General features: G+C 65.8%; 53 protein-coding genes and 1 pseudogene (1 of these 54 cut by a window edge). 27 read left to right on the top strand and 27 right to left on the bottom strand.

The features are described from left to right. Together N0B15_RS17610 and N0B15_RS17605 are read left to right on the top strand one after the other, a co-directional pair. Positions 1-431, top strand: the end of a protein-coding gene (locus N0B15_RS17610) for an ABC transporter ATP-binding protein (protein WP_263021021.1). 520 nt of this gene lie to the left of the window's left edge; the window shows 431 of its 951 coding nt (coding positions 521-951); its start codon lies beyond the left edge, outside the window; the stop codon is at positions 429-431. Beyond that, a complete protein-coding gene (locus N0B15_RS17605; RefSeq protein WP_263021020.1) occupies positions 428-1,300 on the top strand; it encodes an ABC transporter permease in 873 nt (290 codons plus the stop codon). Before N0B15_RS17610 ends, N0B15_RS17605 begins: the two co-directional genes overlap by 4 nt. A 75-nt stretch (positions 1,301-1,375) precedes the next feature. Here the strand turns inward: N0B15_RS17605 and ligA are convergent, their stop codons facing one another. After that, on the bottom strand, positions 1,376-3,490 hold the full coding sequence (gene ligA / locus N0B15_RS17600) for an NAD-dependent DNA ligase LigA (RefSeq protein WP_263021019.1): 2,115 nt from the start codon (positions 3,488-3,490) through the stop codon (positions 1,376-1,378). A gap of 104 nt (positions 3,491-3,594) precedes the next feature. Here ligA and rio1 point away from each other — a divergent pair, with 104 nt between their 5' ends. The 5 genes from rio1 (at position 3,595) to N0B15_RS17575 (ending at position 9,361) form a co-directional block, all read left to right on the top strand. After that, positions 3,595-4,467, top strand: a complete 873-nt coding sequence (gene rio1 / locus N0B15_RS17595; protein WP_263021018.1) for a serine/threonine-protein kinase Rio1 — start codon at positions 3,595-3,597, stop codon at positions 4,465-4,467. A 72-nt stretch (positions 4,468-4,539) separates the two neighbouring features. Then, positions 4,540-4,704, top strand: coding sequence for a hypothetical protein (locus N0B15_RS17590; protein WP_263021017.1), 165 nt, complete (start codon positions 4,540-4,542; stop codon positions 4,702-4,704). 63 nt (positions 4,705-4,767) lie between these two features. Continuing rightward, positions 4,768-5,205, top strand: coding sequence for a hypothetical protein (locus tag N0B15_RS17585; protein WP_263021016.1), 438 nt, complete (start codon positions 4,768-4,770; stop codon positions 5,203-5,205). A gap of 66 nt (positions 5,206-5,271) precedes the next feature. Then, complete coding sequence (locus N0B15_RS17580; RefSeq protein WP_263021015.1) at positions 5,272-7,689, top strand: ATP-binding protein; 2,418 nt, start codon at positions 5,272-5,274, stop codon at positions 7,687-7,689. A 1-nt stretch (position 7,690) separates the two neighbouring features. Beyond that, positions 7,691-9,361: a DEAD/DEAH box helicase family protein gene (locus N0B15_RS17575; RefSeq protein WP_263021014.1), complete on the top strand. Its 1,671-nt coding sequence runs from the start codon at positions 7,691-7,693 to the stop codon at positions 9,359-9,361. Here the strand turns inward: N0B15_RS17575 and N0B15_RS17570 are convergent. The 4 genes from N0B15_RS17570 to N0B15_RS17555 form a co-directional block, all read right to left on the bottom strand. Next, positions 9,345-10,484 (bottom strand): DNA cytosine methyltransferase, encoded by a 1,140-nt coding sequence (locus N0B15_RS17570; protein WP_263021013.1) that lies wholly within the window; start codon positions 10,482-10,484, stop codon positions 9,345-9,347. The genes N0B15_RS17575 and N0B15_RS17570 overlap by 17 nt on opposite strands. A gap of 219 nt (positions 10,485-10,703) precedes the next feature. After that, a complete protein-coding gene (locus N0B15_RS17565) occupies positions 10,704-11,867 on the bottom strand; it encodes a tyrosine-type recombinase/integrase (RefSeq protein ID WP_263021012.1) in 1,164 nt (387 codons plus the stop codon). Continuing rightward, on the bottom strand, positions 11,864-12,298 hold the full coding sequence (locus tag N0B15_RS17560; protein WP_263021011.1) for a hypothetical protein: 435 nt from the start codon (positions 12,296-12,298) through the stop codon (positions 11,864-11,866). Before N0B15_RS17560 ends, N0B15_RS17565 begins: the two co-directional genes overlap by 4 nt. A 22-nt stretch (positions 12,299-12,320) precedes the next feature. Further along, entirely contained in the window at positions 12,321-12,767 is a 447-nt protein-coding gene (locus N0B15_RS17555; protein WP_263021010.1) for a hypothetical protein, read from the bottom strand. 65 nt (positions 12,768-12,832) lie between these two features. On the opposite strand from N0B15_RS17555, the pseudogene N0B15_RS17550 reads away from it, so the two are divergent. The 4 genes and pseudogenes from N0B15_RS17550 to N0B15_RS17535 all read left to right on the top strand — a co-directional run. Then, positions 12,833-13,174: pseudogene (locus N0B15_RS17550) on the top strand (metallophosphoesterase family protein); the annotation flags it as partial. A gap of 70 nt (positions 13,175-13,244) precedes the next feature. Next, a complete protein-coding gene (locus N0B15_RS17545) occupies positions 13,245-13,802 on the top strand; it encodes a KH domain-containing protein (RefSeq protein WP_263021009.1) in 558 nt (185 codons plus the stop codon). A 256-nt stretch (positions 13,803-14,058) separates the two neighbouring features. Next, the gene (thsA, locus tag N0B15_RS17540) at positions 14,059-15,744 is read left to right on the top strand and encodes a thermosome subunit alpha (protein ID WP_263021137.1); all 1,686 of its coding nucleotides are present in this window, start codon (positions 14,059-14,061) and stop codon (positions 15,742-15,744) included. Positions 15,745-15,905: 161 nt separating this feature from the next. Further along, a complete protein-coding gene (locus N0B15_RS17535) occupies positions 15,906-16,895 on the top strand; it encodes an ornithine cyclodeaminase family protein (protein WP_263021008.1) in 990 nt (329 codons plus the stop codon). 10 nt (positions 16,896-16,905) lie between these two features. On the opposite strand, the gene N0B15_RS17530 is transcribed toward N0B15_RS17535, so the two are convergent. From N0B15_RS17530 to N0B15_RS17505, 6 genes are all read right to left on the bottom strand, one after another. Then, complete coding sequence (locus tag N0B15_RS17530; RefSeq protein WP_263021007.1) at positions 16,906-17,703, bottom strand: YqjF family protein; 798 nt, start codon at positions 17,701-17,703, stop codon at positions 16,906-16,908. A 124-nt stretch (positions 17,704-17,827) separates the two neighbouring features. Then, positions 17,828-20,677 (bottom strand): leucine--tRNA ligase, encoded by a 2,850-nt coding sequence (leuS, locus tag N0B15_RS17525; protein ID WP_263021006.1) that lies wholly within the window; start codon positions 20,675-20,677, stop codon positions 17,828-17,830. A gap of 93 nt (positions 20,678-20,770) precedes the next feature. Continuing rightward, positions 20,771-21,208, bottom strand: coding sequence for an Hsp20/alpha crystallin family protein (locus N0B15_RS17520; protein WP_263021005.1), 438 nt, complete (start codon positions 21,206-21,208; stop codon positions 20,771-20,773). Between the two features lie 85 nt (positions 21,209-21,293). Then, complete coding sequence (gene pheA, locus N0B15_RS17515) at positions 21,294-22,106, bottom strand: prephenate dehydratase (RefSeq protein WP_263021004.1); 813 nt, start codon at positions 22,104-22,106, stop codon at positions 21,294-21,296. A gap of 104 nt (positions 22,107-22,210) precedes the next feature. Continuing rightward, positions 22,211-23,533 (bottom strand): MFS transporter, encoded by a 1,323-nt coding sequence (locus N0B15_RS17510; RefSeq protein WP_263021003.1) that lies wholly within the window; start codon positions 23,531-23,533, stop codon positions 22,211-22,213. A gap of 444 nt (positions 23,534-23,977) precedes the next feature. After that, entirely contained in the window at positions 23,978-24,286 is a 309-nt protein-coding gene (locus N0B15_RS17505) for a non-histone chromosomal MC1 family protein (RefSeq protein ID WP_263021002.1), read from the bottom strand. Positions 24,287-24,517: 231 nt separating this feature from the next. Here N0B15_RS17505 and N0B15_RS17500 point away from each other — a divergent pair, with 231 nt between their 5' ends. Continuing rightward, positions 24,518-24,715, top strand: coding sequence for an AbrB/MazE/SpoVT family DNA-binding domain-containing protein (locus tag N0B15_RS17500; RefSeq protein WP_263021001.1), 198 nt, complete (start codon positions 24,518-24,520; stop codon positions 24,713-24,715). 159 nt (positions 24,716-24,874) lie between these two features. On the opposite strand, the gene pheT is transcribed toward N0B15_RS17500, so the two are convergent. The 5 genes from pheT to N0B15_RS17475 all read right to left on the bottom strand — a co-directional run bounded on the left by pheT (position 24,875) and on the right by N0B15_RS17475 (position 31,881). Next, positions 24,875-26,599 (bottom strand): phenylalanine--tRNA ligase subunit beta, encoded by a 1,725-nt coding sequence (gene pheT / locus N0B15_RS17495; protein WP_263021000.1) that lies wholly within the window; start codon positions 26,597-26,599, stop codon positions 24,875-24,877. Continuing rightward, positions 26,599-28,131, bottom strand: a complete 1,533-nt coding sequence (gene pheS, locus N0B15_RS17490) for a phenylalanine--tRNA ligase subunit alpha (RefSeq protein WP_263020999.1) — start codon at positions 28,129-28,131, stop codon at positions 26,599-26,601. The genes pheT and pheS overlap by 1 nt, the downstream gene beginning before the upstream one ends. 270 nt (positions 28,132-28,401) lie before the next feature. Beyond that, positions 28,402-28,650: a hypothetical protein gene (locus N0B15_RS17485; RefSeq protein ID WP_263020998.1), complete on the bottom strand. Its 249-nt coding sequence runs from the start codon at positions 28,648-28,650 to the stop codon at positions 28,402-28,404. A gap of 55 nt (positions 28,651-28,705) precedes the next feature. Beyond that, positions 28,706-30,247, bottom strand: coding sequence for a hypothetical protein (locus N0B15_RS17480; RefSeq protein WP_263020997.1), 1,542 nt, complete (start codon positions 30,245-30,247; stop codon positions 28,706-28,708). A 74-nt stretch (positions 30,248-30,321) separates the two neighbouring features. Further along, on the bottom strand, positions 30,322-31,881 hold the full coding sequence (locus N0B15_RS17475) for a tryptophan--tRNA ligase (RefSeq protein ID WP_263020996.1): 1,560 nt from the start codon (positions 31,879-31,881) through the stop codon (positions 30,322-30,324). Positions 31,882-32,027: 146 nt separating this feature from the next. On the opposite strand from N0B15_RS17475, the gene N0B15_RS17470 reads away from it, so the two are divergent. From N0B15_RS17470 to N0B15_RS17460, 3 genes are all read left to right on the top strand, one after another. Then, positions 32,028-32,201: a hypothetical protein gene (locus N0B15_RS17470; protein ID WP_263020995.1), complete on the top strand. Its 174-nt coding sequence runs from the start codon at positions 32,028-32,030 to the stop codon at positions 32,199-32,201. 591 nt (positions 32,202-32,792) lie between these two features. Further along, entirely contained in the window at positions 32,793-33,314 is a 522-nt protein-coding gene (locus tag N0B15_RS17465; protein ID WP_263020994.1) for a DUF7342 family protein, read from the top strand. Between the two features lie 3 nt (positions 33,315-33,317). Continuing rightward, the gene (locus N0B15_RS17460; RefSeq protein WP_263020993.1) at positions 33,318-33,746 is read left to right on the top strand and encodes a toxin-antitoxin system TumE family protein; all 429 of its coding nucleotides are present in this window, start codon (positions 33,318-33,320) and stop codon (positions 33,744-33,746) included. Between the two features lie 78 nt (positions 33,747-33,824). Here the strand turns inward: N0B15_RS17460 and endA are convergent, their stop codons facing one another. Next, on the bottom strand, positions 33,825-34,892 hold the full coding sequence (gene endA, locus N0B15_RS17455; protein WP_263020992.1) for a tRNA-intron lyase: 1,068 nt from the start codon (positions 34,890-34,892) through the stop codon (positions 33,825-33,827). A gap of 53 nt (positions 34,893-34,945) precedes the next feature. After that, the gene (locus N0B15_RS17450) at positions 34,946-35,701 is read right to left on the bottom strand and encodes a topoisomerase DNA-binding C4 zinc finger domain-containing protein (protein WP_263020991.1); all 756 of its coding nucleotides are present in this window, start codon (positions 35,699-35,701) and stop codon (positions 34,946-34,948) included. A gap of 152 nt (positions 35,702-35,853) precedes the next feature. On the opposite strand from N0B15_RS17450, the gene N0B15_RS17445 reads away from it, so the two are divergent. Genes N0B15_RS17445 through N0B15_RS17435 form a run of 3 tightly spaced genes read left to right on the top strand, consistent with a single transcriptional unit; the run spans position 35,854 to position 36,555 of the window. Further along, on the top strand, positions 35,854-36,135 hold the full coding sequence (locus tag N0B15_RS17445) for an ArsR/SmtB family transcription factor (protein WP_263020990.1): 282 nt from the start codon (positions 35,854-35,856) through the stop codon (positions 36,133-36,135). Then, on the top strand, positions 36,122-36,253 hold the full coding sequence (locus N0B15_RS17440; protein ID WP_263020989.1) for a hypothetical protein: 132 nt from the start codon (positions 36,122-36,124) through the stop codon (positions 36,251-36,253). Before N0B15_RS17445 ends, N0B15_RS17440 begins: the two co-directional genes overlap by 14 nt. Positions 36,254-36,258: 5 nt before the next feature. Then, positions 36,259-36,555, top strand: a complete 297-nt coding sequence (locus N0B15_RS17435) for a DUF8036 family membrane protein (protein WP_263020988.1) — start codon at positions 36,259-36,261, stop codon at positions 36,553-36,555. Positions 36,556-36,602: 47 nt separating this feature from the next. On the opposite strand, the gene N0B15_RS17430 is transcribed toward N0B15_RS17435, so the two are convergent. From N0B15_RS17430 to N0B15_RS17415, 4 genes are read right to left on the bottom strand one after another with little or no spacing between them, the layout of a single operon-like run. Then, entirely contained in the window at positions 36,603-36,899 is a 297-nt protein-coding gene (locus tag N0B15_RS17430) for a DUF8036 family membrane protein (protein ID WP_263020987.1), read from the bottom strand. Positions 36,900-36,902: 3 nt separating this feature from the next. Beyond that, positions 36,903-37,241 carry a winged helix-turn-helix domain-containing protein gene (locus N0B15_RS17425; RefSeq protein WP_263020986.1) on the bottom strand — a complete coding sequence of 113 codons (339 nt, stop codon included), beginning with the start codon at positions 37,239-37,241 and terminating at the stop codon, positions 36,903-36,905. Continuing rightward, complete coding sequence (locus N0B15_RS17420) at positions 37,238-38,746, bottom strand: molybdopterin-dependent oxidoreductase (RefSeq protein ID WP_263020985.1); 1,509 nt, start codon at positions 38,744-38,746, stop codon at positions 37,238-37,240. The genes N0B15_RS17425 and N0B15_RS17420 overlap by 4 nt, the downstream gene beginning before the upstream one ends. A 9-nt stretch (positions 38,747-38,755) precedes the next feature. Further along, on the bottom strand, positions 38,756-39,127 hold the full coding sequence (locus N0B15_RS17415) for a hypothetical protein (protein WP_263020984.1): 372 nt from the start codon (positions 39,125-39,127) through the stop codon (positions 38,756-38,758). Positions 39,128-39,366: 239 nt separating this feature from the next. Here N0B15_RS17415 and N0B15_RS17410 point away from each other — a divergent pair, with 239 nt between their 5' ends. Beyond that, the gene (locus tag N0B15_RS17410; RefSeq protein ID WP_263020983.1) at positions 39,367-40,047 is read left to right on the top strand and encodes an HAD family hydrolase; all 681 of its coding nucleotides are present in this window, start codon (positions 39,367-39,369) and stop codon (positions 40,045-40,047) included. Here N0B15_RS17410 and N0B15_RS17405 read toward each other — a convergent pair. After that, a complete protein-coding gene (locus N0B15_RS17405; protein ID WP_263020982.1) occupies positions 39,975-40,343 on the bottom strand; it encodes a bacteriophage holin in 369 nt (122 codons plus the stop codon). The two genes, N0B15_RS17410 and N0B15_RS17405, sit on opposite strands and share 73 nt — an antisense overlap. Positions 40,344-40,456: 113 nt before the next feature. Further along, positions 40,457-42,817 (bottom strand): DEAD/DEAH box helicase, encoded by a 2,361-nt coding sequence (locus N0B15_RS17400; protein WP_263020981.1) that lies wholly within the window; start codon positions 42,815-42,817, stop codon positions 40,457-40,459. Positions 42,818-43,149: 332 nt separating this feature from the next. Between N0B15_RS17400 and N0B15_RS17395 the strand changes: the two genes are divergently transcribed. Beyond that, the gene (locus tag N0B15_RS17395) at positions 43,150-44,958 is read left to right on the top strand and encodes a vanadium-dependent haloperoxidase (RefSeq protein WP_263020980.1); all 1,809 of its coding nucleotides are present in this window, start codon (positions 43,150-43,152) and stop codon (positions 44,956-44,958) included. Positions 44,959-44,973: 15 nt separating this feature from the next. Here the strand turns inward: N0B15_RS17395 and N0B15_RS17390 are convergent, their stop codons facing one another. Then, positions 44,974-45,516 (bottom strand): PH domain-containing protein, encoded by a 543-nt coding sequence (locus N0B15_RS17390; RefSeq protein ID WP_263020979.1) that lies wholly within the window; start codon positions 45,514-45,516, stop codon positions 44,974-44,976. A gap of 51 nt (positions 45,517-45,567) precedes the next feature. Between N0B15_RS17390 and lipA the strand changes: the two genes are divergently transcribed. The 7 genes from lipA to N0B15_RS17355 all read left to right on the top strand — a co-directional run bounded on the left by lipA (position 45,568) and on the right by N0B15_RS17355 (position 54,105). Continuing rightward, positions 45,568-46,590, top strand: a complete 1,023-nt coding sequence (lipA, locus tag N0B15_RS17385; protein WP_263020978.1) for a lipoyl synthase — start codon at positions 45,568-45,570, stop codon at positions 46,588-46,590. 171 nt (positions 46,591-46,761) lie between these two features. Next, complete coding sequence (gene pdhA, locus N0B15_RS17380; RefSeq protein ID WP_263020977.1) at positions 46,762-47,871, top strand: pyruvate dehydrogenase (acetyl-transferring) E1 component subunit alpha; 1,110 nt, start codon at positions 46,762-46,764, stop codon at positions 47,869-47,871. A gap of 1 nt (position 47,872) precedes the next feature. After that, the gene (locus N0B15_RS17375) at positions 47,873-48,925 is read left to right on the top strand and encodes an alpha-ketoacid dehydrogenase subunit beta (protein WP_317618617.1); all 1,053 of its coding nucleotides are present in this window, start codon (positions 47,873-47,875) and stop codon (positions 48,923-48,925) included. A gap of 1 nt (position 48,926) precedes the next feature. Continuing rightward, positions 48,927-50,495, top strand: a complete 1,569-nt coding sequence (locus tag N0B15_RS17370; protein ID WP_263020976.1) for a 2-oxo acid dehydrogenase subunit E2 — start codon at positions 48,927-48,929, stop codon at positions 50,493-50,495. A 307-nt stretch (positions 50,496-50,802) separates the two neighbouring features. Beyond that, positions 50,803-51,264, top strand: coding sequence for a hypothetical protein (locus tag N0B15_RS17365; RefSeq protein WP_263020975.1), 462 nt, complete (start codon positions 50,803-50,805; stop codon positions 51,262-51,264). A 72-nt stretch (positions 51,265-51,336) separates the two neighbouring features. Then, entirely contained in the window at positions 51,337-52,827 is a 1,491-nt protein-coding gene (lpdA, locus tag N0B15_RS17360) for a dihydrolipoyl dehydrogenase (protein ID WP_263020974.1), read from the top strand. A 111-nt stretch (positions 52,828-52,938) separates the two neighbouring features. Next, entirely contained in the window at positions 52,939-54,105 is a 1,167-nt protein-coding gene (locus N0B15_RS17355; protein ID WP_263020973.1) for a multicopper oxidase domain-containing protein, read from the top strand. A gap of 16 nt (positions 54,106-54,121) precedes the next feature. On the opposite strand, the gene N0B15_RS17350 is transcribed toward N0B15_RS17355, so the two are convergent. Both N0B15_RS17350 and N0B15_RS17345 read right to left on the bottom strand, forming a co-directional pair. Beyond that, positions 54,122-54,418 carry a DUF7521 family protein gene (locus N0B15_RS17350; protein ID WP_263020972.1) on the bottom strand — a complete coding sequence of 99 codons (297 nt, stop codon included), beginning with the start codon at positions 54,416-54,418 and terminating at the stop codon, positions 54,122-54,124. Continuing rightward, entirely contained in the window at positions 54,415-54,792 is a 378-nt protein-coding gene (locus N0B15_RS17345; protein ID WP_263020971.1) for a winged helix-turn-helix domain-containing protein, read from the bottom strand. The genes N0B15_RS17350 and N0B15_RS17345 overlap by 4 nt, the downstream gene beginning before the upstream one ends. Positions 54,793-55,657 lie beyond the last annotated feature (865 nt).

Below are 55,657 nucleotides of genomic sequence, written 5' to 3'. Positions count from 1 at the left end.
AGGAGGCCGCCCGCGGCGCGACCGTCTTCTTCTCGAGTCACATCATGGAACAGGTCGAGGCGGTCTGTGACCGCGTCGGCATCCTCCGCGCCGGCGAGATGGTCGCCATCGATACCGTCGAGGGCCTGCGCGACTCCGTCGGCGGTGGCTCGACGCTCCGGGTCGTCGTCGACCGCGCCAGCCAGGACGCCCTCGAGCGCGTCCGCTCGCTGCCCGACGTGACGAGCGCCACCGGCGAGGACACCGAGCCACCGGCGCTGCTCGTCAAGACGAGTGGCTCGAAGACTGCCGTCTTGAGCGAGGTCGAAGCCGCCGGAGTCGAGGTCGTCGACTTCTCGACCGAGCAGTCCTCGCTCGAGGACGTCTTCCACGCCTACACCTCGGGATCACGCTCGAGGGGAGAGACGGTCGAACAGGAGGTGCGCACATGAGCGGCGTCGAGTTCTCGAGCGTCCGGGCGATCGCGATCAAGGACTTCCGGGACGCGGTCCGTTCCTGGACCTTCTGGGGGCTGAGCGCGCTGTTTTTCCTCGTGATCGCCTTGGTCGTGGGAGTGCTCGCGTACTTCGGACAGGACATCGCCGCAGAGGGGGCGACGACCGAAGTGCTCGTCATGTACCTCAGCGGCATCACACGGCCTGCTATCCCGCTCATCGCCTTGCTCCTCGGCTGGAAAGCCATCGCCGGTGAACGCGAGTCGGGTAGCATCAAGATCATGCTCTCGCTGCCACACTCGCGCACCGACGCCATCCTCGGAAAGGTAATCGGGCGCTCGGCGGTGCTCTCACTCTCGCTGATCATCGGCTTCGCCCTCGCTGCTGTGATCGTCGCGGTCGTACTCGGTGGCTTCGATGTCGCCGAATACGGCGGCCTGCTGTTGGTCTCGATCATCTACGCCGTCGCCTACACGAGCATCGCCGTGGCCGTCTCCTCGACCGTCCGTTCGACGACGGCCGCCGCGGCGATTCTCTTCTCGATCTTCCTGCTCTTCTATCTCCTCTGGGACCTCGCCCTCATCGCGGGATTCACGCTGATCAGTCTGGGATACCTTCCCGACAGTGAATACACCTATCAGCTCCTGCTCTTTCTCTACTACCTCGACCCTGGCATGTCCTATACGAACATCCTCTCGCTCGTCACGTCGGCCGTCGACATCGATATAGCCGTCCTCGCGTTCGAGGGCCAACTCGAGCGTACGCCCTTCTTCTTACGCGACTGGTTCTCGCTCGTCATCCTGCTGTGCTGGGTCGTCGTGCCGACGGCGATCGGCATCGCCCGGTTCAACCGGACTGACCTCTGAAAATTCGGGCGACTTCTCCGTGCCACACCGGATCGGTTTTTCACGCACTCGAGCCCGGCCGCTACGGTAGTCCGCTCACTCGAGCCCGGCCGCCTCGAGGTCGATCCCACGCGCAGACAGTTCCTCGAGAAATTCTGCCTCCGAGCGCACCGTGACGCCGTTCGCCTCGGCGTCCTCACGCTTTCTGGTCCCCGCGTTCTCGCCTTCGACCAGGTAGTCCGTGTTGCCGGAGACGCTGCTCGTCGCGTTCGCGCCGTGGGCTTCGACGAGCGCTTGCGCCTCGCTGCGGGTCAGCTCCGAGAGCGACCCGGTGAAGACGACTGTCACCCCCTCGAGTGCGTCGCCACCGGCGTTCCCCTCGCTCGCCTGCGGGCTGACGTGCTCGAGGAGCGCGTCGACAACCGCGGCGTTCCCCTCGCTCGCGAAGAACTCGGAGATCGCCTCGGCGACGGTCTCGCCGATCTCGTCGACCGACTCGAGGTCGGCGGGTGACTCGAGGGCGGTCTCGCGAACCGCCTCGACGGAGGCGAACTCGCGGGCGAGTTCGCGCGCCGTGGCGGGACCGACGTGCGGGATGCCGAGCGCGGCGAGAAACTGCTCGAGGTCGGGTTCGCGACTCGCTGCGATCTCACCGAGGACGTTCTCGGCGCTGGTCTCGCCCCAGCCCTCGAGCGCTTCGAGGTCTGCCACTTCGAGTTCGTAGAGGTCGGCGACGCTCTCGAGGAGACCCGCCTCGACGAGCTGGCGGACGCTTCGCTCGCCGAGACCCTCCAGGTCGAGGCCGGCGTCGCTCGCGTAGTACTCGATCGAGCGCCGCCGCTGGGCGTCACAGGCCAGCCCACCGGTGCAGTAGGCGAGCGGGCCGTCGCGCTCGAGCGGACTCCCACAGACCGGACAGCGCTCGGGGAGCTGGTAGTAGCTCTCGGAACTGTTCTCGCGTCCCTTCTCGACGACCTCCTCGACGTAGGGGATGACGTCGCCCGCCCGCGAGACGCGCACGGTGTCGCCGACGGCGACACGCTTGGCTTCGATCTCCTCGGGGTTGTGGAGACTCGCCCGCGAGACGGTGACGCCGCCGACGTCGACCGGCTCGAGCAGTGCGACGGGTGTCACCCGTCCGGTCCGGCCGACCTGGAGGGCGACGTCGACGATGGGCGTCACCTCCGCGCGGGCGGGGAACTTGTAGGCGAACGCCCAGCGGTCGTGTCTGGCCGTCCGGCCGAGTTCCTCGCGCGCGTCCCGCGAGTCGACTTTGATGACGACGCCGTCGATCTCGAACGGGAGGTCGTCTCGTTCCTCGAGCAGGCGATTCCGGTAGGCGATGGCGTCCTCGATCTCCGTGACGCGCTCGACGCGGTCGGTCACCCGCAGGCCGTAGCTGGGGAAGGTCTCGAGTTCCTCCCAGTGGGTCTCGGCGAGCTCGCTGGCGTCGAGGACGTCGAAGTAGAACACCTCGAGCGGGCGCTCGGCGACGACGGCGGGGTCGAGCTGGCGAATCGTGCCCGCGGTGGCGTTTCGCGGGTTGGCGAAGGGCTCCTCGCCGCGTTCGATCCGCTCGCGGTTGTGCGCCTGGAAGGCGGCTTTGGGCATGTAGACCTCGCCTCTGACCGCGAAGCGGGCGGGCGGATCGTCGTGGAGCCGTCCGGGAACCGAGCCGATCGTCCGGGCGTTCTGGGTCACGTCGTCGCCCTCGCGGCCGTCGCCGCGGGTGACCGCACGCTCGAGTCGCCCCTCCTCGTAGACGAACGCCATGGAGACGCCGTCGAACTTCGGCTCACAGACGTAGGAGACCTCCTCGATCCCGGCCGCCTCGAGTTCTCGTCTGACTCGGCGGTCGAACTCGCGGACGTCCTCGGCTTCGCCGCTCTGGTCGATCGAGAGCATCGGCGCCACGTGCTCGACGGTGTCGAACGCCTCGAGCGGTTCGCCGCCGACCGCCCGGGTCGGACTGTCCGGCGTCTCGAGACCGAACGCCTCCTCGAGGTCCCGCAGGCGGGCGAACAGTGCGTCGTAGGTCCGGTCGGCGATCGTGGGCGCGCCCTCGACGTAGTAGCGGCGGTCGTGTTCGCGGACCGCCTCCCGGAGCCGGTCGGCCTGCCGTTCGGCCGCTTCGTCGCTGATATCCTCGAGCGGTTCGAACTCGGTCGGTGGCTCCTCGAGATAGGGGTTCTCCTCGTCGGCGACGGGCATTAGCGGGGGTTCGCACGCCTGCGCTTAAACGCGACCGGTTTGGCTTCCGACCGGTTCGCCCCGACACCCACACCTTTAGCCGCTCGCCCCGTTAGAGGTGGTAGATGGACACCGGAAACGAGTTCGAGTTGCTCGACCCCGAAGGTGGGGATATCCCGGGCGACGAGTGGGAAGCGATCGACGTCTCCGATACGGAGGCCGACCGCCTCGCCCGCGAGCGCGACCGCGAGTTCCACCAGTTCCAAAAGCGCATCAAAGACGCCGATCAGTTCAAAGTCGAGCAGTCGGTGTTCGACGACGCGACCTTCGCTGCGCTCTACAAACTGGTCCACGACGGCCACGTCGTCGCCTTCGGCGGCCCCCTCTCGACCGGCAAGGAGGCGAACGTCTACCACGCGCTCGGTCCCGACGACACCGACGTCGCCGTCAAGGTCTACCGGATCAACGCCTCGAACTTCCGACAGATGCGCGACTATCTCGAGGGCGACCCCCGCTTCGAGGGTCTCGGCGGGAAGAAGAAGGACGTCGTCCTCGCGTGGGTGAAAAAGGAGTCGGCGAACTTAGAGCGCGCCCGCAAGGCTGGCGTGCGCGTACCGACGCCGATCGCCACCGAGCGAAACGTCCTCGTCATGGAGTACCTCGGCGACGAGGACGGCCGGGCGAAACGCCTCGGCGAACTCCACATCGAGAACCCCGAGACCGCCTACGAGGTGCTCGCCGAGTACATGCGTCGTCTCTACGCCGCCGGACTCATCCACGGCGACCTCAGCGAGTACAACGTCGTCTTCCAGGACGGCCAACTCGTCGTCATCGACCTCGGCCAGGGGGTCACCGTCCACCACCCCAACAGCCGCGAGTTCCTGATCCGTGACTGTGAGAACGTCGCGAACTTCTTCGCCCGCCAGGGCGTCGACGTCACCGGCGACGAACTCCTCGAGTTCGTCACCCAGCCGGAGCCCGATCCCTCGAGAAGCTGAGTGCCGAGGGCGAAAACGCGTGCGTGCTCGCCTGCAGACGGTTTATCTCGTCGACGGGAGTAGGTCGTGACGATGGCAGACGCGAGCTACCGGTGTGTCTGTGGCGCCCCGCTCCGGTTCAAACAGGACCTCGAGGTCGAGTCGACGACCACCGGGCGGCGCTTTCGCTGTCGCGACTGTGCGACGCCGGTGCCCGGAATCGTCGGCGAGCGCCTCGTCCACCAGCACCCCTCGTGACCGTCGGGACCCGCTGTTCTGTTCTCCTGAAAGCATTTACCGGCGGCTCTCATTTGCGACTGTATGAACCGCCGACAGGTGCTGGCGGCCGTTGGCGTCGGGACGGCCGCCCTCGCTGGCTGTCTCTCCGACGGCCCCCGCTCGAGCGATCCGCCCTCGAACGAGACCGACGCCGCTCCCTCGCTCGACGCGCTCTCGAACGAGTGTCCGTATACGGAGGCCTCGCCGCCGTCGACGCTCACCGAGAACGCGGTCAGGGCGTTCGTCGAGGCATCGGAAGCGGACTACGCGATGGAACACCAGTCGGTCTCGGGGCTCCAGCACACCGGCGTCGCCGTCGAGACGGTCCACATCGCCGACGGCGTCGCTCGCGTCGACGCCGAACTGTTCCTCACCGATGGCGGGATCAGCGGCGAGGCGACGGTCTATTCAAGTGCTGACTACGTCCACTTCCACCTCGGTTGGGAACCCGTTAAGTCCCCCCGCGGCATTGGGTATTGACATAACAGTATGTCATCCCAAACAACAGAAACTATCGATATTACGCCGACACCGCGAGTCCTGAAGATGCTGGGTCAGGTTGACCTGTCGGCAGCGCGCTGTTTCGCCGAGTTCATCGACAATTCTCTGGACGAGGGAATTCAGGGAACGCCGGGGCGCGGTCACAGTTCTGACGGTGGAGAAACTCTCGTAATCGAGATCCAGCCACCTACCATCCACGAGTACAAGGATGACTACGAAAACGCTGAAGTGGTCGTACGAGACAACGGCCCGGGGATGTCCAAAGAAGCCCTCCGAAACAACCTCAGGGCCGGCTATTCGGGCAAAGACCCGCTCGACGAAATGGGGCTCTTCGGGATGGGGTTCAATATTGCCACCGCCCGACTTGGTAATCGGACGAAAGTCCGGACGACACGCACGGGCGACGACAACTGGGCAGTCGCGACGATCGACTTCCGCAAGCTAAAGGGACAGGGGAGTTTCGAGGTCGACGTCGAGTACGAGGAGAAGATAGATTCGTCCGACCACGGGACGGAGATTCGGATCGGCAGGCTCAACGAGATGGCGAGAACGCTCCGTCGAAAGTGGAAGATGCCCGAGAAGCTCGGAGATTGGTACACTCCCGTACTCGAGCGGGAGAACGTAAAGATCGTCCTGAACAATGACGAACTCAGCCCCCGTCCCGCCTGCACGTGGAGCGAAGAGCGCAGCGTGGAGATCGGTGGCGAAGAGTACCCCGCGATGGAACAAATCGAAGAGAAGGTCGGCGAAGGCTTCTACTGCAAAGAGTGCTGGTCGTGGCTGGCGGACCCGTTCATAGGCGGAGAGCTGCCGGACGAGCCCGAGTGCATGGTGTGCAACGACGGGGGCGACGTCGTCCACCGAGAGCAAGTCGTGTGGGGGTGGGTCGGGATCCAGCGGTTCTTCGACGAAGAACGATTCGGCATCGACCTGATCCGCAATGGCCGAGTTATCGAAAAGCACGACAAGTCGCTGTTCAAGTGGGAGAACTCCAACGGCGTAATGGAGAGGGAATACCCACTCGACACGCTCCACTGGGGTGGCCGGATCGTCGGCGAACTCCACATCGACTTCGTTCCGGTTTCAAACACGAAGGACTCCTTCGAGAAGTCGAACCCAAGGTGGGAGAAGGTCCGGAAAGCGGTTCGCGGAGAGGCACCGTTGAGGCCAAACAGAGACGATAGCTTTGCGCCGAACCGGTCCCCCATCGGCAAGCTGTACAAGGGGTACCGCACGGGGAACGAAGTCGGCAAAAAGCGGCTCGTCCCTGGCGAGGTCGACGAGGACGGTAACGTAACAGGGGACAACTCCCGTCCGAAGGAGTGGGCAGAGAAGTTTTGGGACGGCGAAGACGAATACCAAGACGACTCGAAGTGGTGGGAGCTGGTCGAGCGAGCAGAACGTGCGATGCGGAGTTCTTCAGGGACGGCTCCCACCACTGGTTCTGGTGGCGAAACGGACTCGGCTGGCGACGACGGAGGAGGTGGTGACTCGAGCGGGGGCAGTTCTGGGCCTGGGTTTAACATCGACCCATCGGCCGATACCACTGGAGACGGGGTCACCGGGGGGGAAACCACAACAACTGAACCCGAGACCGGAACAGACAGCGATGGAGGGGCTACCGACGATGCGGGGGTTGGGGACGGAGTGGAGACGGAACCCGAGTACGAGCGTGACGAGTCGCTTTCGGGGAAATACGGCTTAGATGATATCGACCAACCCGACATCGAGTTCAACGTCTACCGTCTGATCGATGGTGAGCTCGAGGACGGACCTGTGGACGTCGCTCGCGATTCCTACGATGAACGAACGATCAGGTACGATCCCGGTGACCAGTTCTTCACCGAGTTCGGCCACGACCCGATCACGACCGTCCTGATGGAAGCTGCCTACACGTACCGTCACCAGATGGACAACCCCGGCCACTGGCGGCACACGCACCTCTTCGCGGAATTACAGGCGAAGTACTGCTCCGACAGCCGGGTCAGTCCGGAAGGACTGGCGTCGCGGGCTCAGGACCAACTCCGGCATATAAAACACCGGATCGCGGATGAGGAGTTCGAACTTCAGGATTTCGATGTCGACAGCGACGTGGAAGACGACGTCAGGGAAAACATCTGGCTCAAAGAGAACCTGGGGGAGGAAGCAGTCGAGGAAGTACTCGCGTCGAGTGCGTACCTTGAGTACGCTTCGCACCGCGAACTGGTTCGCTACTTCGAGGCCCACCCCGAGCAGTTCTTCGACGGTGCCGTATGGCAGCAGTCGTACGCCAAACTCGGCACGGACAAGCTGAAGGAACGATCTGTTGACAAGTTCCGTGCGTACCTGAGCGACGTGATCATGCTCGCCGAAGAGGCGACAGAGGTTGATCCAGCCACAGCCCGTGCGGCGAGGCGGATCGAAGTCGACCGCGCAGCGCAGAGCCTACGGCTCCTCGAAGCCGAGGCGACGGGCTCCTCCTGAGATGACCGCCGATCCAGACGGATTCCTCTCAACGAAGCGAATCGAACGAGGCTCCTGGAGGTGTCTGGAGCGCGCCGTGGGCCGCCTCTTCAACCACAGCGGGTGGTCGCACGTGGCACTGGTAGGCGGACCGGGCGATCGGGGAGCCGACGTAGTGGCTTCGAGCGACGAGCGCGAGATCGTCGCACAAGTGAAGTATAAGTCTGCGGTAGAGCGGTCGGCCAGCAAGCGGATCGTCAACGACGTGAAGCGTGCCATGGAGTTCTATGGCGTTGACGAGGGTGTTTGCGTCACGAACACCCGCCTATCTGACACAGCCAACGAACGGCTCCGCGAACTGAGGGGAGCTGGTTACTCCATTGGGATTATGGAGGGCAACGATCTCTTGAGGAACTACGAGTCGCTATCCCGGTGGCCAGAAAACGACTACGAACCCTACGACTACCAGCGAGAGCCAATCCAACGTCTGCTGGAGCTCTACCACGATGGCTACGGCGAGGCGCTCCTCTCGCTCGCAACCGGGCTCGGGAAGACGTTCGTTGCGGGTAGCTTCTTGAGCGAAGTCCTCCGTGGCCGTCCCGACGCCCGCGTGTTGGTCCTCGCAGACCAGAAGGCTCTCGTCCGACAGTTCGAAGAATCCATGTGGAACCATCTCCCGAAGGACGTTAGTACCCATTTGTGGTACGGAAACGAGTCCCCAGCCTTCGACGGTGGAATCGACGTCGGTACGTTCCAAACCCTGGCCAGTACGGAGAGGTTTCCCGCCGAAGAAGCACAGAAGTACGACATCGTTGTCGTCGACGAGGCACACCACGCGGTTGCTCCGTCGTACAAACGGGTGCTGAACAGGACCGATCCGGAGTTCTTGCTAGGCCTGACGGCGACGCCTTGGCGCGAAGACGAACGGTCGCTTGAAGGACTCTTCGGACCGATCCGGGACGAGTTGACCATCGACGTCATCGAGGGGCTCAGGAAGGGGTACCTCACCGACGTCGACTACCGGCTGTACTGCGACAACGTCGACTGGGAGGCAGTCCAAAACCGCTCTTCACAGAACTACACCATCCGCGACCTCAACAGGCGGCTGTTCATTCAGGAGCGCGACGACAAAATCATGGACGAGTTCGAGTCCGTCTGGGAGAGCAGCGACACCGGACGGGCGATCTTCTACTGTCCATCGATCGACTACGCAAAGCGGATGGCCGACCGGCTGCGGGAGGGTGGCTTCGGGGCGCGCCCACTCCATAGCGACCTCGACAACCGAGAGATCGAACGGCGGCTCCGAGCGTTCCGGCGCGGAAAGGCCGAAGTGCTGACCGCGGTCGACATGCTGAACGAAGGCGTCGACATCCCAGAGGTGGACATCATCGTGTTCCTCCGGGTGACCCACAGCCGACGGATTTTTCTCCAGCAGCTCGGCCGCGGACTCCGACTTGCGGAGGGCAAAGATCAGGTAGTCGCCATGGATCTGGTGGCCGACATCAGGCGGATAGCCGAGGCCGTCGACATTGACACCAAACTGGAGCGCGGGGACGGTATCGAGGTAATACCTGGTAACTTCGACCTCTCGTTTCAGGACCAGAACGCCCAGAGCTTCTTCCGCGAGTACCTCGCTGACAAGGCCGCGATCAGCACGAGGGACGGGGAAGACCAGATCAAGTTCCCGGAATAATTCGCTGGGCTGTCAGATGGTCCGCCACTCGATCCGCAATTGCCTCCGCAAATTTTGGCGGGACCGCGTTCCCGACTTGTGTGTACTGCGGTACCGAGTTTCGCCGCCTCTGCCCGCCAGTCGTCCGCGGGCCTTTGAACTCGAACCAGTCGGGGAACGACTGGATACGGGCAACCTCTCGAACAGTGGGGATTCGTAGCCGGTCGTAGTGGACGAAGTCCTCGGGGAGCGTTGTCACCGTCGGTGCCGGCTCCTCTGGGTGCCACCGCTTCATCGAGTGTTTCTTCGTCTGGTACTGTTCGTCCAGTTCGCTCATTTCCTGCCCATAGTCGAATTGGTCATACCGCTCGCGGACCGTCTTGCCGTGGTTGGGCGCCTTGTGGTTGTAAAGCTCGTCGGCCCCATCTCTCATTTCGCGCTGGTAGTCCGTTAGGGGCCGGAGTTTGTATTGGGTCGCCTCCTGTCCGTAGCGCAAGAACGACAGGTCGCCCACGGCGTCCTCGACGGTCACGTACGGATCGAGATCCTCACCGCCACGGAGCGGCTCTTGCCCCTCTCTGGGTCTGTGCGTTGGCGAGGCAACCTCTACGCGGCCGCCCCTCGTAGCGACGATGATCACCCGTTCACGCAACTGCGGTACTCCATAGTCTGCGGCGGTCAGCACTTCGGGTTGTTGGACGGTGTAGCCTATTTCGCTCAGCGTCTCGCGGAGTTCTTCATGGTACTGGCCGCCATGCATGTTGAGGAAGCCAGTAACATTTTCAAGAACTACGACTTCGGGATCCAGTTCGGCAACGGTCTTCGCGTATTCAACGACGAGTTCGTTCCTGGGATCGTTGGGGTCCATCCGCCCAGCTGTAGAGAACCCCTTGCACGGTGGACCACCGATGACGACATCGATGTCCCGAGCGTCGTACCCGGAATGCTCCTCGAACATATTGAGCGTAAAGTTCCGGATGTCAGTTTCGAACGTAGCCACGTTGTCGAAGTTGTGCGAGTATGTCTCGAGAGCGGCCTCGTTCCGGTCCACAGACGCGACGACATCGAACCCTGCGCTTTGAAACCCGAGCGAGAAACCACCGGCACCACAAAAGAGGTCGACGCACCGGAACTCGTCTCCCATGAACAGTCATTCAAGCAGGCTGGATAAAATCCTTTCGTAGCGTACGGGCCCGTGTCCTGCGGTTTGGCCCCGCCTCATCTCCTACTTGCATGACTGTCGATCTTTTGCTCCCTTCTACCCACCAGCATTCATCCAAAAACTTCGCGCCCCCTCTCGATTTAGCAGACAACTCCTCCGTGCTACCCCGGATTTTCACACAGCCGATTAGATTGAACCACCTTACAGATCCAGCTTGAACACGTTCTCGCGATAAAACTGCTCAACATCGTCGTAGAACGTGTGGAGGTACTCGTCGATCGCCTCACGACCGTTAGATGCTGCCCGATCTGTTTTGTCCCCGCGCATATATTTCACGACCTCGCGCGGCGCGTCTTGCTTCACCCGCCAGTAGGTACTGAAGAAGTGGCGGCCGAAATGCGACGTCACAGCGCGGTGTTCGTCGGTCTCGTCGTACTCCGGCCGGAAAACCACCTTCCAGACGTCGTTCACACCGTCATGCTCGGGTTTCGTGTGTGCCTGTTTCGTCAAGAATACCCACGGAAGGCCGTTATCAGGGCGGATCAGCAGCCACTTAACGAGTACCCGCCGGGATTCGTCGTCGAGCGGCAGGATCCGACCTAGCTCTGATTTGTTCCCTTCACGTTCGCCGCTCGGAGGCACGTAGATCGCGTTCTCCCGATCTTCGAGGCGAGGATGCATCCCGAGTTCTGGGTAGTGCGCACGGATATCGGGATGGGCCAAACTAACATCCTGCAGCTGGATGTTCGTGAGTTCACTGGCACGTAGGCCGAGCTTCAACGGGAGGACGACGTACGCTCGGTCACGGACATGGCCGATCGACTGAACCCGTTCGCGAAGGTCCGTCAGCGGGATGTTATGCGGCGGCTTCTTGGTCTGGCGGCTCAGATCGACCTTCTCGCGTGCCAGCTTGAACGGATTGAACTCCTGGGGGTGCGGGAGTGCGCTATCGGTCTGCCAATACTCGTATGCACGATTCAGCTTTTGCAACTTCTCACGGACGGTCCTAGGCTTGTGCCCTTGCTCGTGTAGCTCATGGTGGATAAACGTCCGGACGTGCCCCTCGTTCGGACACGCTGGATAGCGCCCCTGTTCGGCCATGAACATACGCCACTCGTCGAAGTAGGTGTGATAGCGCTCGACCGTAGACGACGACAGGTTCTTCGATTCGAGCACTTCCTCGACGAATACGTCGAACGGGTCGATATCTGTCTCTTCGAACGTCACGGCATACGGTTTGAGCGGATCGATGTCGCGTCCGAACGCGGCTGCCAGCTGCTTGCGAGCCTGACTGGTACCGGCCTCCGTGTTAGCGTCCATCTCCATGTCGGTGTTCGCGTCAGTATTGGCTTCGTGGCGGGTCATGGGTTGCTCACCCCCGTTCGCTCGATACGGTACTCCCAAAGCGTCGCCGCGTTCGGGTGTACGGCAGCGGCCATGAGTACCGGGTGGTAGACGTGGGGATGGTCGGGGTGCGCCTGCAGCCACTGGTAGAAGGCTTCGATGCGCAACCAGTACGTTTCGTAGGAAGTCGAGAGCGTGTTTCGCTCAACTAGGTCCGCACAGAACGCCTCGATGTCAGCTGGCGTCGCCAGTGCGTGGTGCCGTCCCCGGTCGACCATGTGCGCCTTCCACCGGCGTTCGAACCGGCGAAGCATCCGATCGACGTACTCGCTTCGATTGGCATGGCAGTCGGCGACGTACGCTGCCCATGTGTCTCGGTCGTCGTACTCGCTGGCGAAGTTCGCCAACCGGTAGCGTTCTGGAACATCGTCGAGGTGCTTGTAAACACCCATATTCCCCGTGGGCGTCACGGACTTAGCCACTGCGACCACCGTCGTCGACTGGATAGTAGGCCCCGTCGTCGGCGCGAACTTCTTCCCCCTCGAGCGTGTCGAGCAAGCGGTTCACGCGCGACGGTACGGTATTGATGATGTGTTGTTGAAGCTCGCCGTAGGTAGTGCCAGGGTTTTCGTGGACGTACTCGATGATGGTCCGGCGCTCGCCGCGATACAGGTCACGCTCGAGTTTCTCGATTCGCTCGCGGGTGGCCTGAAATTCGTCTCGTAGGTCGTTGCGCTGGCGGCGGAGTTCGCGAGCAGATTCGTCAGGTTCGACGGCGTCTGCGTCGAATTTTTTCATGCCGGCCTCGACCATCGCTTGCATAAACTCACTGACAGATATGTCCATCTCGGCGGCCCGTGTTTTCCACCGCTGGTATTGGCCCTCAGTCGGATAGGTCATCGCGGGCTGGGTATCTGCCATAAAGTGGTCTTCTCCTTGGTGATAGATACCACGTCGATCTACCAATAGATATCTGCTCCTTTCAAAACAACGACGGCGAGGTCGCCGGACTCGAGTCCGGCTTCGAGGCCCTCGGCGGCGCCAGCGAACTCCACGGCCGGGTCGCCGACCTCGAGTTCGACGGCCTTCGCGTCGCTCTGGTCCACGGCGAAGACCTCGAGGCGGTCGACAAACTCGCCGAGCGCCAGGAGTTCGACTACGTCTGTTACGGCCACCACCACGAGCGGGTCAGCCGCGAGGTCGGCCGGACCACGCTCGCCAACCCCGGTGGGCACTTCCCGACGATTCCCGACGACCACCGGACGGTTGCCCTCCTCGATACCCGCTCTGAGTCGCTTACGTTCCGGTCGGTACTCGAGGGGGTGTGACGAGTCTTCGATCCGCACGCGCGAACCGGCGGTCCAAGGCCTTAACCGTCGGCGGTGAGTACTCGAGTGTATGCAGCACGTGAAGATACCGCAGGACCGCATCGGTGTGCTCATCGGCCAGGGTGGGGAGACGATGCGCGAAATCGAGACCGAAGCCGAAGTTCGTCTCGACATCGACTCGGAGAACGGCTCCGTGGCGGTCGAGGCGGTCGGCGATCCGGTGAAGGGGCTGAAAGGGCCCGAGATCGTCCGCGCTATCGGCCGCGGATTTTCGCCGGAGGACGCACTGACGTTGCTGGTCGACGATATGATGCTGTTCGACCTGGTCGACATCGACGCCGCCTCGCGGAACAAAAACGACGTGAAACGCCAGAAAGGGCGGCTCATCGGTGAAGGCGGTCGGACGCGCGAACTCATGGAACAGCTCAGCGGTGCGTCGGTCGTCATCTACGGGACGACCCTCGGCATCATCGGCACCCCACCGCAGGTCGAGACGGCCAGAACCGCCGCCGAGATGCTCCTCGACGGCGCTCCCCACGGCACCGTCTACTCCTTCTTAGAGGAGCGACACAACGAGATGAAGTACCAGGCACTCGAGTCCCACCGCTACCCCGGCGGCGACTCGTAGGCCGTCACCCCTCGCCACCACCTCTTTCGCGCTCGCCGTGTCTCGGATTTCGGGTCGTCCGCACGTTCGGCCGGTGATGAGCCACGAGGCTCGTGTATCCAGAAGTGGCTCGCTCCGGCATATGTGTGTGATAAACAGTCTCCTGGGGAGTGGTGTGTGAACCGTCGACTCGCCTGCGTCCGGCGGTTTCCTGTGTCCAATAGGGGAAGATTTATATAGAATAACAATCAATCTGTCTTTGACTATGGCGCAACAGATGGGCAACCAGCCCCTCATCGTACTCTCGGAGCAGAGCCAGCGAACGTCTGGCAAGGATGCACAATCGATGAACATCACGGCTGGGAAAGCCGTCGCGGAGGCGGTGCGGACGACGCTCGGCCCGAAAGGGATGGACAAGATGCTCGTCAACACGGCGGGTAACGTCGTCGTCACGAACGACGGGGTCACCATCCTCAAGCGGATGGACATCGACCACCCGGCGGCGAACATGATCGTCGAGGTCGCCGAGACCCAGGAGGACGAAGTCGGTGACGGGACGACCTCCGCCGTCGTCGTCGCCGGTGAGCTGCTCAAGCGCTCGGAAGAACTTCTCGATCAGGACATCCACGCGACCACGCTCGCTCAGGGCTATCGTCAGGCCGCAGAGCAGGCGACCGATGTCCTCGAAGAGATCGCCATCGACGTGAGTGAAGACGACTCGGAGATCCTCCACCAGATCGCTGCGACCGCGATGACGGGCAAGGGCGCAGAGAGCGCGAAAGATCTCCTCGCCGAGCTCGTCGTCGACGCTATCCAGGCCGTCGCCGACGAGGACGGCATCAACACGGACAACGTCCAGGTCGAGAAGGCCGTCGGCGGCGCGATCGACACCTCCGAACTCGTCGAGGGTGTCATCATCGACAAAGAGCGCGTCTCCGAAAACATGCCCTTCTTCGTCGACGACGCCACCATCGCCGTCATCTCCGACGCCTTCGAGGTCGCAGAGACCGAGATCGACGCCGAGGTCAACGTCACCGACCCAGACCAGCTCCAGGAGTTCTTAGACCAGGAGGAAGCCCAGATCAGGGACATGGTCGACACGCTCGTCGACCTGGACGTCGACGCCGTCTTCGTCAACGGCGCGATCGACGACCTCGCCCAGCACTACCTCGCCGAGGCGGGCATCTTCGGCGTCCGCCGCGTCAAGAAATCGGACATCCAGCGCCTCGCCCGCTCGACCGGTGCCCGGCCGGTCAACGGCGTCTACGACCTCACCGAGGATCACCTCGGCTTCGCCGGCTCGGTCGCCCAGAAGGACGTCGGCGGCGACCAGCGCGTCTTCGTCGAGGACGTCGAGGACGCGAAAGCCGTCACGATCATCCTCCGCGGCGGCACCGAGCACGTCGTCGACGAGGTCGACCGTGCGATCGACGACTCCCTCGGCGTCGTCCGCACCACCATCCAGGACGGCAAGGTCCTCGCCGGTGGCGGCGCACCCGAGATCGAACTCGCACTCGCCCTCCGTGACTTCGCCGACTCCGTCGGCGGCCGCGAACAGCTCGCCGTCGAAGCCTTCGCCGACGCACTCGAGGTCGTCCCCCGGACGCTCGCCGAGAACGCCGGACTCGACCCCATCGACTCGCTGGTCGAACTCCGCAGCGAACACGACGGCGGGGCGACCGCCGCCGGTCTCGACGCCTACACCGGCGACGTGATCGACATGGAAGCAGAGGGCGTCTACGAGCCACTGCGCGTCAAGAGCCAGGCGATCGAGAGCGCGACGGAAGCGGCCGTCATGCTCCTTCGCATCGACGACGTCATCGCGGCTGGCGACCTCGTCGGCGGCAGCGTCGACGAAGACGACGATGACGACGGCGACATGCCACCGGGCGGTCCCGGCGGTGCCCCCGGCGGCATGGGCGGCATGGGCGGCATGGGCGGTGGCATGGGCGGCATGATGTAACCGCACCCGAGCACCCACCACCACACCGATCACGCTCTCCGTTCCGTTCGACCACCGCATTTTCGACGCCGAATCTCCGTTTTTCTCGCTCGAGACCCGCTGAGTACGCGACACTCGAGCGGACGTGACGAACTAAGTAGCAACCCCGACATTCTCCGCGTATGCAGACACTCCTCCTCGACGGCGACGCGGTCGACGCTCACGCCGAGACGGCCGCGGTGATCCGCGCCGTCGAAGCCGCGTTCGCCGCCGCCGCTCGAGACCGCGCTCAGATGCCCGCGAAGTCCTACGTCGACCTGCCCCAGTACAACGGCGACTTCCGCTCGATGCCCGCCTACCTCGACACCGGCGAGTGGGACGCCGCCGGGCTGAAGTGGGTCAACGTCCACCCGGACAACCCGGCCGACCACGGCCTGCCGACGGTTCTCGGGACGATGATCTACTCCGATCCCGAGACCGCCTACCCGCTCGCGATTCTCGACGGCGCGAGTCTGACGACGAAACGCACCGGCGCGGCCGCAGCGGTCGCCACCGACTACCTCGCCGTCGAGGACGCCACCAGCCTCGGCATCGTCGGTGCGGGCGTCCAGTCGTACACCCAGCTCGAGGCCATCAGCGAGGCCAGATCGATCGAGGAGGTGGTCGTCTCCGACCTCGACGAGGCGCGCGTCACCGCGTTCCTCGAGCGTTTCGGCGACGAGTTCGACGTTCGCGAGGGGTCGATCACCGAGGCGGGCCACTGCGACGTGCTCTCGACGGTGACGCCGGTCGACGAACCGATCGTCTCGCTCGCGGACGTCACCGGCCACACCCACGTCAACGCCATCGGGGCCGACGCCCCGGGGAAACACGAACTCGCGGACGACCTCCTCGAGATGGCGACGCTCGTCATCGACGACTACGAGCAGTGTACCCACTCGGGGGAGATCAACGTTCCCTGGAGTCGGGGGGTACTCGAGGAGGCGGACATCCACGCCGAGATCGGCGCAGTCGTCGTCGGCGAGGCTGCGGGTCGCACGCCGGAGACCGGCGTCACGGTCTTCGACTCGACCGGTCTCGCGATCCAGGACGTCGCGACCGCACACGTCGTCTACGAGCGCGCACTCGAGTCCGGCGACGGGGTCCCGTTCGACTTCTTCGGCGGCACGTGACCCGCTCGCGTCACCGCCGGCGCAGCCACCGGGGAACCGACCCCGTCAGCTCGAGTTCGCCACAGTAGTGTGCGAGCGCTTCCCCGCTCGGCTCCGGGAGACCGTTGGCCGCGAACATCGTGTTCTCGTGGACCGTCACCGCCGCGGGGCGCAGCGGCCAGGGGGCGTGGGCGACCTCCGCGCTCAACACCCCGCGGCCACCGGGTGCGTAGAGACGTCGGCGCGCCGTGAGCCAGTACTCGAGCGAGTCCGGTTCGGCGTAGAACACGCGCCCATCGGGGCGGTAGGTCGCGGCGAATCTGGCGCCGGTCCAGTCGTGCTCATCCTCGCTTCCCGGCCGTGAACTCGAGAACGCCACCCGCTCGTCGTCGCCCTCGACGTGCATCCGTGCGCGGGAGACCGGCAGGCGGCTCAGCCCGCCGACCAGATTCGCGAGGAGTGCGCTGTCGACGTCGACGCTGAAGAAGAACAGGCCAGGGTCGCCCCGGAAGCGGACGTAGGTTCGGACGTTGAGTTCCGGCACCGACAGCCGCGTGAACCCGGGCGAGCCACGGATTCCGGCTCGAGCGAGGACGAACGGCAGGATCGAGAGCCACGCCCGGCCGTCTCGCGTGTCGAGTTCGAGCGGGGGCGGGACGTGGTGTTCGAGTGCACCGGGGTCGGCCGGCCAGTGGAGGAAGAGACCGTCGCGCCAGGTCATCGAGAACGGGTGGGGGAGTGCGGGCCGACGCGCTCCCGGCTTCAGCCCCCAGGCGGTCCGCTCGCGGTCTCGGTCGCGGCGCTCGACACGCTCGTCGGCCCGGCTCATCGCGTGCTGGTGCGATTCGAGGGTGGGTCACTCGTCGATCCGTCCGCGACGGCCGCGGCGCTCATACTCACTCGCACGACGGAGGCGGCGATAAAGCCCGCCGCCTTCTTCACTCGGTGAAACGCTACTCGAGGTGGATCGCCGGGCGGAACGGCTGGGCGTGTGCGGCCTTTCCGGCGGGGTCGACGGGGTCGCCGTCTTCGGCGTAGACCTCGACGTCGGCGTCGAACTCGGCGGCGAGGAAGTCGGTGGCGTCGGCGTAGACCGAGCGCTCGTCGATCTCGGCGAGGACCTCGAGCGTCGCCTCGTCACGCTCGCGGACGAACGAGACGAGGTCGGAGACGAGCGCGTTGACGGCGTTGCCCTTCTCGCGTAGCGCCTCGTTCTGCATGACGGTGCCCATCACCGCGCCCTGGTTCGGTCCCTCCTCGACGACGGTCTCGAACACCTCGCGTTTCCACGCGGCGGGCGCGTAGACGCGGACCGTCTCGGGGTCGTCACCGGTCACCTCGACGATGTCACGGACGTCGTCGGCGAGCGAGGCGACGAGGCGCTCCTCTTCGATCACCGTCGGCTCGTCGAACTCGGGGACGACCGCGGGCCACGGGACGTCCTCTGCAGGCTCGCCGGTCAGCCGCTCGTGGAGTTCGTTCGCGAGGAAGGGGACGAACGGAGCCAGCAGGCGCAGGCGCGTCTCGAGGACGGTCCGGAGCGTATACTGTGCCCCGGGGCGCTCGAGGTCGGTCCGTCGGCGGTACCACTTGAGGTGTTCTTCGAAGCGGTAGAAGGCCGTCTGGCTGGCCGAGCGGGTCTCGAAGCGCTCCATCGCCGCGGTGACCTCGCGGACACACTCCTGGAGCTTCGCGAGCAGCCAGTAGTCGACGCGCTCGAGGTCGTCCTCGTCCCCAGACTCGTCTGCTGCGCGCTCGATGATCTCGACCGCGCGATTCCAGAAGCGCTCGAGCTGGTCCCTGACGGCGCCGACCTCGTCTGCGCGCCAGTCGTAATCCTGCCACGGCTCCGAACTGTTGAGCAGGAAGAAGCGGACGGTGTCCGCGCCGTAGGTCGAGATGGCCTCGCCGGGGAGGACGACGTGGCCCTTCGAGGAACTCATCTTCTCGCCCTCGAGTAAGCCCATGCCCATGATGGTGATCCCCTGGGGCCACTGGGGCGTTTCGAACAGTTCGGCGTGGTGGTAGAGGAAGAACGTCAGGTGATTCGAGATGAGGTCGTTGCCCGAACAGCGGTAGTCGACGGGGTACCAGTAGTCGAACTCCTCGCGCAACTCGAGGGCGGTCTCGTCCTCGCCCTCGCCCAGCAGGAGGGTGTCGAAGAACTCGGGGGTGAGGTCCTCGACGGGCACGTCGGCCAGTCGGTGGGCGATGGTGTAGTAGGCCATGTAGATCGTCGAGTCCGAGAGGGGTTCGATGACGAACTCGTCGTCCCACGGCAGCGGCGTGCCCAGCCCGTAGTTTCTGATACAGGGCCACTCCTCGAGCCAGCCGACGGTGTGTTCGTACTGCTCGCGGGTGTTCTCGGGGATCGCGTCGAGGTCGGCGACCGCTTCGAGCGTCTTCTCCTTCCACGCGGCGTCGTTGTACCGGAGGAACCAGGTCTCCTGTTCGGAGACGACGACCTTCCCGCCCGCTCTCGAGATGACGGGTTCGGGGAAGTCGTACATCGCGTCGAAGGCGCCCTGGGACTGGAAGTGTGCCTTGAGGTCGTCGCGGACCTCCTCGACGATCTCGCCGCCGTACTCACCGTACTCGTCGTTCAACACCCCCTGGTGGAACTCCTTGTTGTAGACCTCCTGGGTGACGGCTTTCAGGTCGGGATCGGCGGCGTCGGTGACGCCGTGGGACTCGACGGCGTCTCTCGCGGGAATCTCGCCGTAGCCGTCGACCGAGAGGATCGGAATCGGCTCGATGGCGGCCACCGCCTCGGGGTCGACGTCGTACTCACGCAGGCGGCTCTCGTCGGCTTTCGCCGCCTGCAGCGCGAGGTAGTCGTCGGGGCTGTGGGCGGGCACCGACATGACGACGCCGCTGCCGCTGTCGGGGTCGACGAAGTCGGCGGGCAAGATCAACACCTCGTCGTCGGTGACCGGGTTGCTGATGCGCTCGCCGACGTAGGCCGCCCCCGTCGTCTCGCGCTCGACGGTCACCTCGTGGTCCTGTAACTCGAGTTTCTCGACGGCTTCCTCGGCGACCACCCAGCGCTCGCCGTCGACGGTCGCCTCGACGTAGGTCGCCTCGGGGTCGACGTAGGCGTTGGTCACCCCGCGGACCGTCTCGGGGCGCAGCGTCGCCATCGGGAAGACGAGTTCCTCGCCGCCTGTATCCTCGAACTTCACCAGCGTGTACTCCTGGTACTCGACGGTCTCACCCTCGAGGAGGTCGTGGGTCGTCACCGGGTTCTCCTGTTCGGTGCAGTACTTGACGGGGTGGAGACCCTTCTCGAGGAGGCCGCGCTCTCTGAGGGTCTCGTACTGCCAGGTGATAAAGCGCGAGTAGCGCTCGTCGTTCGTGGTGAACTCGCGACGCCAGTCGATCGAGAGTCCCAGGTCGACCATCCCCTTCTTGTAGTGTTCCTCGATGAAGTAGCGGGCGAAGCCCATCGGCGTCTCGAGGTCGCGAAGCGTCTCCTCGGGGACGTTGTAGGTGTCTCTGAGCACCGAGAGCTGTTTCTCCTCGCCTTTCTTCAGGCGCTCGACGGCGCCGATGATCGGCGTTCCCGTCACGTGCCAGCCCAGTGGGAACAGGACGTTGTCACCCTGCTGGCGGCGGTAGCGCGCGTAGACGTCGGGGACGGTGTACGTCCGGGCGTGTCCGATGTGCATCCCGCCGCTCGGATAGGGGTAGGGCACCGTCACGAACGTCGCCTCGTCCCGGCCGTCGGGGTCGGCCTCGTAGCGCCCCGACTCGGCCCAGCGCTCGCGCCACGTGGCCTCGAGTTCCTGCGGGTCGTAGCTCATGCCCTCCCGTTGTCGCGGGTGCGATAAAAGAACTCCCACATCGCGGCCGCCGCCGTGACGGCCGTCGCGCTCGGTCGGTGTCGGCCGTCGTACTCAGTCGATGTCGATCCGTTTCGACTCCTCCTCGGCGGGTTCGTGTTTCGGCAGCGTCACCGTCAGCACGCCGTTGGTGTAGCTGGCCGAGACGCCCTCCTCGTCGACCGGCTCGGGCAGCCGGAACCGTCGGCTGATCGACCGACTCGTCCGCTCGCGGCGGATGTACCGGTCTGCACCCTCCTCGTCGGCCGTCTCCGTCTCCCGTTCGCGCTCGGCCTCGAGTCGCAGCGTGCCCTCGGTGAGCGTCAGCTCGATGTCGTCGGTCTCGTAGCCCGGTAGATCCGCGGTCACGACGTACTCCTCGTCGTAGTCGGCGACGTCGACGGCCACCGATCCCGGTACTGGCAGGCCCGTCCCGCTCGCCATCCCCTCTTCGACCTGTCGGCTGACGCGGTCGAGCAGTTCCTCGAGTTCGTCGAACGGATTGCGTCGCATACTCGTCCGTAGGTCGGCGACGCACATAAATTCTGCCCGGACGGAGACGACAGAACGCCGGCTGTCGGCTCCATCCCCGCGTCGGTCACCCGACGACGTGCTCGAGGTCGTACGAACCCAGGCTGCGGACCCAGCCGTTTCTCGCGAGTTCCTCGATGTCGGCGACGGCCGCCTGCGTGCGTTCTTCGTACAGGCCAGCCTCCACGTCGAGGTGGAAGACGTAATCGCCCAGACGCTCGCCGCTCGGACGGGACTCGACGCGCGTCAGGTTGATGTTGCGGTCGGCGAACGGCTCGAGCAACTCGAGTAACAGCCCCGGATAGTTGGTGTTCGGGTAGACGACGAACGAACTCTTCCCGCCGCCGTCGGCGCGCTCGCTCGCGGGGGCGACGACGAAAAAGCGCGTCGCGTTCGAGGACTGGTCCTGGATGTTCTCGGCGAGCACCTCGAGTCCGTCACCGGCGTTGTCGGGGTGGCCGATGCCCGCGATGGAGGGATCCTCGCGGGCGTACTCGACACCCTGGGCGGTACTCGCGACGGCCTCTAAGGCGGTGTCGGGGTACTCGGTCTCGAGGTAGGTGCGACACTGGGCGAGCGCCTGTGAGTGGCTGGCGACGGTGTCGAACTCGGGACCCTGCGCGAGGAGACCGTGTTTGATCGGCGTGACGACCTCGCGGACGACGGCCACCTCGTACTCGGCGAGGGCGTCGAGGCTCTCGGTGACGCTGCCCTCGATGCTGTTCTCGATGGGGACGACGCCGCGGGCCGCCTCGCCGCTCGAGACGGCGTCGACGATGGCGGTCACCGACTGGCGGAAGACGATCTCGTCTCCGTCGGCGACGGCGCGCGCGGCACGGTGTGAGTAGGTCCCTTCGGGTCCCAGCGTAACGACGGTCATTGAAGGCCACTACCGGGTTCGAGGGCAAAAGGCCGTCGGACGAGTGGCTGGAGGGCGGCGCGCTCGAGTGCTCGAGACCGGAATCCGGCGTTCTGGCCCGGTTTTCAGTCGTCTGCGGCGACACCACCGGTGGGCTGGGCGGGTGCCTCGTCGATGAACCAGCCGTCTTCGGTCGAACGCTCGGCGATGTGTGGCTGGAAGACCCACGCGGTGAGCAGCAGGATCGGAATCATGGTGAGACCGACGAGTGCGTAGCCGACGTGGAGGTTCGGGAGGAACGGTGCGGCGAACATCAGCGGGTAGACGGTCCCACCGACGGTGCCGACGCCGCCGACGATGCCCGCGACGGTGCCAGAGTTGTTCGGGAACATGGCGGGCACCTGCGCGAAGATGGCTCCCTCGGAGAACGCACAGCCGACGCCGACGAGGAAGCCCGCGGCGACGGCGAGGTAGACGTTGCCGGTCAGTCCAGCCGCGGTCATGCCGAAGAGCGCGATGACGACCCACGACATCGTCGCGAACGTCCACTGCTCGCGGTAGCGTCCCTCGAACCACGGCAGGATGTCCTTCTCGTTGCGAGCGACCACGTCACTGATGTAGCCACCGAGTGGACGGAGCAGCCCGGCAGCGATCGAGAACGTGGCGGCGAACGTCGCCGCGATCACCAGGTTGTCCTGGCTGAAGCCCTCGCGGTAGTAGGTACCGAGCCAGCCGTTCATCGCGACCTCGAGCCCGAAGGTCATGATGTAGGCGGCTGCGAGCACGACCGCGGCGTGGCGGGTCGCGATGTAGAGCCACTGCTCGAGGGTGACGCCCTCCTTGGCAGCCAGTCGGCGCTCTTCGGTCTTCGCTGCCTGGCCGAACACCAGGTAGAGGATACCGAGGACGATCGCGAGCGCGCCCGTGTAGAAGAAGGCTGCTCGCCAGTTCGCCGCGAAGATGGGGTCACTGTATCCCTCGCCGAAGATGCGCGGGAGCGTGAAGTACGCGCCGAGACCGGCCCCGGCGTTGCCGACACCCGCGAAGATCCCTTCAGCCAGGCCCAGGTTCTCCTCTTCGAACCACTGAGCGACGTGCTGGATGCCGATGACGAAGGTGATCCCGGCGAGCGAGGCGATCACGCGCGAGGCGGTGAACACCTCGTACGTCTGTGCGAACGCGCTGATGATCGAGAAGGTACCGACGAGCACGAGCGTCGCGCAGGCCACTCTCGGCGCACCGAAGCGGTCGGTGAGCGGGCCGACGATGATGCGACCGATCGGGACGGCGATCACGGCCAGACTCGCGACGAGACCTAGCTGGGCGGTCGTGAGTCCGAACTCGGTCCCGATCTCACCCGTGAAGGGCGCGAACGAGAACCAGATCACGAACCCGAGGTTGAACATCGCCGTCGCGAGCAACAGGTTGATCCACTTCTTGTCGATCATCCGTTCACCCCCTCGAGCCCGTCAGCGACAGACAGCTCGGAACCAACAACGCTTTTGTCCACGAATACAGATAAATTCTCGACGTTCATTCGTATATCACGGTACCATCTGTACATTCGTACCTACATAACGGTGGTGGTTTAAAAAACGCTAAAAAATACCGTGTTCGATACTCGAGCCAAAAAATCAGTATGTCCTAGTATGGATTGTAGGATCCGAACGGCGACTCGGTGCCTCCTCGACCCGGGTACTTTCGGCCGTTCGTCAACGCCCGCCTCGAGCGCTCGCCGGCGTCTCGTCTCTGCTACGCGTGCTCGCACTCGCGTCGTCCGCTGCGACCTGTCGGTGTCGGCCCGGGCGTTCCCTCGCACTCGCACACGTACCGCTATACGACCCACGAGCGCGCCGCTACCGAATCCGTATCTGCAAAATAGCTCCCAGCAGTCACTCTTCGAGGTGTTCGATTCCTTTCTTCGAGACGTTCGCTTCGGTGATGTCGTCGGGCATCCAGTCGGGCTTGTCGTCGGGGGCCGTCTCCTCCCACGCCCAGCCGTCGTAGATGTGGACCTTGCTCGTCCCCTTCTCTCGCAGCCTGAGTTCGACTCGCTCGGCTTCGTCCTCGCTCGAGCCGGGCTCGAGTCGCCGAGCGGCTTTCAGCGCGGCCTGTCTCGGCGTGTTCCCGGAGAACACGCTCGATTCGTCACCGTTCGATCTGCGCAGTGCAAAATTCCGCTTACCATCTTCACGTACCATGGTTTTGGCCCTCCATGCCACATCAGCACATGGTGTGACATAAAGATATCCCTGAAAACAGACGCCTGCTGCCGGTATCTTTAAGTGTACACCCTGCGCCATCTGTAGCTCAGATACCGTCTCAGTCGCGCGAATCCGCCCTCGGCCGACGGTGACCGTCGGTTATCGCTTGCTGTGGCGTAGAAAACACTTAAGTATATCCTACAGCGAAGTTCCTCGTAGAATACCGCGATGGTACGGAAAAAGAAGTTGAGTCCAAGCGGTGCGAAGGACGAACACGGAGAATACCACAACGTACACCTCAACCTCCACGAGGACGAACTCGCCGTTGCAGGCATGGAGATCGGTGACGAAGTGTTCGTCCGCGTCAGAGAGGACAAGATCATCATCCAGAAGGCGGACAAGGATGAGGTAGAACACGAATTCTGAACACACCTGTCCGGTCTGCGCCTCTCGCCACCCGGAGCGTCGCCTACGGCCGTGCTCTCACGCGAGAGACACCTGCTCCGATTCCGTCTCCTCCGTCTCGAGTCGCCCGTCGCTCACTCACTCCCTCTGGCGGCCCGTGACCGGCCAGTCTCGCTGCGCTCACTCGAGCGCGGCGAGGTCGAACTCGAACGCCGCGACGGGCACCTCGAGGTCGTGTTCGACGAGGACGGCCGGGTGGAGTTCGCCGATGACACCAACCTCCTCGCCGTCGATCACGACGGATGCACACCGGCCCGGGATGAACGATGGGTGTTCGCTCGCGGGCGTCTCGACCGTCTTCCCGAAGTGGCCGACGATCGCCTGTAGCCGCGCCTTCGCGTCCTCGTAGGCCGCGTCGTGGCGCGCGAGGGCGGCGGCGACGTGGCGCGTCTCGCGCACCTTCGTGTTCTCGCGTCCGTCGACACGGGCGCTGAAGCCGACCTCGGCCAGATCCTGCGGGTAGGCGCGGTGGGTGTTGTTCTCGAGAACCATCAGCAGCGACGGCAACACCCAGGTCCGGAGCATCGTGTAATCCTCGCTGTAGGGCTCTTTGATGCTCGCTGGCGTGCCCGCGCCGAAGACGTCGTCGTCGGGGTCGACGCCCATCCGCTCGAAGTTCTCGGTCTCGCTGATCATGTGGAAGTTGAGCAGGTCCTCGAAACCGAGACCGACCAGCCCCGTCCGCGCGGCGTCCTCGAGTCGCGTCCGCTCGTGGCGGCCGCCGACGGTCCCCACGTCGGGATAGCGTGGCTCGAGTTCGTTGAAGCCGTAGGCGCGCCCGAGGTCGTCGATCAGGTCGAGCGGGTGGAGCACGTCGACGCGGTAGGGCGGAATCGTCACCTCGTAGCTCGTCCCCTCGTCCTCGCCGTCGTCCGCGAGCACCGCTGCGTCGAGACCTGCGCGCTCGGCGAGATCGATCACGTCCGCCACTTCGAGGTCGATCCCCAGGATCGTCTCGATGCGCTCGTGGGTGACGCGTTTGGTCTTCGTCGACAGGTCCGGCCGGACGAGGTCGTGGTCCGGATACTCGACGGTCACCGACTCGATGGTCGCCCCGCGGGCGGCCAGCGCGTAGCAGACGATCACACACATCTTGTCGATCGTCCACTGGTCGGTGCCGGTGAGTTCGACGAACAGGTCCCGCGAGTCGGTTCCCACCTCGGTCCGGCGGCCGTTGATCACCGGCGGGAACGAGAACAGCCCCAGGTCGTCGTAGATCGCCGGGTAGCGCCCGCTCTCGTTCTCGCGCACCAGACCGGCGTAGGTCTGGCCCGTCGGGTGGCGCTCGAGGACCTCCTCGGGGGTCAGCTCCTCGTCGGAGTCGAGCGCGACGAACCGGTCGCCGCCGGGTTCGACACCGGTGTAGCGGACGCTCGGACTCCCCTCGGTCGCGGACGCGCCCTTCAGCATCGAGAGGTCGTGAATCCCGACCGCGCCCTTCGCGCGCTTTCTGCCCATCGTCGCGTGGAGTTTCTCCTGGAGCTGGATCAGCGACTCGAGCGCCTCTTCGTCGAGGGTGACACCGCGGGCGACCGCTCCCGTCACGTACGGGCGCTCCGGCGGGACCGCCTCGTCGACCTCGATGGTCCACTCCGGCGAGTTCGTCTTCGGGACGTAGACGCCACGGGCGTCACCGTACTGATAGCGCAGCGAGCGGGCGACCCCTTCGACCGAGAGCCGATCCAGCCGGTCGGGGGCGAACTCGAGTTCGAACGCGCCCTCCTCGGTCTCACCTTCGTACTCGAGACCGAGCGCGAACAGGTCGTCGATCAACTCCTCGTCGCTCTTTCCCTCCTGGCCGGTCAGCGCGCGCAGTTCCTCCGGGTCGACGTCGACGGTTGGCATCAGTAGGTCACCTCCGTGTTCCGCAGCAGTTCGAGGTCACACAGCGTTCCGTGGATGTCACGGATGTCCTCGAAGCCGTACATCAGCATGAGCAGGCGCTCGAGCGCCAGCCCCCACGCCATCACGTCACACTCGACGCCGAGGGGCTCGAGCATCTCCGGACGGAAGATGCCGGAGTTACCGATTTCGACGAGTTCGCCCGTCGTCGGGTGGGTGCCGAACAGCTCGAAGCTCGGCTCGGTGTAGGGGTTGTAGTGGGGTTTGAACTCGATGTCCGTGATCCCGAACTGGGCGTAGAACTCCTCGAAGGTGCCCATCAGGTCCCGCACCGACAGGCCGTCGGCCATCACCCAGCCCTCGATCTGGAAGAACTCGAGCAGGTGGGTCGGATCGAGCGTGTCGTTCCGGTACACCTTCTCGACGCTGAAGTAGCGCTGGGGCGGCTCGAGTTCACCGACCTCGTACCCCGAGAGGTACCTCGCGGAGAGCGAGGTGGTGTGTCCACGCAGCGCGAGCGCGCGGGCGAAGTCCTCGTCCCACGGCGAGTGATAGCCCTCGCCGTCCGCGCCGACACCCTCACGGTGGGCGCGTTCGACCCGCTCGACGAGTTCGGCGGGGAGGTCGCCGATCTCGGTCGGCTGCTCTAAGGCGAAGCGGTCCCAGTGAGTCCGCGCCGGGTGGTCCTGGGGCATGAACAGACAGTCGTTGATCCAGAAGTCCGCGTCGACGTGTGGGCCTTCCATCTCCTGGAAGCCCATCCCCACCAGCACGTCCTTGACCCGGTCGGCCGTCTGGCGGAGGATGTGGACCTTCCCGCCCTCGAGGCGCGCCGCGTCGGCCTCGACGTTGTAGGCGCTGAACTCCGCCTCGCGCCACTCGCCGCCCGTGAGCAGCTCCGGGGTGACCTGCCCGACCGTCTCCGCCGTCTCGATACCCGCCATCACTTCCGTCAGACCGAGCTCGGTGAGCGTCACCGCCCTGACGGTCGTCTCGCTGCGCTCGAGTAACTCACGGCGCTCGAGCTGGGAGAGGACGTCCGCGTCGAGCCCGAGTGCGTCGAGTGCGACCGGCTCGTCGCCCTCGTTCGCGAGCGTCTCGAGCGCCGTCGCTTCGGCGTCGGCCGCCGGCTCCGCGTCCGGGTCGGCCGTGATCTCGCCGCTCTCGATCGCTCCGTAACCCTTCCTGGCGTAGTTCGACAGCGCGATGTTCACCTGCGGTCCCTCGAGTCCGGACGCGCCGATGGCCTGGCCCATCTGGATCGCCTCGGTGTCCGCGCCCGCCGAGCGCGCCGCCTCGTAGAGGCCGATCTCCGGCAGCCCCTCGCTCGCGTAGGTCTCGCCCTCCTCGGTGAGGGTGAGCGTCTCCTCGACGCGCTCGCTGACAGCGACCAACCCGGCCTCCTCGAGTTCGAAGGCCGCGCCGGTGACGGTCTCCGGCGGGAGGTCGGTCGCCGCAGCGAGGGCGTCGACGGTCTGTGCCTCGTCTGCGCTCGCAGCCTCGAGGACTGCGGCCTGTGCGTCGGGAAGTTGCATTCGCTTACTTTGAGTGGTGTGTGTCGGTCAGTTAGCGGTTCCGATACTCGGGGCGTAGCCGAGTGCTCGAGTCGGTCGGTTTCCCGCGTCCGCCCGGTGTGGGCGCTCGCGGCTCCACCGACCCCGGATTCACCGGGGAAAAACGAAGTCGAATCCCGTCGTCACTGGCCGTCGCTCACGGTCGACACCGGCACGGGGTCGGGACTCGAGTGCCATACCCCACCCCGCGCAGCGCCGAGCGAAAAACCTTGCGGGTGTCGCCCGCGCCGCTCACTCGCGCGAGACCAGCACCAGTCGGTCGACCTCGCCGTACTCGAGGCTCTCGAGGTCACCGGGGTCGGTCTCGACGCCGAGGAACTCCTCCTCGAGTGCGGCCACGGTCCCCGAGATGCGGTTGTTCTTCTCGCGGGTCATCACCTCGCGGTACACCTCGACTTCGTCGCCGACGTCGACGAACCCCCGCACCTGCTCGCGTGCGTCCTCGGGCGTCGCCTCCTCGTGAACGGTCAGTTCGGTCATCTCGAGGGCGTACGTGACACTGGTAGTTGAACGCCGGGCGAGCGCTCGCTTGCTCTCACCCGTTCGAGATCCGCGTCGACTCCAACGACCCCGAATCGACCCAGACGAATCCCGACTCCTCGGCGACGGCTTTCGCCTCCGGGAGCGCGCCCGGATCGAACTCGTCGTCGTACTCGATCCGTGTCTCGAGTGGCTCGATCGCCGGCAGCGTCGGCAGGAACTCCTCGTCGTAGAGCAGCCCCCTGACCGAGACGTTCCGGCCGGTGCCGATCGCCGCCCCGAGCGCCCGGTAACGGTCGTCCTCCGTCGGCGTCTCGACGTCCGCCCCGAAGGCGTCGTTCGAGACACGGGCCGTCTTCACCCCGCCGGTGAGCGTTCCGAAACCCTCGGTGCTCGTCTCCCGACGCTCCCGTCTCGAGACCACCGCCGCTCGAGCGTTCCCGTCGTCACCATCTCGAGCGTTCCCACCATCACTACCATCTCGCGCGTCCACAGCGCCATCACTCGTCTCCTGCCCGTCGCCGCTCGCTCCGCTCGAGCGCACCTTCGTCGGCGATCCGCCGATCCGTGTCTCACCGGTTCGCTCGCTCGAGCGACGGCTCTCGCTCGCGGCGCTCGGTGTGTCCACGGTACCGTCGACTCGCGAGACGCTCGCCGCGCCGACGAGTTCGTACCCGTCGCGCTGGCGGCTGGCCGCCTCGCTCGCACTGGCTGCTCGAGCCGTCGCCTCCTGGCCCTCGCGTCCCGACGCGGATACTCGCCGCACGCTCGCCCCGCCCGCGGCGCGCTCGCGGTCGGGCTCCGCCTCCTCGATGAGCGACACCGTCGTCGGTGTGTCGACGCCGCCAGTATCCGACGCCCCGCCGCTCGAGACCGCCGTCCGGTCGCCAGCCTCCCCCGTCGGCTCGTTCCCGGTCGAGACCGACCGCCGCCGGGTGCGCTCGAGCGCCCACGCCGGCCACGGCCCGGTCTCGTCGGCCGTGCCCGAGATGTCCTCGGTGTACGCCTCGAGGTCGTGTTCGGGCACCAGCGGCCGTTCGAACGCCGCGATCCGCTCGCCGTAACTGGCGCGAAGCCGCTCGAGCTGGTCGGTCTCGATCAGCGCCGCCCGCCAGCGGTCAACACCCGCAGAGAGCAACACGAACTCGGCGTCGACGCCGAACAGCAGGCGTTCGTTGACCGCCGCGAGCACCGCCGGGAGGTTGTCCCGCTCGAGCGGCGTCGCCGGGTAGACGGCGATGGTCTCCCGACTCGTCGCACCGTCGCTCGCGCGGACGTGTAGCCCTCGCTCGCGGTCGGTGATCGTCAGCGTCCAGCCGATGGCGTCGAACGTCGCCGCCAGTTCGCGCTCGAGGTCGGCCGTCGCGTGGCGTGCCGAGCAGTCGACCCCGCGCGGCGAGCGACAGATCGTCTGGCGGAGAAACGCCGTCCGGTCGCGGGCGTCCTCGAGCGCGCTCACCAGCGTCTCCTCGAGCGACGCCGCGTGGCGGCGCTCGTCTCCGACGGGGAGGTCCGTCTGGGAGACGCCGAACGCACCGAGGACGTCGGCGCAGACGAGCGCTGCCCGGTTCGAACCGCCGGAACGATCCGGCTTCATCCTCTATCGTTTCCCCGAACCAGGTGTTAAATCTTTATCCCCGAAAATGAATCATACCGGCCGACTCGCCCCGTTCAGCCGCGTCGCGGCGACTCGAGTTCGATTCCCGTCTCCTCGAGTAACTCCTCGACCTCGGCGCGTTTCTCCTGGTGGTCCTCGAGGAACTCGCGCATCAGGACGGCCGCCTGCTCTTTACACCCGCCACAGAGGCGCTCGCCGCCGACACACTCCTCGTAGACCTCCGTGGCGAACGCGTCGTCGTCGCCGGCGAGTAAGTAGGCGTAGAGTTCGTAGACCGGACACTCGTCGGCTTTGCCGCCGAGTTCGCGCTGGAGGTCGGCGGTCTCTCTGCCGCCGGTGGTCGCCGACTTCACCTTCTCGTAACCGTCTTCGGGGTCGTCGAGCAGCGAGATGTGACTCGCCGGAATCGAGGAAGACATCTTTCCGCCGGTCAGCCCCGACATGAACCGGTGGTAGATCGACGAGGGTGCGCGGAAGCCGTAGCCGTCGTACTCGAGTTCGACCTCGCGGGCGAGCGCGCGGGCCTCGGCCGCCTCGAGGTCGAAGGCGTCGACGTGGCCCTCGAAGACGCGCTTCTCGCCTTCGATGGCGTCGATCAGTCCCTCGAACGCCGCCTCGCTTGCCCGCCGGTCGAGCAGTCGCGTCCGCGGCCGGATCGGCTCCATCCCGGCGTTCTCGAGCTTTTCGAGCACCGACTCGAGGGCGGGACCATCTTCGACGTCCGCCTCGGCCAGCCACGCGGCGGCCTCGACGCAGCGAGGCACCTCGGGGTCGTCGGCGTAGTGCTCGCGGGCGTCGTAGGCCGTCTCGAGCACGTCGAGTTCCTCGTCGGTCGCCTCGAAACTCGCGTAGGCGGTCGTCACGCCGAAGAACCGCATCCGCGAGGCGAGGTCTCTGGCCAGTCGGACGTGAGGGTCCTGGTCCGGCCCGACGGGGATGACGGTGGGCTTTGGCTCCTCGAGCTGTGGGTAGCAGATGTCGGCCATCTGGGTGACGACCGACTGCATGTGCGAGACGTCGGTCTCGCCGTCGAAGCCGTAGATCGCCTGCAGCTCCGAGAAGTTCGCCTCCGCCCCGAGTTCGAACGCCAGGTCCTGGACCTCGCGCTCTTCGGACTGGCGGTAGAGCGTCCCCTCCTCGGGGTCGAAGCCGAGCGCCAGCAGGCTGAGCAGGTAGTTGCGCGCGTGTCCGTCGATTTCCGCCCAGGAGAGTCCGCGCGCCGAGTGGGCCTCCAGGTCGGCGATGAGCGCGTAGGCGTCGCCACCCTGTTGCTGGTGCCAGATGAGTTCGTCGAACACCAGTTTGTGGCCGATGTGCGGGTCGCCCGTCGGCATGAAACCCGAGAGCGCCGCGAACGGCTCGCTCTCGCGCATCGCTTCGGCGACCGGCCGGTAGTCACGGTGGCCGAAGATCACGCCCCGGCGCATCAGGTAGTGGGGGTTCGCCACCGCCTCGAGCAGTTCGTCGAACTCCTCGATGCCGAACTCCTCGAAGAGCTTGCGGTAGTCGGAGACGCTCGAGGAGCCCCAGGGGTCGAGGGCGACCTCGTCTGCCCCCTCGGCGTCGACGGTCCCGCCGTCGGGCCGGGTCTCGTCGTCGGTGTCGCCTGTCATTGATTGTCACCTACTCCCGCTGTGAAGCGCAAAAAGGGTTCGTTTTCGCGACTCCGAGAGTGAACCGTACGTATCGTGGTCGGGCTCGAGTGGTGTCACTGTAGCAGATCGAAAACGGTAAAGGAGTCATCTAAATATAAATATTCATGAATAAACAGGAGTGGCTACTCGCCATCATTGCATATACCCTGATAGTAGACTTTTTCGTGAGCGGTGGTGTCGAGATGCTGCCCGCAGTATTCCTCCTCTACATCTTTCTGATCGCCCTTCCAATATTTATGGTGCTGGAGATGATTGGAGAGCTACTCGGATACCAGTGACAGGGCCGTCAGGATTGCACACCACGGCGCCGTCGGGCCGGGTCTCGTCGTCGGTGTCGCCTGTCATCGATTGTCACCTACTCCCGCCGTGAATCGCAAAAAGGGTTCGTTTTCATCACCGGGTGGTGTTTACTTTAGCTCGATCCGCCGATTCGTTGGCTGCGAACGCCCAGAAAGCCCCGACGCTCTCGAGGGCTGCGACTCGCTGCGATCCTCGGACTTCGTCCTGCGGTTCTTGCGTCGTCTTACACCTCGAGAGCGTCGCCCCTTTCAGCCCCACCCAGCGGCGGTTGGTCGGCTGGTTTTCGCCTAACTAAACACGACCCATCACCGACGACGTGGACAGGAGGTGGTCTTCGGCACACGATTGGGGGAGACGCGGGCGATAGCCTTGCCGTAGCCGGGTCGGTTCGCAGACGGTTGCTGACGAGACCTCTGCCACCGAGGGGTGTTCTCACGCACCGACTCGTGTGTCGAGGTCTCGGTCCGACTCGGCCACGTCGCGTTGGACGAGCGGTCGTAGCGCTCACAACGGATACAGATATGTGTGCCCTGGTAAAGATATATGCGCTCCCGGGCCGAAGTTCGGCCATGGCCGGCCGCACACACGAGGATCCCCGGAAGCGGTGGACTGGCGACCAGACCACGTTCCAGCGGGTGTACGACGTGCTCGTTGGAACGGCCGACGCCGTGTCCGCACGGCAGTTCGCGGAGTGGGCCGAGTGCTCTGAAAACGGCGCTCGAGGGGCGCTCGAGCAACTCGTCGAGATGGGAATCGCACAGCGAACGGACTCGCGGCCAGCGGGATACCGACGCAATCCGTCGTACGTTCGGTGGAAGCGGGTCGAAACGCTCGTTCGGGAACACGACGAGAGCGAGCTTCGAGCCCGGCTCGAGGACCTCCTCGAGACGGACCGGGCGCTTCAGGAGCGATACGGGGTCCCGGGTCCCGACGCCGTGACGGTTCCGGACGACCCGACGGAGGGCCACGACGAGCTTCACGAGCGGTGGGAAGACCTCACCGAGTGGCGGACGATCCGCCGGGACGTTCCGCTCCTGAAACGGGCCGTCCAGCGCCTGGCATCGTCGAACGACGGGCGAGCGCGGGTCTGAACCGTGAGCGGCCGAGACGAAGCGCCGAGCGGACCGCTCGACGTCGAGACCCTCGACGTGCTCGCTCGACGGGCGACGACCCACCCCCTCGTATCCGGGTGGGCGTTCCGCCCCGATTCCATCTCGCCGAGAGTGCTCGAACTCGAGTTGGACGACACGCGCTATCCGGCGTCGGTGACTGAGGTTCGCCTCGACGTCCACTGGTTCGTCGGCGGAGACTACACCGTCCACTATCTCGAGCGTCACGAGGAGGGACGCTGGCAGTGTCGGTGGGATCGCCACCCGAGACCGGACGCCACTCGGGCCCACTTCCATCCACCGCCGGACGCGTCCGGCGTCGAGCCGCCGCCACTCGAGACCGAATACCACCTCGACGTGGTCTTCGAGGTTCTCGAGTGGGTCACAGACCGGAATCGGGAGTTGCTCGAGTGAGTGATCTGTGTGACATCCTCTCGCGCCTACAGGCGCGGGAATCCCCGACGGAGATCGTAACGAACGAGAGCCATCGACTCAGGGCGTCAGCCGCTCGAGCGACCACCACTCGATCTCCTCGCCGTCGACCAGCGCGAAGACGATGGTCTTTCTGACGCCGTGGGCGAGTCGAACGTCGAGGGCGAGCGCACGCGGCTCGAAGACGTACTCGGCGGGGTGGACCCGGACGAGGAATTCGGAGTGGCCCAGGTTCTCGACCGACTCCACGTCGGCGTAGGTCCGGAAGTCCGCGCCGAACTTGTAGCCGGTCTTCGGCACCACGCCGGACTCCCGGAGCGCGGTGTATACCGCCAGGCGGCGCTCGAAGCGTGCTCCCTCGACCGCCCGCCCGCGTTCGGAGACGGTCTCGACAGAGAGGTCGAGGACGCCCGCCTCTGCGAGGTGGGCCGCCTCGAGCAGCGAACACTGGAGCGTCGGGTCGTCGTACTCCCGTCCCTCGAGTGGCTGGCCGTAGAACGTCCGTTCGTAGAGTGCGAGCGGCGGCTCCCAGACGACGACCCGGTCGGCGAGTAAGTCCGCCTCGAACGGGCCGTCGGCCGGAAAGCTGTCGTCGCTCGTACCCGTGATCTCCTCGCGCGAGACGGCGAAGTAGGTGATCTCCCCCTCTTCGTCGACGACGGCGAGGACGCCCTCGCGGAGGTCGCCTGCGGGGAGGTCGGTCCGCTCGCCGACGACGCGGAGGGCGTACTCGACCGCGCCGTCTCGCGGTCCCTTCCCGCGGGGGAAGACCGCGAAGTCACTCGCCGGGGGCGACTCGAGCCACGGCTCGGTCGCCGGTGAGAGGTAGAAGCCGCGCGAGCGCAGGTCGGCGTAGACGAGAAAGCGGACGCCGAAGTCGACACCGGGTTCGCGCGCGACGAATTCGCGAAAACCGAGTGGCTCGTCGTCGACGACCACCGACTCGAGGTCGCCCCGGTAGAGGAGGTGGGCCGCTTCGACGGGGGCGAGGGCGATCTCGTTGCCCTCGAGCGGGTAGCCGTAGCCGCGGGCGTCGTGAAAGCGCTGGCGGGCGTCGCCCGCGACGTGGACGACGCCGTCTGTGTGGGCGTCCGTGCTGACGAACCGCCCCTCGAGTCCATGTCCCATACGCGTCGCTCGGCCGCTCGAGACAAAGGGACTGCGATCGGCCGCGTTCGGGATCAGCCGCGCTCGACGGCGGGGGTCTCGAGGATCTCCTCGCAGGTTGCGTCGAGACAGCGCCGCCCGCTCGGGGTGTCGAAGGCGGGCAGTCCACAGCCACACTCGCCGTCCAGCAGGCCCGAAGGGATGACGTAACCGGCTTCGCAGTCGGGGTAGTGTTCACAGCCGGCGAGGAGACCGCCGCGCCGCAGAATCCGCAGGTCGCCACCGCACTCGGGACACGCCCACTCGCGGTCGAACGCTTCGCGGACGGTCTCGTCGAGTGACTCACAGCGCCGGTCGAGACAGACGTCGAAGGCGAGACCGCGTTCGACGCGCATCCGCGGGAGACCACACCCACAGCGCTCCTCGCGGACGGTCGCGTCGCTCGGGACGCCGTAGCGCTCGCCACAGTCGAGACAGTGGACGTCCGACGAACGCACGAGCGCCCCGCCACAGTCGGGGCAGTCGCCGACGGGCGTTCCGGCCGGGGACGCCGGATACTGGCCGAAGCCGTCCTGGTCGTGGGCGGCGATGCGGAGCGTCTGCTCGCCTTTGTGGGCGACGACGCTGAACCCGCTCGGATCGCTCGTACTCGAGATGCTGTCGGCACGGGTGAGCCAGGCGACGGGCTGGTAGCCGTCGACGTCGTGGACGAGGACGGTGTTGTCGGGTTTGACCACGGTCGTCACGCGGCCGCGGTACTCCTCTCTACTCGCCCCGTCGGCGATGACCGTACAGTCACCGGCGAGGACCCTGATCGAGTCGTCGAGCATGGCGACGCTGGTCCGGCCATCGTATATAAACCCGCGGCGGTGCGGTCGCGAGCGGTGTGGTCCAGTCCGGCTCGCACTCGAGTCGGGGTTCGTTTCTGCGACCACAATACGTACACTTTTGAGGTGACCGTGTGAATCGCCGATGGAGATCGATGGAGAAGGCGTTGTGGTACCTCATCGCCGGGACACGCGGCGGTGAGAACCGGGCACGGATCATCAGAGCCCTCGACGACCGCCCGCGCAACGCCAACCAGTTGGCGACCGAACTCGACCTGGGGTACAACACCGTCCGCCACCACCTCGAGATGCTCGTCGATCACAACGTCGTCGAGACGGGTGGCCAGACCTACGGCGAACTGTACTTCCTCACCGATCAGTTCACCCGTCACTGGGAGGAGTTCGAGGCGATCACGGAGAAACTTGAGCACGCATGAGAGCGCACAGCACCGACCCGACTGCACCGAACGAACCGACGCCCGGATGGGCACCACCGAGCGAGCGCTCGCGGGTGTCTCGCCGGCGAGTGAGCGACGCGAACACGGAGGCGGGTGAGTGAGATGGCGATGTCGACCGAACTCACCGCCGCAGCGGTTCTCTCGGGGGCCAATCTCGCGTTGCTCGTCGTCCTCACGTACGTCTGGCTCCAGAACTACCGCCGGTTCAAGACGCCGCTCGTCCTCGGGCTGTTGGCGTTCAGCGCCGTCCTCGCGCTCGAGAACGCGGCGGCGATCTACTTCTTCTTCTCGACGGGGATGTTCTACGCCTCCGATCCGACCGTCCAGGGGGTCGTCGCGCTCTTGCGCGGTCTCCAGTTCGTCGCGCTGTGTTTCCTCGCCTACGTCACCCTCAAGTGACGCCGTCTCGTCTCTACGCTCTCACGCGTCCCGACCCTCGTCACTGCTCACTGGAGCGTCGCCCACGCCAGAAAGCAGAGCGCGACGAACTGTAGCGCTCGCAGCGTCGTCGCGACGGCGAGCGCCCCCGCTGTCTCGGCGTAGAACATACTCATGCCGAGGTGAAAGACGAGCGCAGCGGCGTTCTCACCGGCGAGGACGACCGCGAAACAACACAACGCCAGCAACTCGCGCCGCCGGAAGGTGCGGTAGTTTCCCAGCCAGACCGCGACGAGCACGCACAGCAACAGCAGGTTGGCCGCCGACAACACGAGCGCGGCGGCCAGCGGCGTGCTCCACTCCATCTCTCACCTACTCGTCGACTCGAGCCACTGTGTGTCCACCCACGGCCAGTTCCTCGCGAGCGCGTCGCCGAGTCGGTACCGCACGTCGTAGCCCCGCTCGGGACCGTCGGTGACGACGAACCCGGTCTCGCTCAGCCGCTCGAGGTGGTGACGAACCGTCGTGTAGTCACACTCGAGCGCGCTCGCCAGCTGGTTCGCGTTGAGCGGGCCGTTCGCCTCGAGTTCGGCGACGAGCCGACACCGGGTGTCGCTGCCGGTGCCCGTTCCGAAGAGTTCCCAGGCGGTCCGTTCGAACGCCCGGGTACGCTCGCCGTCGGATCGCTCGAGCGTCTCCCGGCTCACGGTTCGATCACCCGGGACACCCAGCCGCTCGAGCCGTCGGGAACCGGTTCCGACTCCGTTTCCGGCTGGAGGTTCCCCTCGCCGTCGACCGCTCTGACGACGACCTCGCGCGGCTCGTCTGCGAGGTCGACCGTGTGTCGCCACTGTCGCCAGACGTCGGGTGCGTCGAACTCGGGACCGAGTTCGGCGTCGGTCCAGGTCTCGCCACCGTCGCTCGAGACCTCGACGCGGTCGATTCCGCGTCGGCCGGCGTAGGCGTGGCCGCCGACGGTCGCCGTTCCGTCGTCGTGGTGGTCGACCGACCAGAGTTTCGCGACGGTGCGCACCTCGCCGGTGCCGTCCCAGCCGCGTTCCTCCCAGTAGCCGTCACGGTCCTCGTCGGTGAGTTCGATCTCGGTGAGCCACTTGACGTTCACCTCGCCCCAGTTGCCGGGGACGAGCAGGCGAACCGGGTGGCCGTGTTCCCGCGGTAACACCCGCCCGTTCATGCCGTAGACGAGGTAGGAGCGCTCGAGTTCCTCGCGCGTGATCGTGTTCCAGAAGCCGTCGGTGGCGTGGGCGACGGCGTACTCGCCCTCGGGACCGACCTCCTCGAGGACGTCAGCCAGGGGGACGCCGGTCCAGACGGCGGTGTCCATCTCGCGGTCGTTGAGTCCCTCGCCGACGCAGCGAAGCGTGCTGAAGAAGCGCTCGGCGGGGCGCTCGCGCAACTCGTCGTAGTCGATCGTGCGTTCGGTCGCGACGGCTCCGGTGATCGACAGCTCCCAGGTCGCCGACTCGACGATCGGATCGATCGTGTTGATGTCGATGGTGTAGAACTCGCCGATTCGGCTCACCAGCCCCGGTGCGTCCGGTAAGTCGAACGACTCGCGGTCGGCCTCCCGGAGCAGTCGCCGCTCTGCGAGCGGGGCGTCGACGCCACCGTCGAGGTAGGGAACGCTCGAGTCGGGCGTCCGCCGTCGGCCCGCGACGTAGGCGAGTCCCGACAGCGAGAGCGTGCCGAAGCCCGCCTGGAGCGTCGCCCGCTTCCGCCGGTCGGGAGTTCGGTCCCGTCGGACGCTCAGCGGGTCGTTCGCGCTCGCGAACTCGACGATGCCGACGGCTGCCGCCGCCGGGACCGCCGCCGCGAGCGATCCGGTCGTCGACCCGGTGAGACCAGCCGTCACCAGCCAGACGCCGAGTGCCGTCGCCGGAACCGCGACGTACTGGCGCTCGAGCGTGACTTCGATCTCGAGCGCGAGGAGGGCCGTTGCGCTCAGCAGGGCCGTGATGACCGCGAGGGCGAGGGCGAAGCTGACCGGCTGGGCGAGCGGGCCCAGCGTCTCGAGGACGGTGGTAATCACGATACCGGGGGTCGTGTCCACGACGAACGCCGACGCCGGTTCACCGACGAACGCCGGGGTGAGTCCGGCGTAGGCGAACGAGCCAGCGGTGGCCGCCGTCCCGCCGATCAGGGCTGTGAGCAGCCGCCACCGATCCGGGAGCTGTGAGGGGGTGCCGGCCATGGTCGCCTCTCAGTTCCCCATCGATCGGACCGCGACGACGCCGACGATGCCGACGACGACGAGCAGGCCCGCGGCGACGATGCCGACGTTACCGAGGAGTCCGTCGTCGTCATCGTCCATCATCTCGTCGTCACCGTTCATGTCGTCGCCCATCATCTCGTCATCGCCGCCCATGTCGTCGCCCATCATCTCATCGTCGCCACTCATGTCGTCGTCACCGTTCATCTCGTCACCCATCATATCGTCGTCGCCGTTCATCTCGTCACTCTGTGCGAGCGTGCTGTCTCCGTCGAGCGCACTCACGCCACCGGCCGCGCCAGCGACCAGCGTCAGGAGTGCGACCAGTGCAACGATTGCGAACCGCGTTCGTGTCTGTCTCATGTCTCACTCCCATCCGACTCGAGTCTCCCCTAAGAGGATTTTTCGAACTCCGTCACAACTGTATGGAAGGTTCGCTCGACTCTCTCGAAGCTCCGTGGGTACTACCTCGAAACTCTCTCCAATATTCGGCGCGCCCTCGTGCGTTTTCGTCCACCTCTGACCGTCACTCGTGACCGGATTCGGGAGTGGTCGTCGCCGTCGGGAACACACCTATACTGTCCGCTGGTGAACCGTGACCAATGGCGACGCACACGGCTCTCGAGGCGACACACGACGCGGTCTGCTTCGACATGGATGGCGTGATCGTCGACTCCGAAGACTACTGGGTCGAACTCGAGCGCGAGCAGCTCCTGCCAACCGTGGTCCCCGACCACGAGGTCTCCGTCTCCGAGGTGACGGGGCTGAACTACCGCGAGATCTACGACTATCTCGAGGAGACCTACGGGACGGCGGTCAGCCGCGAGGAGTTCCTCGCGATCTTCGAGGACGCTGCCCGCGACCTCTACGGCGAGCGTGTCTCGCTGTTGGCCGGCTTTACGGACCTCCTCACCGAGCTGGAGACTCGAGCGGTGTCGACGGCGATCGTCTCCTCCTCGCCACCGGCGTGGATCGACCTCGTCCGCGAGCGCTTCGCCCTCGACGGCGCGTTCGACGCGATCGTCAGCGCCGAGGGGATCGACGGTCCCGGAAAGCCCGAACCCGACATCTACGAGGTGGCCGCCGACCTCGTCGGCGTTCCGATCGGCGACTGTGTCGCCATCGAGGACTCGAGTCACGGTCTCGCCGCTGCGGCCGCCGCCGGGGCGACGGTGATCGCCTACGAGATCGACGCTCACGACGGCGTCGACTACGCGCCAGCGGACGTCGTCGTCGACGATCCCGCGGCGCTCTCTGCGGCGGTGCTCGAGGCGGTCTCCTGAACCGGCGCGTCGCTCGAGTCGGCACGCGAGCGGGTGAAGACGTTGTAGAGCCAGCCGACGGCGACGCCGCCGAGGAAGCCGTCGGCGGCGGCCCACGCGACGCCCGCCGACGTCCGGCCGCGTCCCGGCTCGAAGCCGACGTAGACGTCCGAGAGCAGCGCTCGCCAGCGCGTTCCCCAGCCGTGTCTCGAGGCGAAGCCGAGGACGGCGACGGCGAGCCCCCACGCGCTCGCGAGTGCGAAGCCGAGCGCGATCGAATCGATAGGTCGCTCGAGCGTGTTCTCCGGTGTGTCCATACACGGCGCTGCACCGTCGAGGCACTTGATTCTCACACGCCTCTCGTGAGACTGATATACGCCAGCGGGACGACGGCCCGCGCTCTCGCACGACGGCTCTCGCGCGACTGTCGTTACCGGACGTCGACGGTGCGTGACTCCGCCACCGGCACCAGTGGCACACCGGGGAAGGCGACGCTGACGGTGTACTCGAGTTCGTCTTCGTTGGCTCCGAAGACGCCGACGGGGACCGTCTCCTCGTCTCTGAGGTAGCTACTGGTGCTCGTCATCTCGACGCCGTTGACCGTCACGCGAATCCCGGCCTGGGCGGGTTCGCCGACGTTTCGGATCGTCACCTCGTGGACGGCGCTCTCGCCGGTCGCGACCGTCTCGGGGAAGGTTCCCCACTCGAGTTCGACCGCGGGGAGCGACTGTGCGCCCTCGTAGACGCGTTCGGCGACGCCCTCGCCGAGACCGACCGCGACGAGGTCGGCGACACCCGCCTCGACGACGTCGCCGGGGGTGGTCAGGCCCTCTTTCGCGAGTTTACTCGCCCGGCCGGGACCGACCCCGTCGATGGCCGTCAGGCCGACCGCGTCGTCGGCGACGCCGTTCTCGATGCGCGCCTCGACCCGGCGGGCGAGGTTGGCCGCGTGGGGGTCACAGAAGCGCACCAGGAAGGCCCGCAGCGCCGAGAGCAGGCGGGTCGCGTTCTGGCGGATCACCCAGGCGTCGCTGCGAAGTTCGGCGGGGGTCGTCCCGCTCGCGCCGCTGTGGAGGATGGCGAGCACCTTCCGCTGGCCGGCGTCGAGGTCGCCGGTCTCCTGGCCGACGAGGACGGCGTTGATCGCGTCGCGTTCGGCCTGGCGTGCCGACACCGAGTCGAACTCGCCCGCGGCGGCGACCGCACAGAGGAGGTCACTCGCCGCCAGCGCGTCGCTTCCGCGCTCGTTACAGCGCTCACAGACGGTGAAAAACTCGGCGGCGGTGTCGAGTCTGAGGTAGTACTTCGAGGCGAGGACGCCGAGCGGCGTCGCCTCGATCGAGAGGTCCGCGCCGGTCTCGACGAAGCCGTCGTCGACGAGGCGCTCGAGACAGTCACGCACCCGCTCTCTGAGGTTCGGAAAGTCGTACGCCTCGGGTTTCGACTGCCCGCGGACGTAGTAGAAGGTGGTCTCGAGCCAGTCCATCACGTCCTCGAGATCGGTGATGGTGCCCATCGCGATCTCGGCGTTGAGGTGGGCGTCGAGGCTCTCGGCGAGTCTGGACTCGATCTCTTTGCCCTCGCGAAGCAGTCTGCGGTAGGTGTCTGCGTCCGCGCCGTCACAGATCACCCAGCCGTAGCCCACGTCGTCGTAGCCGGGCCGGCCCGCCCGTCCGAGCATCTGGAGGATGTCGAGCGGGCTCATGTCGACTTCGCCCTCGAGCGGGTCGTGGAGTTTCGTATCCCGGATGATCACACAGCGAGCGGGCAGGTTCACCCCCCAGGCGAGCGTCGAGGTCGAGAAGAGCAGTTCGATCTTTCCCGCTTTGAACCACTGCTCGACGAGGTCGCGGTCGTTCTTCGAGAGACCTGCGTGGTGGAAGGCGACGCCGTCGAGGACGGCGTTTCTGAGCGTCTCGTTCTCGAGGTCGGTGCTCTCGGTGTGAAAGTCGTAGTCGCCGCGTGCGCCCATCGGTACGTCGCGCTTGGCGATCTCGTCTCTGGCCTTGTTCGCCGCCTGGACGGTGTCCTGGCGCGAGGAGACGAAGACGAGCGCCTGGCCGTCCTCCCTGAGGTGGGGTTCGGCCAGGTCGAGCGCGCGATACAGCCGGCGGTACTTGTCGGCGAAGGAGTTCTCGCCGTGGGTGTAGGTCTTCACCCCCGGGTTCAGGTCGACGGGGCGGTACTCGTCGCCGAACTCGAAGGTACACTCCGGGGGTGACTCGAGCCAGGCGGCGACGTCCTCGACGTTCGGCATCGTCGCCGAGAGCGCGACGATCCGTGGCGCACACAGCCGTCTGAGCCGCGAGATCGAGACCTCGAGGACGGAGCCTCGCCGGTCGGCATCCAGGAGGTGGACCTCGTCGATGATGCAGACGTCGACGCTCGTGACGAAGTCGTAGCGTCTCGAGTCGTGTTTTCGCGTCGCCGAATCCAGTTTCTCGGGGGTCATCACGAGGATGTCGGCCCGGCGTGCCCGGCGGGGGTTCAGCTCGCGTTCGCCGGTGACGACGTAGACCGAGTAGCCGAGGGCTTCGAAGCGGTCCCAGTCGGCCTCTTTCTCGTTGGTCAGCGCCCGGAGCGGGGCGATAAACAGCGCGGTGCCGCCGTCGGCGAGCGCCTTGCAGATGGCGAGTTCGGCGAGCGCGGTCTTTCCCGACGCGGTCGGCGCGCTCGCGACGACGTTCCCCTCGCGGTCTAAGAGCGCGGGCAGTGCCTCGCGTTGCATCCGGTTGAACTCCTCGAACGAGAAGGCGTCAGCAAACTCGGGCAGAACCTCGGCGACCTCCATCAGGCTGAACCGGGGGATGGGGGAGCAAAGGCGTTTCCTTCCAGGCTGACTCCGACTGGTCACCTCGTGCGTTCGTTTCGAGTCGGGTTCGTCCGGCGTACGAATGCATCGGTCCACTTCGAGTACCGGAGTGCACACCGACCTCACTTTCTCGAGAAAATTATAATATTGTCTACTATCTAAACTGTCGAATGGCGTATTATTCTCTCTCTAAACCCGGGAAGACGGTCTAGCCAAATCAGACAACCACATGTCAGATTATATTTCTGCCACGTTAAAATAAGTCAACCATCGAGAAATTATTTATCACTGAGGTTCGTTGGCGCTGTTGCATGTCTGATGACAGTTCTGCAGGCGGTATCGAACGGTTACTCGGTCGACGCGGCTACTTACAGGGTGTCGCTGGTGCAGGGGCGCTCGCGACACTCGGTGTCCCATCGGTGTCCGCTTCCGAGACCGAACTGCGAGCGATCGGCTCTCGGCGTGACGAAGCGTACAACAATCGGGTGAACGCGGCGAACGAACTCATCCGCGAACTCGACGAGTACGACGACCAGTCGAACGACGACCCGATTTCGGTGACCGACGACGGCCAGGAGTACTACTATGGCGCGTATCTCAAAGGACTCGGCGGAAGCTCCCAAACCCACCGCATCGAGGTCGAGGTGTACGACGCGTTCGTCGATATCCTCGAGAACGACGGCGACTACGACGACATCGACCTCGGTGCCGGAGAGCGACGGCTCGTTTCCCCGCCCGCTGGTCACCACTTCCCGACCGATGGAATGGATTCCTGGATGGGAACGATGCCTGCGCCGCCGTCGTTCGACAGCGACCTGTTCGGTGCCGAACTGGTCGAACTGTACTGGATGGAGCAGTTCCGTGACGTCACTCTCGGACAGTACACCGACGACAGTCTCTACGACGACTACGAGGACGATACCGACACGTTGATCGGTGTCACCTACGACCTCGATCCCGAGTGGGTCGACCTCGACAACCCATTCCGCGGCGTCTCCGATCACGCCCGCTCCGGCCCGTATCTCAGCCAGTTCCTGATCCAGCGTGCGTCCCTCGGAAACGTGCCGATGGATCCCAAGGTTCGTCCGTTCGAAGAGGGCAGAGACATGTTCGAAAACAACCACCGTGGCCAGCGCTCGATGATGATTCTCGGCTCCGGTATCTCGAGCGGCTCTGAACCGGGTGACGGCGATCCAGACGGCGCGAACGACCTCGAGGAGGACGAGGAACGCTGGATCACCACTGGGCGCGACCTGGCGGCGTACGTCAGGGTCGACCCGGCGTACGTGCCGTACGTCGTTCCGGCCCTCCAGCTCTTCGAGTGGGGCGCGGAGTTCGACGCGGGACTGCCGAACGTCGACAGCGACACCGTCCTCCAGTACGTCAACTACGGGGGTGTCGGTCTCTTGGACCTGCTCGCTCGAGTCACGAGAAACGCCTTGAACGCCGCCTGGTACCAGAAGTGGCTGGTCCACCGACGCCCCCGCCCGGAAGTCGCCAGCCAGACCGTCCAGCTCGACGATCCAGACGACGTGATGTCTGACCTCGTCTTCGACTCTACCGTCTACGATCACACGGCGGTCGAGGGCTGGAACACCATCTACCGCTACCTCTCGCTCACCTATCGGGAGGGATCGCCCGCACACCCGGCGTATCCGAGCGGCCACTCGGCGATCGGTGGTGCCTGTTCGACGATCGTCAAGGCCTTCTTCGAGGACTCAGATCTCCTCGACTTACCGGACTTCGAGACGATCTACGTCCCCGACGGCGACGGCGGCCGGGACGAACTCGACGAGAACGACACGGACACGCTGACCGTTCACGGAGAGATCGACAAGCTCGCCGAGAACATCGGGATGGGGCGACTCTGGGCAGGTGTCCACTACCCGACCGACCACATCTACTCCGTCAAACTGGGGGAACAGGTCGCCATCGCGACCCTCCTCGACGAACTCGTCACCGACCTCAACGACTCGTACGAACCGATCGAGGACCTGACGTTCACGCCGTTCGACGCCGACGCGCTCGACAGTAGCCTCCTCACTTCGGACGGCACCGCACCGGTCACTATCGAGGTACTCGAGGCACTTCGAGAACACGCTCACAACGCCACCCCCTGACGCCTCGAGACGCGTTCACGAGCGCGCCGTCGACGGATCGCGATCTACCTCGACGTTCCCGCCCAGTTCGCCGCTGAGTATCCGGTTCGCCTTGCCGGGCTGGGGTACCCGCTCGAAGGTCAGCTCCGGCTCGCCCGAGCCAGCCGTGTAGACCGTCAGCTCGCCGTAACCGAGGAGCCGCCCCAGCACGGACTGCTCGAGGCTCGTGTTCTGGACCCGCTCGAGACGGAACTGGACGACGTCCCGCGAGACGACACCGCGTTTCTTGTAGAGTTCGCCGGTGGTGATGACGTAGCGCGTGTTCGTCCAGTAGACGTAGCGGACGAGCGCGAGGACGCCACCGGCGAGGATCAGCACGACGCCAGCCAGCGTCAGCAGGCTCGAGACCCCACTCGTCGCACTCCAGAGGGCGAGGACGAAGCCGACCAGGACGAGCGCCGTCGCGATCGGTACCTCTTTCCCCATCGCGACCACGTGCGGGCGACTCTCCCAGACGACGCGCTCGTCACCCGCGAGGTGGAGCCAGTCGGGGTCGCCGCGCTCGAGCACCGGAGCCATCGGAGACCGTACGCCCCTCGCCGGCGTAAAGCTGGTGTCGGTTCGCAGCGGGTGCGTCTCCTCGAGCGTTCTCCTCGGCCGACCGCCAGCGTTTTTCACCCTCGAGACCGAACGTCTGCTGTGTCTCGCGCACGCAAACCCGACTGGCTGAAGATGCGTCCTCCCGCGGGCCGGGAGTTCGTCGGTATCAGAGAGACCCTGCGCGAGTACGGTCTCCACACCGTCTGTGAGGAGGCCAACTGTCCGAACCTCGGCGAGTGCTGGTCGGGCGGCCACCGGCCGTCGGCAGCGGATGACGCTGGCGGCACCGCGACGTTCATGCTGCTGGGTGATAGCTGCTCGAGAGGCTGTAACTTCTGTGACGTCGAGACCGGTGGGATGGAGCCGCCGGACCCGGAGGAGCCGGTGAACGTCGCTCGAGCGGTCGCCGAGATCGGTCTCGACTACGTCGTCTTGACGAGCGTCGACCGCGACGACCTCCCCGACCAGGGAGCGGGCCACTTCGCGGAGACGATTCGGGAGATCAAGCGCCGCCACCCCGACATTCTGGTGGAGGTTCTGATCCCGGACTTCCAGGGCGACGAGCGCCTCGTCCAGCGCATCGTCGACGCCCGTCCGGACGTGATCGCCCACAACGTCGAGACCGTCGAGCGCTTGCAGTTCCCCGTCCGGGACCGCCGAGCGGGCTACGAACAGAGTCTGGGCGTCCTCGAGTACGTCGACCGCCACTCGGAGATCTACACGAAGACCTCGATCATGCTCGGCCACGGCGAGTACGACCACGAGGTCTACCAGACACTCGCCGACTGCCGCGAGCGCGGCGTCGACGTGGTCACCCTCGGGCAGTATCTCCGGCCCTCACGGAGCCACCTCCCGGTTCGCCGCTACGACCACCCACAGAAGTACGACACCTGGCGGCAGGTCGCAGAAGAGGAACTCGGATTTTTGTACTGTGCGAGCGGCCCGATGGTCCGCTCGTCGTACAGGGCGGGCGAACTGTTCGTCGACGCGCTCCTCCGCGAGGGCAAGAGCCTCGAGCAGGCGCGTGCAGCGGCGCGCCGGGCGAGCGAGTGAGCGAGGTCGCCAGCGCGTCGCTCACCGGACGATGAAACAAACGATCACCTGAATTGCACATGGGTGGACAATAGTGGTCTGATGTGGGGGATAGGTACCTATGATTCACAATCCACGAAACTCCTTTAACCCGAGCGATAGAATGTGATGTATGCGCAGGGGTGTTCACTAATGAGTACGGTACAGTACGACCCGCGAGACCGGGTCCGGGTGCTCGACGACGACGGGCGTGTGCTCGAGGGCGCACGCGTCCCCGACCTCTCCGAAGAGGCGTTCCTCGAGATGTACGAGGCGATGGCGCTGGCGAGACACCTCGACCAGCGGGCGGTGAGTCTCCAGCGCGGGGGCCGGATGGGAACCTATCCGCCGCTGTCGGGCCAGGAGGCCGCCCAGGTCGGCAGCGCCTTCGCGCTGGCCGACGACGATTGGATCTTCCCCAGCTACCGCGAACACGCGGCGATCCTCCTGCGTGGTCTCTCGCTCGAGCGGATCCTCCTCTACTGGATGGGCCACGAGTCGGGCAACTACATCCCGGAGGACGTCAACGTCTTCTCGGTGGCGGTCCCCATCGCCACGCAGATTCCCCACGCGGTGGGCGCGGCGTGGGCGTCACGGCTCAGAGACGAGGACCGGGCGTTCCTCTGTTACTTCGGCGACGGCGCGACCAGCGAAGGCGACTTCCACGAGGGACTCAACTTCGCCGGGGTGTTCGACACGCCGACCGTCTTCTTCTGTAACAACAACCAGTGGGCCATCTCGGTGCCCAGAGAGCGCCAGACCGCGAGCGAGACGCTGGCGCAGAAGGCGACCGCCTACGGCTTCGAGGGCATTCAGGTCGACGGCATGGATCCGCTGGCGGTCTACAACGTCACCCGAGACGCCCTCGAGAAGGCCCGCAACCCCGACGACGGCGAACTGCGCCCGACGCTGATCGAGGCCGTCCAGTACCGCTTCGGCGCACACACCACCGCGGACGACCCCTCGGTCTACCGCCAGGACGAGGAGGTCGACCGCTGGAAGGCGAAGGACCCGCTCCCGCGGATGGAGGCGTTCTTGCGCGCGAACGGGATGCTCGACGACGAGCGACTCGAGGCGCTCGAGGCGCGGATCGAAGCGCAGGTGGCGGAGGCGATCGAACGCGCAGAGAACGAGAGCCGGCCCGACCCCGAGGAAATCTTCGCGCACGTCTACGCGGACATGCCGAGACGGCTGCGTGCACAACTCGAGTGGTTCGGTTCGGTTCGCGACACACACGGCGACGACGCGCTCCTGGAGGGATAACATGGCGAGTCACGCAAACCCAGAGGCAGGCGGTGGCGCACAGGCAGAGACCGGAGACGCGACGGCGGCCGACGCCGAGACCGAGTCACTGACGCTGGTTCAGGCGGTCCGCGACGGTCTCGCGACCGAGATGGCCCGCGACGAGGACGTCCTCGTGATGGGCGAGGACGTCGGCAAGAACGGCGGCGTCTTTCGCGCCACGGAGGGTCTCTACGAGGAGTTCGGCGAGGACCGGGTGATCGACACCCCGCTCGCCGAGTCGGGCATCGTCGGCACGGCCATCGGGATGGCCGCCTACGGCCTGAAGCCCGTCCCCGAGATCCAGTTTCTGGGCTTCATCTACCCCGCGTTCGACCAGATCGTCTCCCACGCGGCGCGCCTCCGTACGCGCTCGCGCGGCCGCTTTACCTGTCCGATGGTGATCCGCGCGCCCTACGGCGGCGGCATCCGCGCCCCCGAGCACCACTCGGAGTCGACGGAGGCGATGTTCGCCCACCAGCCCGGACTCAAGGTCGTGATTCCGAGCACCCCATACGACACGAAGGGGTTGCTCACGAGCGCGATCCGCGACCCCGACCCCGTGATCTTCCTGGAGCCGAAGCTCATCTACCGGGCCTTCCGCGAGGAGGTTCCCACCGGCTCCTACGAGGTCCCCATCGGCGAGGCCGCGGTCCGCCGGGAAGGCGAGGACATCTCGGTGTTCACCTGGGGGGCGATGACCCGTCCGACACTCGAGGCCGCCGCGGAACTCGAGGGCGAGATCGACGTCGAGGTGGTCGACGTACGGACCATCTCGCCGCTCGACGAGGAGACGGTCGTCGCCTCCTTCGAGAAGACGGGGCGGGCGGCCATCGTCCACGAAGCGCCCAAAACCGGCGGCTTCGGCGCGGAACTCGTCGCGACGCTCCAGGAACACTCGCTGCTGTACCAGGAAGCCCCGATCAAACGCATCACCGGCTTCGACACGCCGTTCCCGCTCTACGCGCTCGAGGACTACTACCTGCCCGAACCGGCGCGGATCGTCGACGGCATCCGGGAGGCGGTGGCGTTCTAACATGGCCCGTGAGTTCACGCTCCCCGACGTCGGCGAGGGCGTCGCCGAGGGTGAGATCGTCTCCTGGCTGGTCGACGAGGGCGACCCCGTCAGCGAGGACCAGTCGGTCGCCGAGGTCGAGACCGACAAGGCACTGGTGGAGATTCCCTCGCCGGTGAACGGGACGGTCCGCGAGCTCCACGCCGAGGCGGGCGCGGTCGTCCCCGTCGGTACCGTCATCGTCACCTTCGACGTCGAGGGCGAGACCGCGGAGACGGCCGAGAGCGACTCCGAGACCGCCCGCTCGAGCGAGCCACCGGGAGTCGACGAACCCGATGCCGCCGACGGTGCGAGCGAACCCGATGCCGCCAACGAGACTGCGGAGGCACAGGAGACACCCACGCCCACGGGCCGGGTCTTCGCCCCGCCGCGCGTCCGTCGGCTCGCCCGTGCGGAGGGGGTCGACCTGACCGCACTCGAGGGGAACGGTCCCGGGGGTCGGCTCACCGAGGCGGACGTTCACGCGGCGGCGGCCGACGAGGATGAATCGGCGCGTGAGACCGACGAGGGAGCGCCGACACAGGAAACCGAGGAGCCGTCTGTCGAGGAACCTCCAGCAGATACCGCTCCCGGCACCGACGAGCAGTCTCCGGCGTCGGCCACCGGCCACGAGCCGGCCGACCGCGAGCGGACGCTCGCCGCCCCGGCGACCCGGCGACTCGCCCGCGAGGCGGGTGTCGACCTCGACGCCGTTCCGACCGACGAGAGCCACGACGGCGAGGCGTTCGTCACCCCGGAGGCGGTTCGTGCCTACGCCGAGACCCAGCAGGCCGCGCAGGCGGCCGACGCACAGCGGGTGAGCGCTCGAGCGGCAGACGACGCCCGCACACGCGAGCGCGCGGAACGAATCCCCTATCGCGGCGTCAGAAAGGCGATCGGCGAGCAGATGGAGCGCTCTGCGTTCACCGCGCCGCACGTCACCCACACCGACGAGGTCGACGTGAGCCGACTGGTCGAGACGCGTTCGCGACTCGCCGAGCACGCCGACGAGCAGGGCATCCGGCTGACCTACATGCCGTTCGTGATGAAGGCCGTCGTCGCCGGTCTCCGGGCGTATCCGCTGCTCAACAGCCAGCTCGACGAGGAGAACGAGGAGATCGTTCAGCTGAGCCAGTACAACCTCGGCGTCGCCGTCGCGACCGACGCCGGGCTGCTCGTCCCCGTCGTCGAGGACGTCGATCGGAAGGGGCTGCTCCAGCTCGCCTCCGAACTCGAGGAACTCGTCGCGCGGGCCAGAGACCGCTCGATCTCGCTCGAGGAGATGCAAGGCGGGACGTTCACCATCACGAACGTCGGCGCGCTCGGCGGGCGCTTCGCGACGCCGCTGGTCAACTACCCCGAGGTCGGCATTTTAGCGCTCGGGGCGATCGACGAACGGCCGTGGGTCCACGAGGGCGAGGTCGTCGCGAGAGACGTCCTCCCGCTGTCGCTCTCGTTCGACCACCGGGTGCTCGACGGCGCGGTGGCTGCCGGATTCACGAACACCGTCGCGGCTCACCTGCGAGAGCCGGAGCTGCTGTTGCTCGAGTGATCGGCGGCACCTCACGGTTGTCTCGCCGTTCCCGCCGTCTCGGTTCCGACGGACGGGCCGCTCACTCCGCTCTGGACGTGGCGAGGTAGCCGACGGCGAACGGTACGGCCGCACGCGGCTACCACGACAGCAGTCCACGTTCTCCGCGACTCGCCAGCGAGCCGAGCGCTCGAGCCCACCGGTTCGTGCTCCGGTGGGCGCTGGTCTCCCGTCCCTGCGTCCGTTCACCCCTCGCTCGCTCGTTACCCGTTGGTTCGCCCGCTCGAGTGTCGCAACCTTCACCCGTCCCCTCTCCGATGTGTCGGGTATGACGAGCGACGACCCCGGTGCTCTCGACGCGGTGGACGGCGACTCGAGCGCCAGCGACCCGACACTCGAGGACGAGCGGACCGACGAATACGCTGGCGAGGACGACCTGCCGTCGCTCGACCGTGGTCTCGCCGCGATGGTCGCGTGTCTCGTCGGCGTCCTCGCCGGGTCGATGCTCCCGTGGGCGGTGATCGACGGAACCGTGGTGTACGGCTTCGAGGTCTACGGCTGGATCGCGGTCGTTCTGGCGGCCGCGGCGGGTGGCGTCGCACACGCCTTCGAGTGGGACCGCCGGGCGATGGCCGTCCTCTTTCTCGCCGGGGTCGTCGTCGCGGCGTTCGCGCTCACCTTCTTGCCGTTCGGCGGCATCGGCGTGCTCGTGACGGCACTCTCCGGGGGTACCCTCGCCTTCCTCGCCGCTGGCCGGTTCAGCAAACTGGGTCTCGCTGACGCGGCCTGAGAGCGTCACCTGGGCTGACTCTCCGGCGGCGGTCCCTGCGTCTATTTACCGCTGGCCGGGCCACTGACGTACATGGTCGTCGGCGACATCGAAACCGGAACGGACGTACTGGTCATCGGCGCTGGCCCTGCGGGCTACGTGGCGGCGATCCGCGCGGGCCAACTCGATCTCGACGTGACGCTCGTCGAACGGGACGCCTACGGCGGGACCTGTCTCAACCACGGCTGTATCCCGTCGAAGGCGTTGCTCTCCGCCAGCGCACTCGCCTACGACGCCGGCCACGCAGAGGAGATGGGCATCCACGCCGATCCAGCGATCGACTTGGCGAAGATGGTCGACTGGAAAGACGGCGTCGTCTCACAGCTGACGGGCGGCGTCGAGAAACTCTGTAAGGCCAACGGCGTCACCCTCGTCGAGGGCACCGCCCACTTCGCCGACGAACACACCGTCCGCGTCTCACACGGCGGCGACGGGCAAGGCTCCGAGTCGATCAGGTTCGAGCACGCGGTCGTCGCGACCGGCTCTCGCCCGCTCGAGATCCCCAACTTCTCGTTCGACGACGATCCCGTCCTCGACTCGCGGGCGGCGCTCTCGCTCGAGTCGGTGCCAGAGTCGCTCGTCATCGTCGGCGCGGGCTACATCGGCATGGAACTGGCTGGGGTCTTCGCCCGGGTCGGCACCGACGTCACCGTCGTCGAGATGCTCGAGCGGGCCCTCCCCGAGTACGAGGCGGACCTCGCCCGGCCGGTGAAAAAACGCGCCGAGGAACTGGGCGTCGACTTTCACTTCGGCCGGACCGCGACCGAGTGGTACGACCCGCCGGGAACCGACGGCATCCGCGTCGTCACCGAACCCGCCGGGCAGGCGACCGAGACCGAAGCCGACGGCGGGACCACGGCGGAGACCGACGAGAGTGAGGCGGACGAGCGCCTCGAGTTCGACGCCACGAAAGTCCTCGTCGCCGTCGGGCGGGTGCCGGTGACCGACTCGCTCTCGCTCGAGTCGGCGGGCGTCGAGACCGACGAGCGTGGCTTCGTCGGGACGGACGACCGCGCGCGCACGAACGTCTCGCACATCTTCGCCGTCGGCGACGTGGCCGGTGAGCCGATGCTCGCACACAAGGGGAGCATGGAGGGGCAGGTCGCCGCGGCGGTGATCGCGGGCGAACCCGCGGCGATCGACGCCCAGGCGATGCCCGCGGCGGTGTTTACCGATCCCGAGATCGCGACCGTCGGGCTGACCGAAGCGGCGGCCGAGGAGGAGGGATTCGACCCCGTCGTCGGTCAGTTCCCGTTCCGCGCGAGCGGACGCGCGCTGACGACGGGCCACACCGACGGCTTCGTCCGGATCGTCGCCGACGGCGAGAGCGGCTTCGTCCTCGGCGCACAGCTCGTCGGCCCGCACGCCTCGGAACTGATCGCCGAACTCGCCCTCGCCATCGAACTGGGGGCGACCCTCGAGGACGTCGCGGCGACGGTCCACACCCACCCGACGCTCTCGGAAGCGGTGATGGAGGCCGCAGAGAACGCCCTCGGCCGGGCGATTCACACGCTGAACCGGTAGGACGCCGTTGCCCGTCCGTGTTCGCTTTTTTATGCGGTCTCTCGCGCTTCCCACCCGGTGGGAACCGTCGTGACGGGTCTTGATGTGGGGTCTCGAACACTCGAGTGTACTATGACTCGTGTTCCGCTCGACTCCGGTATCGACCGCAGGACGGTGTTGAAAACGGCTGGCGTCGCGACCGTCGGTGCACTCGCGGGCTGTCTCTCGACGAGCAACGGCGACGACGAACCCGCTGGCACCGCCGAGCAACCCGACGGCGACGACGACGCGGACGAACCGCTCACCGACCACCCGTACACGTCGCCGCCTGAAATCGTCGACCTCGCAGACCAGGGCTTCGAGTCGACGCTCCGGACCGTCCCCGCCCGCCACGAACTCGTCACCGCCGACGCGCCGAGCGGCCCGGTCGTCCTCCCCGAAGTCTGGGCCTGGCAGGCTGACGACCGCGACCCGAGCGTCCCCGGCCCCGTCTACCGCGTCCCCGAGGGCGAGACCGTCGAACTCCACTACGAGAACACCGAACACAACCACAACCACACGCTGCACGTCCACGCCGTCGACAAATCCTGGCACGACGACGGCGCACCCGACACCGCCGGCCACCTCGACGTCTCACCCGGCGACAGCCAGACCTACACCATCCACGCCGACGTTCCGGGCACACACTTCTACCACTGCCACGTCCAGACCGACACCCACCTCGAGATGGGGATGTTCGGCATCTTCCACGTGATTCCAGAGGACGCAGAGCCGGTCGACAGGGAGTACTTCCTGACGCTTCGCGACTGGGACACCCGGCTCCACCGCCAGTACGCCGGTGACGCCGACGCAGACTACAGTTCGCTCGACCGCCGCTCCGACGCTTACACCATCAACGGCCGGAGCGCCCCCTCGACGTTCCACCCGGAACTCGGCACGCCGCTGCTCGTCGACGCCGGTGAGACCGTCAGGCTCCACGTCGTCAACGCGGGCTACGAGTCACACCCGTTCCACACCCACCGCCACCGCTTCCAGGTCGTCGCCAAAGACGGCGGCGAGATTCCCGAGGCGGCCCGCCACGACGAGGACGTCGTCACTATCGGCCCTGCAGAACGCTACACGCTCGAGTTCGAGGCCGACGCCGACCCCGGCATCTACCCGGCGCACTGCCACAAGGTCCACCACGTCACCAACGAAGGCAACTACCCTGGCGGCATGATGACGGCGATCGTCTACGAGGAAGCGATGGAGACCGAGGAGTTCGCCCACGTCATGGCTGACGCGGGTTACGACGCCTGAGGCGTCCGCCTCCTCTCTACTGGACGTACAGCGAGTACGCGATGATGAGGAACCCGGCGAGTACGAGCAGACTCTCGAGTAAGACGCCGACGGCGAGGTCGACCTCGAGCAGTTCGTAGCTGACACCGGCGAGTACCAGCCCCAGCGTCACCAGACCGAACCCGGTCGCCAACAACCCGAGCGCTCGCTGGCGCGTCCGTCGGTACGCTTTGAACGCGAAGTAGGAGATCAGCCCACCGACGAGGAGGACGAGCGTCTTCACGATCGCGAGGACGATGGCGATCTCGGTCCCGATGGTGTCGTGTGGACTCATGTCTCGCGCCGGACCTCCGACCAGAGTTCCGCGAGGCGCTCGTCGGCCGTCCGGGCCGGCCGCTCGACCGCGACGCCGAGCGTTCGTTCCTCCGATAAGAACAGTCGTATCTCGTCGAAGCTCACCTCGTACTTGCTCGCGTGGTGGCCGTCGCGTCTGATCTCGGTCGACTCCTCGAGCAACGTCGAGTCGGTGAGTAACTCGAGTTTGCGGTACAACGTCGACTGGGGGATGTCACAGTGGCTGGTGAGTTCTGCTGCCGTCATGGGTTCCTCGAGCTGGCGGATAATTTCTCGACAGTCTGGGTCGTCGAGTGCAGCGCAGATCTCGGCTGCATCCGGTTGTTGCTGCGATACGAACGGGTCCCGGACCATTCACCACCACCTTCTCAGCCACCCGATTTAGTGCCATCGGTGGCTCGTCCCGGCCCAGACGAAGATGTTCGGACACACCCACAGAGACAGGTTCTTACGCGCGGGCACCCTCGTGTGCGAACGCGCGGGTATCATCCGATCGGACCGTGTCTGCGAGGACGGGATGACCGATCGACCTCCGCCCGTGCGACACTCCTGACCGCTCGAGTGGCCACCCTGTCGAGATTCGGCAGGGTCTGGGTAGTGTTCGCTCACCCGTCTCTGTGAACCGAGCCGGAAATCTCGAAGGGTGTGCAACGGGTTCGCATTCCGGATGGAAAACCGTGCCATGGTAGCGACTTCCGGAGGCCAGTTCGTTCGACGGCCTTATATACTCACCCGTGCCTCGGTTATAATGCGAACGACGTGGTGAACGCAACCACGTCCCCTCTGGCCGAACCCGGCACGGAGGTAGGCACACATCCCTCGGGTCGACGATAATTTCGTGACCTCAAGACGACGCCCTTATATACTAACGGGGCGTACGACTTGGTACGCGAAACTCCTCTCCGGATGCGGTTTTCGGAGGGGAACTCGATCCGACGGCCTTATATACATAGGGCCACTCGGATGTGAATGCAAAGAACGCGTGATTGGTGGGGCGTTCAACCCGCTCCACCGTCCTGGACGTGAGTCCGATGGGTTTAAGTACTCGTCGTGGCTTAGGAATACGTCCGAAGGAAATGAGGATTCCACCCCTGCGGTCCGCCGTACAGATGGAATCTGATGTGAGCCTCGATAGTTCGGTGACGCTCGATCGGTCGAATCGATCGGAGTCGCCGAATTGACCACGTTACGTGTGAGTGTGTAGACGATACATACTCCG

This window comes from Natronobiforma cellulositropha (assembly GCF_025629245.1).
Lineage (GTDB): Archaea > Halobacteriota > Halobacteria > Halobacteriales > Natrialbaceae > Natronobiforma > Natronobiforma cellulositropha.
This window is presented reverse-complemented; position numbering and strand designations above follow the sequence as displayed.

What these genes read in the sequence shown, in the direction of transcription:
- N0B15_RS17375 (WP_317618617.1), top strand. Translation starts at nt 47,873, where the DNA reads ATGGCGAGTCACGCAAACCCAGAGGCAGGCGGTGGCGCACAGGCAGAG.
- pheA (WP_263021004.1), bottom strand. Translation starts at nt 22,106, where the DNA reads ATGACCGTCGTTACGCTGGGACCCGAAGGGACCTACTCACACCGTGCC.
- N0B15_RS17535 (WP_263021008.1), top strand. Translation starts at nt 15,906, where the DNA reads ATGCAGACACTCCTCCTCGACGGCGACGCGGTCGACGCTCACGCCGAG.
- N0B15_RS17480 (WP_263020997.1), bottom strand. Translation starts at nt 30,247, where the DNA reads ATGAAGCCGGATCGTTCCGGCGGTTCGAACCGGGCAGCGCTCGTCTGC.
- N0B15_RS17590 (WP_263021017.1), top strand. Translation starts at nt 4,540, where the DNA reads ATGGCAGACGCGAGCTACCGGTGTGTCTGTGGCGCCCCGCTCCGGTTC.
- N0B15_RS17405 (WP_263020982.1), bottom strand. Translation starts at nt 40,343, where the DNA reads ATGGACACACCGGAGAACACGCTCGAGCGACCTATCGATTCGATCGCG.
- N0B15_RS17510 (WP_263021003.1), bottom strand. Translation starts at nt 23,533, where the DNA reads ATGATCGACAAGAAGTGGATCAACCTGTTGCTCGCGACGGCGATGTTC.
- N0B15_RS17565 (WP_263021012.1), bottom strand. Translation starts at nt 11,867, where the DNA reads ATGACCCGCCACGAAGCCAATACTGACGCGAACACCGACATGGAGATG.
- N0B15_RS17410 (WP_263020983.1), top strand. Translation starts at nt 39,367, where the DNA reads ATGGCGACGCACACGGCTCTCGAGGCGACACACGACGCGGTCTGCTTC.
- N0B15_RS17475 (WP_263020996.1), bottom strand. Translation starts at nt 31,881, where the DNA reads ATGACAGGCGACACCGACGACGAGACCCGGCCCGACGGCGGGACCGTC.
- N0B15_RS17430 (WP_263020987.1), bottom strand. Translation starts at nt 36,899, where the DNA reads ATGGAGTGGAGCACGCCGCTGGCCGCCGCGCTCGTGTTGTCGGCGGCC.
- N0B15_RS17445 (WP_263020990.1), top strand. Translation starts at nt 35,854, where the DNA reads ATGGAGAAGGCGTTGTGGTACCTCATCGCCGGGACACGCGGCGGTGAG.
- N0B15_RS17605 (WP_263021020.1), top strand. Translation starts at nt 428, where the DNA reads ATGAGCGGCGTCGAGTTCTCGAGCGTCCGGGCGATCGCGATCAAGGAC.
- lpdA (WP_263020974.1), top strand. Translation starts at nt 51,337, where the DNA reads ATGGTCGTCGGCGACATCGAAACCGGAACGGACGTACTGGTCATCGGC.
- N0B15_RS17400 (WP_263020981.1), bottom strand. Translation starts at nt 42,817, where the DNA reads ATGGAGGTCGCCGAGGTTCTGCCCGAGTTTGCTGACGCCTTCTCGTTC.
- N0B15_RS17560 (WP_263021011.1), bottom strand. Translation starts at nt 12,298, where the DNA reads ATGGGTGTTTACAAGCACCTCGACGATGTTCCAGAACGCTACCGGTTG.
- N0B15_RS17395 (WP_263020980.1), top strand. Translation starts at nt 43,150, where the DNA reads ATGTCTGATGACAGTTCTGCAGGCGGTATCGAACGGTTACTCGGTCGA.
- ligA (WP_263021019.1), bottom strand. Translation starts at nt 3,490, where the DNA reads ATGCCCGTCGCCGACGAGGAGAACCCCTATCTCGAGGAGCCACCGACC.
- N0B15_RS17465 (WP_263020994.1), top strand. Translation starts at nt 32,793, where the DNA reads ATGGCCGGCCGCACACACGAGGATCCCCGGAAGCGGTGGACTGGCGAC.
- N0B15_RS17365 (WP_263020975.1), top strand. Translation starts at nt 50,803, where the DNA reads ATGACGAGCGACGACCCCGGTGCTCTCGACGCGGTGGACGGCGACTCG.
- N0B15_RS17420 (WP_263020985.1), bottom strand. Translation starts at nt 38,746, where the DNA reads ATGGCCGGCACCCCCTCACAGCTCCCGGATCGGTGGCGGCTGCTCACA.
- N0B15_RS17555 (WP_263021010.1), bottom strand. Translation starts at nt 12,767, where the DNA reads ATGGCAGATACCCAGCCCGCGATGACCTATCCGACTGAGGGCCAATAC.
- N0B15_RS17580 (WP_263021015.1), top strand. Translation starts at nt 5,272, where the DNA reads ATGCTGGGTCAGGTTGACCTGTCGGCAGCGCGCTGTTTCGCCGAGTTC.
- N0B15_RS17470 (WP_263020995.1), top strand. Translation starts at nt 32,028, where the DNA reads ATGAATAAACAGGAGTGGCTACTCGCCATCATTGCATATACCCTGATA.
- N0B15_RS17485 (WP_263020998.1), bottom strand. Translation starts at nt 28,650, where the DNA reads ATGACCGAACTGACCGTTCACGAGGAGGCGACGCCCGAGGACGCACGC.
- N0B15_RS17355 (WP_263020973.1), top strand. Translation starts at nt 52,939, where the DNA reads ATGACTCGTGTTCCGCTCGACTCCGGTATCGACCGCAGGACGGTGTTG.
- leuS (WP_263021006.1), bottom strand. Translation starts at nt 20,677, where the DNA reads ATGAGCTACGACCCGCAGGAACTCGAGGCCACGTGGCGCGAGCGCTGG.
- N0B15_RS17585 (WP_263021016.1), top strand. Translation starts at nt 4,768, where the DNA reads ATGAACCGCCGACAGGTGCTGGCGGCCGTTGGCGTCGGGACGGCCGCC.
- N0B15_RS17520 (WP_263021005.1), bottom strand. Translation starts at nt 21,208, where the DNA reads ATGCGACGCAATCCGTTCGACGAACTCGAGGAACTGCTCGACCGCGTC.
- pdhA (WP_263020977.1), top strand. Translation starts at nt 46,762, where the DNA reads ATGAGTACGGTACAGTACGACCCGCGAGACCGGGTCCGGGTGCTCGAC.
- pheS (WP_263020999.1), bottom strand. Translation starts at nt 28,131, where the DNA reads ATGCAACTTCCCGACGCACAGGCCGCAGTCCTCGAGGCTGCGAGCGCA.
- N0B15_RS17390 (WP_263020979.1), bottom strand. Translation starts at nt 45,516, where the DNA reads ATGGCTCCGGTGCTCGAGCGCGGCGACCCCGACTGGCTCCACCTCGCG.
- N0B15_RS17570 (WP_263021013.1), bottom strand. Translation starts at nt 10,484, where the DNA reads ATGGGAGACGAGTTCCGGTGCGTCGACCTCTTTTGTGGTGCCGGTGGT.
- N0B15_RS17370 (WP_263020976.1), top strand. Translation starts at nt 48,927, where the DNA reads ATGGCCCGTGAGTTCACGCTCCCCGACGTCGGCGAGGGCGTCGCCGAG.
- N0B15_RS17575 (WP_263021014.1), top strand. Translation starts at nt 7,691, where the DNA reads ATGACCGCCGATCCAGACGGATTCCTCTCAACGAAGCGAATCGAACGA.
- N0B15_RS17545 (WP_263021009.1), top strand. Translation starts at nt 13,245, where the DNA reads ATGCAGCACGTGAAGATACCGCAGGACCGCATCGGTGTGCTCATCGGC.
- pheT (WP_263021000.1), bottom strand. Translation starts at nt 26,599, where the DNA reads ATGCCAACCGTCGACGTCGACCCGGAGGAACTGCGCGCGCTGACCGGC.
- thsA (WP_263021137.1), top strand. Translation starts at nt 14,059, where the DNA reads ATGGGCAACCAGCCCCTCATCGTACTCTCGGAGCAGAGCCAGCGAACG.
- N0B15_RS17505 (WP_263021002.1), bottom strand. Translation starts at nt 24,286, where the DNA reads ATGGTACGTGAAGATGGTAAGCGGAATTTTGCACTGCGCAGATCGAAC.
- N0B15_RS17450 (WP_263020991.1), bottom strand. Translation starts at nt 35,701, where the DNA reads ATGCTCGACGACTCGATCAGGGTCCTCGCCGGTGACTGTACGGTCATC.
- N0B15_RS17415 (WP_263020984.1), bottom strand. Translation starts at nt 39,127, where the DNA reads ATGAGACAGACACGAACGCGGTTCGCAATCGTTGCACTGGTCGCACTC.
- N0B15_RS17435 (WP_263020988.1), top strand. Translation starts at nt 36,259, where the DNA reads ATGGCGATGTCGACCGAACTCACCGCCGCAGCGGTTCTCTCGGGGGCC.
- N0B15_RS17345 (WP_263020971.1), bottom strand. Translation starts at nt 54,792, where the DNA reads ATGGTCCGGGACCCGTTCGTATCGCAGCAACAACCGGATGCAGCCGAG.
- N0B15_RS17350 (WP_263020972.1), bottom strand. Translation starts at nt 54,418, where the DNA reads ATGAGTCCACACGACACCATCGGGACCGAGATCGCCATCGTCCTCGCG.
- N0B15_RS17530 (WP_263021007.1), bottom strand. Translation starts at nt 17,703, where the DNA reads ATGAGCCGGGCCGACGAGCGTGTCGAGCGCCGCGACCGAGACCGCGAG.
- N0B15_RS17500 (WP_263021001.1), top strand. Translation starts at nt 24,518, where the DNA reads ATGGTACGGAAAAAGAAGTTGAGTCCAAGCGGTGCGAAGGACGAACAC.
- endA (WP_263020992.1), bottom strand. Translation starts at nt 34,892, where the DNA reads ATGGGACATGGACTCGAGGGGCGGTTCGTCAGCACGGACGCCCACACA.
- rio1 (WP_263021018.1), top strand. Translation starts at nt 3,595, where the DNA reads ATGGACACCGGAAACGAGTTCGAGTTGCTCGACCCCGAAGGTGGGGAT.